General features: G+C 43.5%; 25 protein-coding genes, 2 rRNA genes and 1 pseudogene (2 of these 28 only partly in view). 12 read left to right on the top strand and 16 right to left on the bottom strand.

All coding sequences use genetic code 11. The features are described from left to right. Together QE357_RS18330 and rrf are read left to right on the top strand one after the other, a co-directional pair. Positions 1–1,317, top strand: a 23S ribosomal RNA gene (locus QE357_RS18330) (it extends 1,494 nt beyond the left edge of the window). 117 nt (positions 1,318–1,434) lie between these two features. Further along, positions 1,435–1,546: ribosomal RNA gene (gene rrf, locus QE357_RS18325) — 5S ribosomal RNA — on the top strand. 198 nt (positions 1,547–1,744) lie between these two features. Here rrf and QE357_RS18320 read toward each other — a convergent pair. From QE357_RS18320 to QE357_RS18295, 6 genes and pseudogenes are all read right to left on the bottom strand, one after another. Continuing rightward, positions 1,745–3,092, bottom strand: a pseudogene (locus QE357_RS18320) (Gfo/Idh/MocA family protein). Between the two features lie 10 nt (positions 3,093–3,102). Beyond that, complete coding sequence (locus QE357_RS18315; RefSeq protein WP_309710516.1) at positions 3,103–3,963, bottom strand: sugar phosphate nucleotidyltransferase; 861 nt, start codon at positions 3,961–3,963, stop codon at positions 3,103–3,105. 29 nt (positions 3,964–3,992) lie between these two features. Further along, positions 3,993–5,066: a galactokinase family protein gene (locus QE357_RS18310; RefSeq protein WP_309710512.1), complete on the bottom strand. Its 1,074-nt coding sequence runs from the start codon at positions 5,064–5,066 to the stop codon at positions 3,993–3,995. A gap of 171 nt (positions 5,067–5,237) precedes the next feature. After that, entirely contained in the window at positions 5,238–6,233 is a 996-nt protein-coding gene (locus QE357_RS18305) for a LacI family DNA-binding transcriptional regulator (RefSeq protein ID WP_106637715.1), read from the bottom strand. Positions 6,234–6,352: 119 nt separating this feature from the next. Further along, positions 6,353–8,074 (bottom strand): RagB/SusD family nutrient uptake outer membrane protein, encoded by a 1,722-nt coding sequence (locus QE357_RS18300; RefSeq protein ID WP_106637716.1) that lies wholly within the window; start codon positions 8,072–8,074, stop codon positions 6,353–6,355. Positions 8,075–8,122: 48 nt separating this feature from the next. Then, positions 8,123–11,317: a TonB-dependent receptor gene (locus QE357_RS18295; protein WP_309710504.1), complete on the bottom strand. Its 3,195-nt coding sequence runs from the start codon at positions 11,315–11,317 to the stop codon at positions 8,123–8,125. Positions 11,318–11,742: 425 nt separating this feature from the next. On the opposite strand from QE357_RS18295, the gene QE357_RS18290 reads away from it, so the two are divergent. After that, positions 11,743–13,656, top strand: a complete 1,914-nt coding sequence (locus tag QE357_RS18290) for a S9 family peptidase (protein ID WP_309710500.1) — start codon at positions 11,743–11,745, stop codon at positions 13,654–13,656. Positions 13,657–13,844: 188 nt separating this feature from the next. On the opposite strand, the gene QE357_RS18285 is transcribed toward QE357_RS18290, so the two are convergent. After that, entirely contained in the window at positions 13,845–16,766 is a 2,922-nt protein-coding gene (locus QE357_RS18285) for a C25 family cysteine peptidase (RefSeq protein ID WP_309710497.1), read from the bottom strand. A gap of 796 nt (positions 16,767–17,562) precedes the next feature. Between QE357_RS18285 and dnaE the strand changes: the two genes are divergently transcribed. The 5 genes from dnaE to QE357_RS18260 all read left to right on the top strand — a co-directional run bounded on the left by dnaE (position 17,563) and on the right by QE357_RS18260 (position 30,711). Then, positions 17,563–21,165 (top strand): DNA polymerase III subunit alpha, encoded by a 3,603-nt coding sequence (dnaE, locus tag QE357_RS18280; RefSeq protein ID WP_307141290.1) that lies wholly within the window; start codon positions 17,563–17,565, stop codon positions 21,163–21,165. A gap of 134 nt (positions 21,166–21,299) precedes the next feature. Then, complete coding sequence (locus tag QE357_RS18275) at positions 21,300–22,478, top strand: hypothetical protein (protein ID WP_309710493.1); 1,179 nt, start codon at positions 21,300–21,302, stop codon at positions 22,476–22,478. Continuing rightward, positions 22,479–24,743 carry a hypothetical protein gene (locus QE357_RS18270; RefSeq protein ID WP_309710490.1) on the top strand — a complete coding sequence of 755 codons (2,265 nt, stop codon included), beginning with the start codon at positions 22,479–22,481 and terminating at the stop codon, positions 24,741–24,743. A 424-nt stretch (positions 24,744–25,167) separates the two neighbouring features. Beyond that, complete coding sequence (locus QE357_RS18265) at positions 25,168–27,099, top strand: family 43 glycosylhydrolase (RefSeq protein WP_309710487.1); 1,932 nt, start codon at positions 25,168–25,170, stop codon at positions 27,097–27,099. Between the two features lie 408 nt (positions 27,100–27,507). Continuing rightward, positions 27,508–30,711, top strand: a complete 3,204-nt coding sequence (locus QE357_RS18260; RefSeq protein ID WP_309710484.1) for a carboxypeptidase regulatory-like domain-containing protein — start codon at positions 27,508–27,510, stop codon at positions 30,709–30,711. 423 nt (positions 30,712–31,134) lie between these two features. Here QE357_RS18260 and QE357_RS18255 read toward each other — a convergent pair whose 3' ends face one another. From QE357_RS18255 to QE357_RS18245, 3 genes are read right to left on the bottom strand one after another with little or no spacing between them, the layout of a single operon-like run. Then, positions 31,135–31,644, bottom strand: a complete 510-nt coding sequence (locus QE357_RS18255) for a hypothetical protein (RefSeq protein WP_309710481.1) — start codon at positions 31,642–31,644, stop codon at positions 31,135–31,137. Further along, a complete protein-coding gene (locus QE357_RS18250; RefSeq protein ID WP_309710478.1) occupies positions 31,631–32,086 on the bottom strand; it encodes a hypothetical protein in 456 nt (151 codons plus the stop codon). Before QE357_RS18250 ends, QE357_RS18255 begins: the two co-directional genes overlap by 14 nt. Positions 32,087–32,115: 29 nt before the next feature. Next, positions 32,116–32,439 (bottom strand): hypothetical protein, encoded by a 324-nt coding sequence (locus QE357_RS18245; protein WP_309710476.1) that lies wholly within the window; start codon positions 32,437–32,439, stop codon positions 32,116–32,118. Between the two features lie 254 nt (positions 32,440–32,693). On the opposite strand from QE357_RS18245, the gene QE357_RS18240 reads away from it, so the two are divergent. Continuing rightward, the gene (locus QE357_RS18240; protein WP_309710473.1) at positions 32,694–34,526 is read left to right on the top strand and encodes a hypothetical protein; all 1,833 of its coding nucleotides are present in this window, start codon (positions 32,694–32,696) and stop codon (positions 34,524–34,526) included. Positions 34,527–35,012: 486 nt separating this feature from the next. Here the strand turns inward: QE357_RS18240 and QE357_RS18235 are convergent, their stop codons facing one another. The 3 genes from QE357_RS18235 to QE357_RS18225 all read right to left on the bottom strand — a co-directional run bounded on the left by QE357_RS18235 (position 35,013) and on the right by QE357_RS18225 (position 40,008). After that, entirely contained in the window at positions 35,013–35,981 is a 969-nt protein-coding gene (locus QE357_RS18235) for an ADP-ribosylglycohydrolase family protein (RefSeq protein ID WP_309710470.1), read from the bottom strand. 101 nt (positions 35,982–36,082) lie between these two features. Continuing rightward, positions 36,083–36,409: a hypothetical protein gene (locus QE357_RS18230; protein ID WP_309710467.1), complete on the bottom strand. Its 327-nt coding sequence runs from the start codon at positions 36,407–36,409 to the stop codon at positions 36,083–36,085. Positions 36,410–36,819: 410 nt separating this feature from the next. Then, positions 36,820–40,008 carry a T9SS type A sorting domain-containing protein gene (locus tag QE357_RS18225; RefSeq protein WP_309710464.1) on the bottom strand — a complete coding sequence of 1,063 codons (3,189 nt, stop codon included), beginning with the start codon at positions 40,006–40,008 and terminating at the stop codon, positions 36,820–36,822. Positions 40,009–41,226: 1,218 nt separating this feature from the next. On the opposite strand from QE357_RS18225, the gene QE357_RS18220 reads away from it, so the two are divergent. The 3 genes from QE357_RS18220 to QE357_RS18210 all read left to right on the top strand — a co-directional run bounded on the left by QE357_RS18220 (position 41,227) and on the right by QE357_RS18210 (position 46,199). Next, positions 41,227–44,031, top strand: coding sequence for a bifunctional aconitate hydratase 2/2-methylisocitrate dehydratase (locus QE357_RS18220; protein WP_309710461.1), 2,805 nt, complete (start codon positions 41,227–41,229; stop codon positions 44,029–44,031). A gap of 341 nt (positions 44,032–44,372) precedes the next feature. Continuing rightward, complete coding sequence (locus QE357_RS18215; protein WP_309710459.1) at positions 44,373–44,660, top strand: hypothetical protein; 288 nt, start codon at positions 44,373–44,375, stop codon at positions 44,658–44,660. 3 nt (positions 44,661–44,663) lie between these two features. Further along, complete coding sequence (locus QE357_RS18210; RefSeq protein WP_309711410.1) at positions 44,664–46,199, top strand: beta-L-arabinofuranosidase domain-containing protein; 1,536 nt, start codon at positions 44,664–44,666, stop codon at positions 46,197–46,199. A gap of 95 nt (positions 46,200–46,294) precedes the next feature. On the opposite strand, the gene QE357_RS18205 is transcribed toward QE357_RS18210, so the two are convergent. From QE357_RS18205 to QE357_RS18195, 3 genes are all read right to left on the bottom strand, one after another. After that, a complete protein-coding gene (locus QE357_RS18205) occupies positions 46,295–47,089 on the bottom strand; it encodes a DUF2625 domain-containing protein (RefSeq protein WP_309710456.1) in 795 nt (264 codons plus the stop codon). A gap of 61 nt (positions 47,090–47,150) precedes the next feature. Next, positions 47,151–47,855, bottom strand: coding sequence for a hypothetical protein (locus QE357_RS18200; RefSeq protein ID WP_309710453.1), 705 nt, complete (start codon positions 47,853–47,855; stop codon positions 47,151–47,153). 129 nt (positions 47,856–47,984) lie between these two features. Continuing rightward, positions 47,985–49,028, bottom strand: the 3' portion of a protein-coding gene (locus tag QE357_RS18195) for a GMC family oxidoreductase (RefSeq protein ID WP_309710451.1). It continues 651 nt past the right edge of the window; only the last 1,044 of its 1,695 coding nucleotides appear in the window; its start codon lies beyond the right edge, outside the window — the gene reads right to left on this strand; its stop codon occupies positions 47,985–47,987.

The following is a 49,028-nucleotide window of genomic DNA, read 5'->3' as shown; positions in this document are numbered from 1 at the left end:
GCCCGCAAGGGCAAGGCGAAGGGACGAGTATTCTTCCAAGAAAAGTTGTTTAGCTATAGCCAGCCGTAACCCGTACCGTAAACCGACACAGGTATCCGGGTAGAACATACCAAGGCGCTCGAGTGAATCACGGCTAAGGAACTCGGCAAATTAACCCTGTAACTTCGGGATAAGGGGAACCACAGCGATGTGGTCGCAGAGAAATGGCCCAGGCGACTGTTTAACAAAAACACAGGGCTTTGCTAAAACGAAAGTTGACGTATAAGGCCTGACACCTGCCCGGTGCTGGAAGGTTAAGAGGGGATGTTAGTCGCAAGGCGAAGCATTGAATCGAAGCCCCAGTAAACGGCGGCCGTAACTATAACGGTCCTAAGGTAGCGAAATTCCTTGTCGGGTAAGTTCCGACCTGCACGAATGGTGTAACGATCTGGGCACTGTCTCAGCCGTGAGCTCGGTGAAATTGTAGTAGCGGTGAAGATGCCGCTTACCCGCCACGGGACGGAAAGACCCCGTGAACCTTCACTACAGTTTTGCACTGACTTTTGGTAACTGGTGTGTAGGATAGGTGGGAGGCTATGAGTCGGTGTCGCTAGGCATCGAGGAGCCAACGTTGAAATACCACCCTCCGGTTGCTGGGAGTCTAACATTAGATTGGACAATGCATGATGGGTAGTTTGACTGGGGTGGTCGCCTCCAAAAAAGTATCGGAGGCTTTCAAAGGTACCCTCAGCACGCTTGGTAACCGTGCGTAGAGTGCAATCGCAGAAGGGTGCTTGACTGTGAGGCAAACAGGCCGAGCAGGCACGAAAGTGGGAGATAGTGATCCGGCGGTTTCCGAATGGAAGGGCCGTCGCTCAAAGGATAAAAGGTACTCCGGGGATAACAGGCTGATCTCCCCCAAGAGCTCACATCGACGGGGAGGTTTGGCACCTCGATGTCGGCTCGTCACATCCTGGGGCTGGAGAAGGTCCCAAGGGTTCGGCTGTTCGCCGATTAAAGTGGCACGCGAGCTGGGTTCAGAACGTCGTGAGACAGTTCGGTCCCTATCTGTGGTGGGCGTTGGAATTTTGAGAGGGCTTGACCTTAGTACGAGAGGACCGGGTTGAACCGACCGCTGGTAGACCAGTTGTTCCGCCAGGAGCACCGCTGGGTAGCCACGTCGGGTGAAGATAAGCGCTGAAAGCATCTAAGTGCGAAACTTGCCTCAAGATGAGAATTCCTATGAGAGCCGTCAGAGACGATGACGTTGATAGGCTACAGGTCTAAAGTTGGTGACAACAAAGCCGAGTAGTACTAATGCCTCCAAGACTTCTTTTTAAATTAACTTTATTGCTACTTAGGTATACTTTTCTGTTTTTCACATCACGTTCAAAAGAGGGAACACCTCGATAGGCATCGGAAGCTGACTCTACGGAGTCATCAACCAAAAGAGCCAATGGCGATCATAGGGCGGGTGTTCACCCCTTCCCATCCCGAACAGGGCCGTTAAGCCCCGCTCCGCCGATGATACTGGGTTTACCCCCGGGAAAGTAGGTAATCGCCTCCCCCTTATATTCTAACGACTCCTGCCGGGATGCAGGAGTCGTTTTTGCTTTTACTCCCTAGTCTAGATACTATAACTGTTCCCTTCACTGCAGCGTAATTAACATACTTACTGCTTGAAAAATACCAGTCTTATTACCAATAGGCTTTAGAAATACTTGATTCAAACAAAAGGCCTGCATTTTTTGCAGGCCTTTTGTTATTAAGCTTCTATACCGAATGTAGATTTTCGATTTTTCCATTTCCCTCGGGTGAAATCTGGAATTTGAATGGGGGCAGAGCCTTTTTTTATGGATTCTTCAGATAGAGGACTGATAGCTGACCAAGCTGCCGCGTCGTATACATCTATGGCTGGGCTGCGTTTTTCCTGAATGGAAGTGATGAATTCTCTGATTACAAAATAGTCCATGCCCCCGTGTCCAGCTCCCTGAGCATTGCTTTCCAGTTTCTTCCATAAGGGGGTGATCATATTGTTTCATATAGTCCGTATCTTTTTCCCATTGGTGGGGTTTAGGACTTTTCTTCTCAATATAAATCTGATCTCCTTCGTCCATCCATAAACCATTCGTACCTTGAACTTTGAATCCTAATGAGTAGGGTCTGGGGCTATTCGTATCATGGGTAACTAAGATAGTTTCTCCATTGACACACTTAATCATGGTTTGTACCTGATCTCCTAACTTGAATTTCACTTTCGCGTTTGGATGGTTTTCTCCGCCATTGTCTACTATGTATTTATGAAGTCCTAGTGGTTTAGTAGCCATGGACACCAAATACTGAAATTGGTTACCAGTATTAATATTGATCATTTGAGCAACCGGCCCCAATCCATGGGTAGGATAAATGTCTCCATTGCGATCAATAGAATGCTGGGTTCTCCATTTTGCCTCTGAAAATCCTTTCGCCCCGAATTCAACACCTCCTCCATACGCTTTTTTTCCATCATTAAATTTTACTTCTCTTAAATCGTGCTCGTAGCCGCATTCCAAATGAGTTAATTCTCCAAACAAGCCTTGTCTGACCATGTTCAAAGCTGCCATCACATCTCTTCGGTAACAAACGTTTTCAAGAATCATGCAGTGTGAACCCGTCTTCTCGAAGGTGTTAACCAGATCCCAGGATTCCTGAAGGGTAACGGTAGCCGAAACTTCTACTCCTGCATATTTACCACCTTTCATCACTGATACCGCCATGGGTACGTGCCATTCCCATGGAGTAGCAATAATAATTCCATCCAGATCATCCCGCTTGACCATGTTTTCAAAGTCATGGTCATTTTTGCCATACACTACTGCTTCTTTTCGTCCCGCATTTCGCAGCATTTTCTGGGTTATTTCAATCGTAGCAGGGTCAATGTCACAAATGGCATTGATTTCAACCTGTGGGAAAAGAATGGCATTCTTAACGTGTTCCCTTCCTCTTAAACCAACACCAATAAATCCTAAACGTACTTTCTGATCATTTACCGCTCCTTTAAGAATAGCTGGAGATAGAGCCATGCCTGCGGCTGTCAATGATATGTTTTTAATAAAGGTTCTACGGTTTTCCATACGATGGAGGTTAGTTAAGTGATGAATAATGAGCCTTGAGATAATTCTGAACCGTCAGAATATCCTGTTTATTGGTAAGGTCAGGAACGTTTTCGGATAGAGGGAACACGGCCACTTTTTCTATCGTAGCCAACTTATTAATTGCCGTGGGTAACTCTTTCTCATTACGCGTTGCATGGTAAGGAGTGGTTTCCAGGCAGGGAAGAATTTTTTCGGCTTCCACTACAAAAAGATTCATACTTACACCTACCCGCCCAGTTTTTTCAAGAATACTATCAATTTCTTCCTGACTGGGTTTTTCATGAATATCAATTAAGTTACCTTCTTCATCATTTCGGATGACCGCGAAAGCCTGGATTCTTTCCGGTGCAAAGCGTAAAGCTTCTCGATCGTAGCTGATCAATGCATTCGGCTTTTCACTGTTCCATAATACGTTTAATGCCTCTATGGAATACAGGTTATCGCTGTTACAGATGACCAGCCGTCCGATTTGCCAGTCTGGCGTTTGTTGCAAAGCTTGTAATACGGCATCGGCTGTTCCGGCTGGCTTTTGGCGATCTGCGGGAATGAACTGGCGGGCGTAGCGAAAAGATAACCCTGCATATTTTTGTTGGGTAGCCGCCGACTCGTAATACTCTTGCGTCAGTGCATCTTCGGGATGAAGTAGTAAAAGCACTTCATTAAAACCGGCATCCTGGGCATTTTTTAGTTGATAATCAATAAGTGATTGACCCGCCGAACCAACCTGAATCATACCTTTCGTTAAAGTATCTGCCTGCTGAATGAGTTGCTGATCCAATTGGATATTCTCGGCGGCTTTTTTCATGCGGGACGACATGCCTCCTGCAAGAATTAGTAATCGTTTATTCATTGGTTTACGTAAGAAGTAAATCAGTTGAACTAGTTATTTTCCAGGCGAACGCCTTCGTCAATCGTTATGATGTAGCTTTTTCCCCCTGCCCTTTCGATGGCTTCGGCTACTACTTCAGGCTTTTCGGGAGCGTAGGCAAACATGCATCCACCGCCGCCCGAGCCATTGATTTTAGCTCCCAGGGCTCCAGCTTCCAATGCATAATCAATCATGCGATTAATTTTAGGCGTAGAAATGCGTTTTGCTTCCCGCAGATTGAATTGATGAGCATTTAAAAGTTCTCCGAATGTTACCGGATCCGGGTCGGAAGATTGGAGCAGACGTTTCGCTTCCCGTAAAATGTCGCGGTCTGAAAGGTTGCCTTTTAAAAGAGTGTATTCATCCGAAGTAAGTAATGATTTATACTGCTCAGCTTTTGCTGCTGGATAGGTATGTAGGGAGAAAGACGGATCGGAAGCTTTGATCTTTTTGATAGCATCCAGCATTCCATACTTGACGTGCTTGAGAACACCAAGCGTGTCTTTGGCTTGTTGGGAGTCACCCAAGACGAATGTTCCTGAAATGGGGGGAAGCGTTTCGACGTACGGAGCTGGCTGCGATTCCAGATAAATGACATTTCCAAACGTGATAGAAGTTTGATCCATCCGACCACCGGGTTCTCCAAATTCTTCGACTTCCGCTTTATACGCTAAATCCGCTAAATCCAGTAGGGGTGTTCCCTGAGGGGCGAACTGAGCAAGAAAATAAGACCAGGCAACGACCAGGGCCGACGAACTGGATGTTCCGGCATTAATAGGAATCGAGCTCGTCAAACTTAGGTCAAAGCCGCTCTTCAGGGAGGCACCCTTTCGATGCCAGGCATTCAGGACACTTTTGTAATAATCCCTTTCATTTTCGTAAGGAATTTCTGGTTGAAGGTAGAACGATTCGTTCTGATCAATATCGGGTAAATCAATATGAATTTTTCGATCCTCCCGTGGCGTACCCGTGATTCGTAGTCGCAGGGATATAGCCGCTGCAATGACGGGCAAACCCAGGTAATCCTGGTGTTCGCCAAAGAGACAAATTCGGCCCGGGGCAGAAACGGTTAGAGTGTTAGACATAAGTGATGGTTCAAGAGAAACTCTGGACTAAAATACGCTAGAAAACAGAACAATTATCAGTGAAGCCTTGCCTGAAACGGGTAATTTCAGGCCTATTGAATTGCACATTCGTTTGCACAGAACTGAACAAACGAATGCACAAATTTTCAACAGATATAAAAAAAGAATGGATTAGGAAAGCGTAATAAGATCCGGCTGAAGAACAACCTTTTCAAATTCGGTTTTTGTACCGGAGATGGCATCCAGCAAAATTTGCGTGGCCTGGAACCCCATCTGATAGGGGTGTTGCTCCAGAGATGCTAATGGAGGGTGTTCAAGGTAAGCATTCATGGGAAGGTTAGCAAAGCTAACAAAGGAAATGTCCTTATTAAGTTGTAACCCTTTACTACGACAAACACCCATCGCATCCAGAGCCACATAATCATTGAAGGTTAAAACGGAGTCAGGTCGATTGGGCAACTCCAGTAAGGCCTGCATTTGTTGACGGGTTTCTTCCGAGCTTAAATTGGTGGATTGAATAAAGTTTTGCTGCAAAGGGATGTCTGCCTCCTGTAATGCCCGGAGGTAACCCTGGTACCGTTCCTGACTAGCCACCAGTGCCGAAGGACCGTTGAGTAAGGCGATTCGCCTGAAGCCTTTTTTGATTAAAAAGGAAGTAGCTTCGTAAGCTCCGGCTTCCATGTCACAACTAACCTGATGGGTAGTAATGGAAGGTGGAATACGGTCGAAAAGAACCAGCGGAATGTGGTGATTAATTAATTTCTGAACGTGATCAAATTGTCGGCTTTCCTTCGCAACGGATAAAATGATACCGTCTACTAGCTGATGGGATAATACTTCCAGCACCTGCTTTTCGCGTTCGTATTGATCGTGTGACTGATAAAGAGCAACGGTATATCCTTTCTGGAAGGCTAACTCTTCAATACCGTTAATAACTTTAGAGAAGAAATTTTCCTGAATTTCGGGTACTACTACGCCCAGCATAAAGGTTTTCCCACTTCGCAGGTTTCGTGCGGTCGTGCTGGGAATATAATTAAGTTCCTGAGCTAATTCCTGCACCCGCTCCCTCGTACGTAAGCCAATGCGGGGGTGGTTCTGCAAAGCTCTCGATACAGTAGAAGGAGAAATTTTTAACCGACGGGCTATTTCTTTAATCGAGACGCTCATAAATCCAGTGCTAAATGAATACGCTAAAGTATTCAAGATACTCAGAAAAAGCGGAATGAACTATAAAAAGAAACCCCGTCCAGATCTGAACGGGGCTCGCTTCGGTAAGGGTTGATTAATTAATATCCCGGATTCTGTTTCAGAGTCGGGGCACCATTTACATAGCTGTTATTGATTTCATCAACCGGAAGGGGGAAATACTCATGTTTTCCTTTTGTAAAACTGGCCCCATTGAGATAGGTCCGTTTTTTACTTTCTGCTTGCAGATAGGTATTCAACGTTTGATCGGCAATACCCCAGCGAACCAGATCAAAGAATCGGTGGCCTTCCATCGCAAATTCCAGACGCTGTTCGAAACGAACGGCTTTACGAGCCGCAGTCTGATTGGCAAAGGCAGATGAACCGCTAGGATATTCATTCACCACATAATTGGCGGCTGGTTTCCCATCGGAGGTCGTTACGTAAGTACTATTTTTCGCTCTCTTCCGAATCTGGTTCACGTAATCCTGAGCTTTCGTCAGGTTACCCGCTTCTACTTCACATTCAGCCAGCCAGAGTAACACGTGTGAATACTTGATCATGCGGTAATTGTTGGCAACCCGGCGTTTGTTGGTAGAGTGAGTATTGGTTCCTTCTTCGGCTTTATAATACATCCATTTTTTACCCGTATAAGGTCCTGAATAAGTCTGATCACGAATCCAGGTAACACCCGGCATAGGACCCCAGTCCAGGAATGGAATGCCCCGGCGACCTACGGTCCAATCCAGTCGTGGATCAAGCGGAGCCGTATCTGGCGTGAAAGAATCCGTAATCTTTAAACCCTGATCGCTTTTTAAATCGGTATCATTGAAAGTATCCAGCATGGGTAATCCGTTTCCATCCGTTTTAAATGCATTCACCAGGTTCAATGAAGGCAGGTAAAAACCGCAGCAACCCCCGCCGGGAGCCCCCGAAAAATAGGGCCAGTTTAACTCATCTCCTGCATTACCATTATTACCGTTGGTACCATCATTCACTGAGAACTGTACTTCAAAGATAGATTCTGCATTGTTATTCGTTGCTGCTTTGTAGTTATCATGGTAATCCACCAGGCGATACTTACCACTGGCCACGATGCTTTCCAGCAGGGGCTTGGCCGTAGAATACTTTCCTTCGAAAAGATAAGCTTTCGCCAGGTAAGCCATTGCTGCATATTTGGTACATCTTCCCTTTTGCGATTGCGTCTCAGGTAGGTTATCCATCGCATACTTGAAGTCATCTTCAATGTTAGACCAGATGTTTTTATCATTAGGCACCTTCACTGAGGTAGGGTCTGATGGATTGTAGATTTTTTCATCAATGTAAGGCACCATATTCCACATTTTCTTGGCTTCGAAATGGTAATGGCCTCTCAGGAAACGGGCTTCAGCAATTACCTGGGTTTTCTCAGCGTCAGTCATGTCGGTCGTTTTGGCTACCAATTGAATAACTTCATTGCAACGGGAAACACCATCGTAAACCACTCGCCACTTCCCCCGCATATGCACGAAAGCGGGCTGCACTTCATAGCGTTCGATCCCGGTGATTTCAGGCTGATCGCTGGCATCTGAACCTTTGTAGCAGTCATCGGAAGCAACGCCACCGTATACCCAGTTCGAAACCGCTCCGTGCCAGTTGGTACCTCCTGAACCAATTCCGTCCAGTAAAGAATAGGCTCCAATTAAGCTGGCATTCACTCCACTTTTGTTATTCAATTGCGTCACCAATGCTACCCCCTGAGGTTTCACATCAAGGAAGGAATCCCCGCAGGAGGAAAGAAGTCCCGCCATTACCAGAGAAACCGCGATTATATTTTTTTTCATAGGAATGTCTAAGTAGAATTCGTTTTACTTTAATCCAATAATTGAGAATTAGAAACTCAGGCGTAAACCCACAATCAGGTTACGAGATACGGGGTATGCTCCCTCATCCACACCCAAGTGGGTATCCTGCCCATTTTCCCCTGAACGACGCAAGTTTACTTCAGGATCAAGTCCGGTGTATTTGGTAATTGTGAACAGGTTTTGTCCCTGAACATAAATCTGTGACGTACCTAAACCCAGATTTTTCTGAAGAACCGAAGGAATGGTGTACGACAGTTGAATGTTTTTCAGGCGGAAATAAGAGCCTTTTTCTACGAAGTAAGTAGATACCTGAGCACTGGTAGCATCGGTAGAACGCAGTTGGGGAAGTAACGCGTCCGTTTTACCAGGAACCCATGAATCATACAGCATTCGTTTACTACGGTTACCCTGGAAAGTGTTGAAATCAGTCCAGTAACGCATGTAGTTAAATAGGTCATTACCCTGTACGCCCTGTCCAAATAAGGTCAGATCAAAGTTTTTGTAACCAACGCTAACGTTGAGACCATACGTAAAGTCAGGGTGGGGGTTACCAATGAAGGTACGGTCAGCAGAAGTAATCACACCATCTCCATTCACATCCCGGAAGATGAATGAACCGGCCCGGTTATAGGTTCCGAAAGCTGGAGGGGCATTCTTAGCCTGTTCGTCGGTTTGAAAAATGCCATCGATTACGTAGCCATAGAAGGAAGAGATCGGCTCCCCTACCTTCGTGGCACTCATCGCGGGCAGACGCGTACTGAAACCAAACTTGATTGACGAAGGGTCATCGTTAATTTTCAGTACTTTGTTTCGATAGGTTGAGAAGTTTGCACCAACCGTGAAACGTACTTTACCATCCAGAGCCCGGCCCATGTAGTTAAGCGAAAGGTCAACGCCCTTATTTTGCATATCACCTATGTTGGTGTAAGGAATCGTAGCCTGACCTAAGGTGTAAGGTACGTCGATCTGGCTCAGCATATCCTTGGTTTTCTTGATGTACCAGTCAAAAACGAACTGTAACTTATTGTTAAATAAACTGGCATCGAAACCTACGTTAGTCGAAGTGGTGGTTTCCCATTTACCCCGGTCATTACCGAATTGAACTAGGTCAAAACCAGGAACGATGGAAGTTTTGGCTCCGTTGATGTCATAGTGGTTTTCAACAGGTCGTGATTCATACAGGGTATAGGCGTTGTAAATGTTGGGAATGTTCTGGTTACCCGTGCTTCCCCAACCCACCCGAAGTTTTAAATCCGACAGGAAGCCTACCTCTTTTAATGCAGCCAGCTCGGACAAACGTAAACCAACGCTGGCGGCGGGGAATACGGCATAACGGTTTGCGGCACTGAAGCGGGAAGAACCATCACGACGCAGGGTAAAATCGGCCAGGAAAATATCTTTATAGGAGTAGTTCACTTTACCAAATAAAGAAAATAGCCGAGATCGGTTGGCTCCACGACCACTGTTTTGCAGACCCAGCGGGCTACCTGCATTCAGGTACAGATAATCAGGATCTTCGAAAGCGTAGTTACTACGAGTAGCATCAAAAATGTAATCATACGTAGCAATGGCTTCGGTACCCGCCAGTACGTTAATGCTGTGATCGCCAAAAGTTTTGTTATAAGTCAGGGTGTTATACCAGGTCCAGGAGTTATCGTAACGGTTTTCTACGCGAAGGTTATTCGTGTTACGAGCTTCGGGAGACTCGGGATCGAGTGGGGTAAAGGGAGCGAAGTTATAGAGGTTGTATTCAATCCCCAGACTGGTACGGAACGTTAATCCTTTCAAAAGATCAATATCCGCAAACGCATTACCAAACAAGTGAACGCCTTTGGTTACGTTGTCTTTATTCCGGTACAGTTCTGCTACTGGGTTACGGGCATTACCTAAGTTCGCCCCTTTAGCCCCGGCGAAGTTTCCGGCTACGTCATAAACCGGAATCAACGGATTCATCCGAACGGCGAAAGCAATGGGGTTCGATTCATCGTTATTAGTGATACCCACGCGTTCATCGTACGAAACCGTCAGGTTTTCACCCACCCGAATCCGATTTTTGAGCTTGAATTCGGTGTTCGCCCGCATTGAATAGCGTTTGTAATTAGTGTATTTCATGATTCCTTTCTGATTAAAATAATTGAAAGAAATCGCGTAAGCACCCTTATCCGTACCACCACTGGCTCCTAACTGGTAGTTCTGGATCAGGGCAGGATTGAAGATTTCCCGTTGCCAGTCCGTACCATTTTTGCTGGCTTTTGTAATCATGAATTTGGTTTTACCCAATTCAGGGTCTCGTAAATCGTGGGTATAATAAATGTAGTTGCCATTCCCATCCTGGGCCACGCGAGGATCGCCTTCAAAGGCCCCTGAAGGGTAGATGTAATCTGGAATTACAGGGTTGGCTCCGCTACCATACTGGCCGTGGCTAGGCGTAACCCCCACATTTTTAGCCGAAGCCCAGATTTGCTGACCCAGCTCCTGAGAATTCAGCAGGTTCAGGAATTTACCCGGACGTTGAATGCCCACGTAGGTATCAAAGGTAAGCTTGGGCTCTCCGGGTTTCCCTTTTTTAGTGGTGATGATTACTACCCCGTTTGCGGCCCGGGCTCCGTAGATAGAAGCCGCCGAAGCATCTTTCAGAACCTGAAGACTTTCAATATCATTTGGGTTAATGTTATTGAGCGTACCCTGCGTTGGAACGCCATCGACAATGTAAAGGGGAGAGTTATTATTGATCGTACCAAATCCACGTATACGAACCATCGTTCCACCACCGGGCGAGTTATCCGTACCGACGGTTACCCCAGCGGCCCGACCCTGCAAAGCCTGGGTTAAGTTAGCGGTTGGTAAAGCGGTCAGGTCCGCACCTTTCACAACCGTTACGGCTCCAGTAATGTCCTTTTTCCGTTGGGAGCCATAACCCGTTACGACAACTTCATCGAGAGCACGGCTTTCTTCCACCAGCGTTGCATTAATGATGGTCTGATTGCCGACGATGATTTCCTGAGATCGGTATCCGACTGCAGTAAACACCAGCACGTCGGAGTTACTATTCACGGCAATGGTAAAATTTCCATTATTGTCGGTATTTGCCCCTCGCGTTGTGCCTTTAAGCTGTACGCTTACCCCCGGCACCGATTGTCCGTCGATGGCACTGACTTTGCCGCTTACCCGACGATCTTGAGCATGAACCATTTGTACCATCCAGAATAGGATCGTACACATAAAAAGTAGTCGTTTTTTCATAGAGAGAGTAATAGATTAATAACTGAGGATATATTGCTCGCGGCGGTAATTTGTCTGCAATTATTATAAATTATTCTACGTATTGTCAAATTTTAGAGACGTACGAGTAGAATTGAGACGGTGTTTTTGAGGAAAATCTCAGCGAAGAGAACCAAATAAAAAAAGGATTTTATATATAAATATATCTATAATATTTTGAACTATATGTATAGGAGTAAGCCTCGCGATGGGTTAGCCAAAATTTTATTTCGTTTTAATAGTTATTAAAAATATTTTAAAAAATCTCAAAAAAATTATGAATGGAGAAGAATTGTTGAGGGCAAGACTGCCACTGAGAAAGCCGGATTAACCACGGGGGAGCTTACCTTTGCTGCAAGTTTTTAACTCAATTTTTTGATAAGCGTATGAAAAATCGTTGGCTATTGGGTGGCATGCTTCTGGTGTCACTGGCAACGCAGGCACAAAATCGGCTGACTCCTGAGTTACTCTGGAAAATGGGTCGGGTGACGGGCTTAGGTATTTCGAAAGACAAAAAGTTTGTGGTGTATGCGGTGAGTACACCTCAACTGGAGACTAATAAGAGTAGCCAAAAACTCTATAAAGTAGCTCTTTCAGGCGGGGAAGCTCAGGAAATTTCTACGACGGAAGGCCTGTTGGCTAACCCTAAAATTTCTCCAGATGGTAAGCATATTTTGAGTACTAAAGAAGTAAAAGTGCTTGACATTAAGGGTTCCGACAAGTATAAGGACTTACCCAAATCAGACGCTTACGTCTTTACGTCTTTAAATTATCGCCACTGGGATACTTGGGAGGATGGCTCTTTTGACCACATTTTTGTGGCTCCTTTAGTGAATGGGAAAGCTGGCGAAGCCAAAGATATTATGCCCGGTGAACCCCATGATTGTCCGCAAAAACCTTTCGGTGGTGATGAGGATTTCATCTGGAATCCTGACGGCAAGCGAGTGGTCTACGTAACAAAAAAGAAATTTGGAACGGATTATGCCGTAAGTACGAATACCGATTTATACGAGTACGATCTGACCACCGGAACGACGAAAAATCTGACGCCCGAAAATAAGGGCTATGATGTAAGTCCTGAGTACAATAATAAAGGACAGCTTGCCTGGCTGCAAATGAAACGTGATGGGTACGAAGCTGATAAACAGGATATTGTCGTATCTAATGGCGTTTCTACGATGAACCTTACCGCTCAGCGGGACGACATTCATGTGGAAGGTTTCAAGTGGAGTGAAGACGGAACAGCTCTGTTTTTCTGGGCTCCCATAGATGGCACGCTTCAGATTTTCAAGGTGACCTATCCAGGACTTACCAAAATGAACCCTTTGATTACTCAGGTAACCAAAGGAGATTTTGACATAAGTGGGATCGTTGGTCAGGTTGGAAATCAACTCATTGCCAGTAGAACGGATATGAACCATCCAGCGGAGTTAGTTTCCATTGATCTAACGAAGGGAACCATCCAAACGCTGACGCATGTAAACGATGCGGCTATGTCATCACTGGAAACCTGCAAAACCGAACGCCGCTGGATTACGACAACGGATAAAAAGAAAATGCTGGTATGGGTGATATATCCCCCTCAGTTTGACCCATCTAAACAATACCCTACGTTGTTGTACTGTCAGGGCGGACCACAGTCACCGCTGACGCAATCGTATTCTTTCCGTTGGAATTTTCAGCTAATGGCCTCGCAGGGTTACGTAATTGTGGCCCCTAATCGTCGCGGCATGCCCGGTCACGGTACACAATGGAATGAGCAGGTAAGTAAAGACTGGGGCGGTCAGGTGCTCAAGGATTATTTGAGTGCCATTGATGAAGTTTCGAAGGAATCCTTTGTGGATAAAAATCGTCGTGCCTGCGTTGGAGCGAGTTTTGGTGGGTATTCGGCCTTTGCTCTGGCGGGTATGCACAACAAGCGATTCAAGTCGTTCATTGCTCATGATGGCATCTATGATTTTCGCAGCATGTACGGTACCACCGATGAATTATTCTTTGAAAACTGGGAAAAAGGTGGTCCGTACTGGGATAAGAAAAACGCAGTAGCTCAACGTTCGTTTAGCCAGTCGCCCAGCAACTTTGTAGATAAGTGGGATACACCCATTTTCATTATTCAGGGTGGAAAAGATTACCGGGTTCCCATCGAGCAGGGTTTGCAGGCTTTTCAGGCAGCTCAGTTACGTGGCATCAAAAGTAAGCTGTTATACTTACCCGACGAAAACCATTGGGTACTGAGTCCCCAAAATGCCATTGTTTGGCAGCGGGAGTTCTATCAGTGGTTAGAAGAGACGCTGAAATAAGTTAGCCAAAGAGAGAGGTCTGGTTCAGGCCTCTCTCTTTTATTGGTAGAGGCGTAAAAATTAGTCCTTAGGTAGTGTAACCGTATGCATTTGTATACGAGTAGTGAAATAAAAAGACGTACAGTCCAAGACATGTGTTCTGAACTGTACGTCAGGTAGTATTAACGTAATCTTAGTATAGGTACCTCTTACGGAGTAACCAAAATCTTTTGCTGTTGGACACTGACGCCATCGTTCACTTGTAACGTATAGACACCCCTGGTTAGTCCCTGCACAGGGATAAGGGCTTTGCCGTTGCGAATTTCCCCTTTCCATACGGTCTGCCCGGTAATGTGGAGCAATACGGCCTGTATAGAATGGGCTTTAGTATCGGTGTTTTCTTTTACGCTGATGGTGATATCCGTACTAGCAGGGTTCGGGTAGGCTACTAAACCGTAGGTTGGAGCCAGGCTTAGTGCAATGATTCTACTGTAATGATCTGGTTCTGAAGCTTCATTAATTTTTAGACGATAGTAAGCCGTACCTACTTGAAGTTTAGTATCATAGAAGGTGTAAATACCCGAAGAAACGTTTTTAGAAGCAGCAAATCCAATGCTTGCCCAGTTTTTACCATCTAGGCTTTTTTCAACGGTATAGCCCAAAATATTTTTCTCCTGTGCTACTTCCCAGGTGAGTACTCCTATGTTTTCAGGAATAGCATGGGCCTCCACATCGGTAAGTTTTTTACCAGCACTGGATTCTACTTGGCCTTTGAAGTAAATCAGACTAACGGGCAGGGAACTACTAGTGCAGTAGGCTACAATAGCCGGGTCGCCCTGAAGGACAAATTCCTGGGCATGACCTACTGTCATGGCATCGTTAGGTCTTGCGGTTACGAACGCTTTTATTGCTCTTACCAGATTTGTTCCAAAGGTTTTGTCTAATCCTTCTGAGTCAGTAAGTTTTGTAAAAAGAGTATTAGAGTAATCTTTCAGATAAAAAGGCCAGCCTAAAAACGAAGAAGCTAGATGGACGATGGCTCCTCGATCAGGCGTGTTTACCCAATTGCTACCTACAGTTTCTGGGGCATTGTAATAAAAGATATTTCCTGCCTCACACCCATTAACAAATATGATGGGGTACTTCCCTTTATTGGTATAAGAGCTTTGGGAAGCTAGCCCAATATTAATATCGGTGTAGTTCGTAGAAGCGTGGCCAAAAAAGGTAATCATACTGGTCCCATCATTTACATCTGGCGATACATCGATCGTTTCAACGTTTTGATTAGTCGTTTTTGAGATGATTTTACCTGTTCCCTGTAGAGGAGCATTTTCAACAATATTCTTAAAATCGGTGGCATATCCCGTAAAACTGCTTCTTTCGTAATCTGTATGTCCACCACTCAGGTATAAAAACTTCTTTCTCCAGGGTTGATTCTTACTAAGTTCGTACTCTTTGATTTTACTTAAATAAGAGGCAATTTCATCAGGCTTCGTAACATTTAATCGGCCTACAGCAATAGCGGGTACGTTGGCGGGTTCGCCATTTAAACCATTGACTAATAGCCAGTCGGAACCCGGCCATCCCCCTGTTGGTACTAAACTATTGTCTGCCATCCCTTGCTCATCCAAGCCGAAACGGAAGTACTGCGGAAAAATCCCTCGACCAATCAGAAACAGATGCTTTGGAGAACCGTTTTTCAGCATGTACCCCGCGAAATTGCGAATGGACAAACCACTACGTTCTCCATAGTTAAATTGATTCGACAGTACGTCCATATCTACCACCAGAGGTTTATAACCTCCGCCTGCTACGGAAGCCCGGTAGTCGGCATAGGCTTGTACGATATCCGAAGATCCACCAGCAGCCTGGCGGAGTACTTTATTCGTTACAATCAGGTAATTAACCTGCGAAGGATCAATAGGCATGAAATTGATCTTCTCAATTTTAGAGACCGAGCCTGATGATCGATTGACCCAAAAATTGCGAGCTTGCTGTGTGTTGCTTACTACGGCTTCTAACGTGTTCGAAGTGAAAGAAGATTGAATTCGCTGAATATTGTTTAAATCGGTAACGTCATAGAGTTGATCATTGGTGTTGGCGTTACTGAATTGCAGAAGGGACGTACCACTGGCGTTTGTACGGGTATTGATTGCCTTTCCTTGAGTAACCCCAGATAAATTCAGAAGTTGAGGATAGGTAAACTTAAAATAGATGACACTGGCAGAACCAACTTTTGAATAGACAACAGCCTGTGAACTCGAGTTAGTTAAAAAACTCCAGTCAAATTCAGCACTATTTTTTAGGATTTGGTAATCGGTCGTCGTTGGAAAGGTCAGAATGGTATTTTCTGCGGCAGATGAGGAAGGACGGATGCTAACCTCAATCTCGTGATTACCAATGTTGGCGGTAAATAACGAAATGCTCAGACGAGGCTTTACCGTATTTGCCTCGGCTTGGTATGGATTCTCTAAAGGTAGATTATACGCTTTCCGGTTATTATTACTGATAGGGGAATCCATATACCCTTTTCCGACTCCGTAGCTGGCTAAAGTCATTCCCCGTTCGAAATTCATCTGTGTGTACGCACTGGAATAGGCTGGCCCGACGTCATAATGAGAGGTGAAAAGAGAGAGATTTTCCGCCCAGTGATAAGGCTCTGCTGCCAGGGTACCTTTACTGGGAGGTGTCGGAGTGCTCACCCGCTTTCCCTTCTGTCCATTGACCGTCAGTGTCAGGAAGTAATAAGAGTTTTCCGTAAACAAACTCACATATGGGTTGTGGTGGGATTCCTTGGGTACATACAGTTCCGCGTCACGGGAACCATCGTTACCAACCCCGAAGAATTCAACGTAATCACCTGTATCAAATGTACCATCTCCTTCTCCTACGACGGTGATGGCCTGCTCAACCCCTCTTCTAAAAAGCTGAATTTGTTGAGGGTTTGCTTTTAAATCAAAACCAGCATTTTGCAATTCAGTGTAAGTAAGTCGGTAAATCCCTTTCTGAGTGACGGGAATTTTAAAATACGTTTGCTGGTAATTAATCCATTCATTGCCAAACTGTTGGGAAAAGGATTTTGTCGTCCAGCCTAGTGAAAGAACGAGCAGTAAAAAGTAGATTTTTTTCATATCAAGGGCTAAAGAAATGGGGCTACTGATGCGTAGTGCGTGAGTTGTGGTTGGGTACAGGGATAAATTACGTAGGAAGCTTGGTAAATTATTTAAAATCAATGGATTAATAGGAAGATAGATAACGAAATTAGCCAGTTATTGACGTTAATTATCAAGTTTTTACCTTTTCTTAAGTATGCTCAAGAGAAGATAGCGAATAGGACTGTTAAGTTAGCTAAATCGATTTAGTTTAGATAAGTATCTATGCTCAAAAGTTTATTTTGTTTAAGTTCTTTAAAGTGATAGGCAATACTTTCAAATTGTCAAATGATTTTTGATTAGAAGTGAAAACATAACGACTCCAAACTTAAAGACCACCCACAAGGCCAGAGAACAACCTTTTCCTGGTGGGAATAATCATAGGTTAAAAATATAGAAAAATTCCAAACGACTTGTTAAGAATAAGTTAATCAGGCAGGAAATTCAGTTTTTCGGTAGGAATGGACTCCTGTATGGAAAGTCATTAGTAGGTGATAACCTGATTGTGAAAGAGATACGGTGAGTTAGCTTGTTGAATACGAGCCAGCGGTATGCACGAATAATGACTGCCTGTGGGCAACTTAAGTCTCCTATGAAAGATAGCAGTGAGGGTAAAGTGTTGAAATGAAATTAGTCTCGCAGGATCGTAAGGTGATGCTCACTAGGCAGCCTTTTGATAGTGTTGAGGAAAAACGCCTGTTTCCGGAACCTAACTTGTACCCCCACGTTTTTAATGGTATCTTCAAGTTTGAATTACGATTAGAGCCCAGTCATTATGCATTTTTCCCATCTTCACTGCCATACCAAATTTTCACTGCTCGACGGTGCCGCCGATATTGGTGGCATGTTCAAGAAAGCCAAGGCTGATGGACATTCGGCAGTTGCCATTACCGATCACGGTAATATGTTCGGCGTGTTCAAATTCGTGGCCGAAGCCGGGAAGCATGGGGTAAAACCCATCGTAGGCTGTGAGTTTTACGTGGTACAGGATCGTCACGAGAAGAAATTTACGAAGGAGAAGAAAGACGTTCGGTATCACCAGTTAATGCTGGCCAAAAATGAAATTGGCTATCGAAATCTGGTCAAACTCTGTTCGCTGGGTTTCATTGAAGGGATGTACGGGAAGTACCCCCGCATTGATAAAACCCTGATTGAACAATACCACGAAGGCCTCATTGCCACAACCTGCTGTATTGGAGCCAGCGTGCCCAAAACCATTCTACGGAAAGGGGAAGAGGAAGGTGAAAAGGAGTTTTTGTGGTGGCTGAATATCTTCGGTGAAGACTTTTACGTCGAGCTACAGGATCACGAAATTCCCGATCAAAAGCGGGTCAATGAAGTATTGCTCAAGTTTGCTCGTAAGCATAATGTGAAGATTATCGTCTCTAACGATAGTCACTACGTAGACCAGCAGGATGCCAACGCTCACGATATTTTGCTGTGCGTCAACACCGGCGAAAAGCAGAGTACGCCCTCGGCTAAGGATTTCTCGGATGATGAGGCCATGCCCCGGGGGTCGCGGTTTGCCTTTTACAACGATCAGTTTTATTTCAAGACGAAAGCAGAAATGCTGAACGTCTGGGGCCACATTCCCGAAGGCCTGGACAATACGCAGGAAATTGTCGATAAGTGTTTTGAACCGAAACTGAAGAAAGACATTCTTCTGCCCAATTTCCCCATTCCTGACGAATTCAAGGTACACGCTGATGATACCCTGAACCAGTGGGAATACCTGCGTCACCTGACGTTTGAAGGAGCACGTCAACGCTACGAAACTATTTCGCCCGAAGCCGAGGAACGCCTCAACTTTGAGTTGCATACCATCAAAACGATGGGTTTCGCTGGATACTTCCTCATCGTGATGGACTTTATCAAGGCGGGTCGTGACATCGGCGTATTCGTGGGGCCGGGTCGGGGTTCGGCGGCGGGTTCGGCGGTGGCGTACTGCATCGGGATTACGAACATCGATCCGATTAAGTACAATCTGCTGTTCGAGCGTTTCCTGAATCCTGACCGGAAATCTATGCCCGATATTGATACGGACTTTGACGATGCGGGTCGCCAGAAAGTCATTGACTACGTAGTCGATAAATACGGTCGAAATCAGGTAGCCCAGATTGTGAGCTACACGGGGATGAAAGCCAAATCGGCCATCAAAGACGTGGGCCGGGTACTGGATTTACCTTTGGATGAGACCAACTTACTCACCAAGCTGATTCCGGAAAAACCTCTGGATCTGAACCTGCAACGCGTCCTACTGGCTCCCATTGATGGGCCGGGCGGCGTGAAGGATAAAGAAGGCTGGGGAGGCGAGGAAATTCAGAATATCCAGAAGTTGCGGGATACGATGAAATCCAATACCGTAGCGGGTAAGGTACTGACCGAAGCCCTGAAGCTGGAAGGCTCTGTACGCGGTACGGGTATCCACGCGGCGGGTATTATCATCGCTCCCAAAGACTTAACGGATATTATTCCGGTGTGTACCTCAAAAGATTCGGACTGGTTTATCACGCAGTTTGAAGGAAAGGTAATCGAGGATGCGGGGGTAATCAAGATGGACTTTTTGGGATTGTCCACGTTGACGATCCTGAAAAACGCTCTGGCTCTGATTAAGCAAAACCACGGCGTAGATATTGATCTGGATAGTTTGCCGCTCGATGACCCGAAGACCTACGAGCTTTTCCAACGCGGTGAAACCTACGCGATTTTCCAATACGAAAGTCCGGGAATGCAGAAGTACATGAAGGAACTGAAACCCACGCGGTTTGAGGACCTCATTGCGATGAACGCCCTGTACCGGCCCGGTCCCATTCAATACATTCCTGAATTTATTGATCGGAAACACGGACGGAAACCCGTCGTGTATGATCTTCCCGAAATGGAAGAGTACCTGGCTGATACCTACGGGATCACGGTGTATCAGGAGCAGGTGATGTTGCTGTCTCAGAAACTGGCGGGCTTCTCCAAAGGTGACGCCGACGTACTGCGGAAGGCCATGGGTAAGAAAGACCGGGCCACGCTGGACAAGATGAAGGGCAAATTCATGGAAGGAGCCGTCGCCAAAGGTCTGGATGCCAAGAAACTTGAAAAGGTCTGGACCGACTGGGAAGCGTTTGCTCAGTATGCCTTCAACAAGTCACACTCGACCTGTTATGCATTCGTGGCCTACCAGACGGCGTACCTGAAGGCCCACTATCCGGAGGAGTACATGGCGGCCAACTTAACCAACGAGCTGGGCGACATCAAGAAGATTACGCTCTTCATGGAGGAAACCCGCCGGATGGGTCTCGACGTATTAGGTCCCGACGTGAACGAATCCATCAAGGAGTTCAACGTCAATAAGAAAAAGCAGATTCGTTTTGGTCTGGGTGGCATTAAAGGTACGGGCGATGCGGCCGTGGATAGCATCATTCAGGAACGAAACGCGAATGGTCCTTACCAGGATATTTTTGACTTCGTCACGCGGATCAACCTGCGTACGGTGAACAAGAAGACGTTGGAATCGCTGGCCTATGCCGGAGCCTTCGACAGCTTTGGCATCAACCGGGCGGCCTTCTTTGCCGATACGGGAACGGGTACGTTCATCGAAACGCTAATTCGGTATGCCAACAAGCACCACGAAGAAAAAGCCGCTGCTCAGGTGTCGCTTTTCGGAGCGATGAGTGGGGGTGGCGGAGCCAACATGATGGCTCCCCGCATCCCTTCGGCGGAGCCCTGGGCCCGAATGATCGAACTCAATCAGGAACGGGATGTGATTGGCGTATACATTTCCGGTCACCCGCTGGATGAGTTCCGTATTGAGCTGGATAATTTCTGCGATATTACACTGGACCGTTTCCGTGATTCGGAAGAAGAAAAGAACTGGTACAACCGCGATGTCCGCATTGCCGGAATCGTGACCAAGTACCAGGAGCGATACGCCAAAAATGGCAATCCCTTCTGTTTGTTTACGATTGAAGATTATGCCGGAAGCATGGAACTGGCTCTATTTGGCGACGATTACGTAAAGATGGGTCAGTATGTATCACAGGATCGGTTTCTGTACATTCGGGGAAAACTGCAACCGAGCTGGCGGAACCAGGGGCAGTACGAGTTCAAGGCTACGCAGATTCAGCTGTTACCCGAAGTACGAGAGAAGATGTGTAAGCAGTTGAGTCTGGAGATTAATTTGCAGGAAGTTAGCGGGGAACTGGTGGCAAGTCTGAGCGAGTTGTTCAAGCAAAATCCGGGCACCTGTAACTTATTCGTGAAACTCAAAGACTCGGAAAGTCCGGTAGAGGTAACGCTGCAAAGTCGTTTCAATAAAATCAACGTCTCAAATGATCTGATTAAAGGATTGGAGCAGTTGGTAGGGAAGAATAGTTTTCGGTTGAATTAAGGTTTTAGTATAAATGAAAGACCTACTGGATTTGGCTAGTGGGTCTTCCTTTCATGATATTCTATAATCTTGTGTAAAAAAGGCTATCATTCGTGATGGATTATTCTTAAAGTTTTAATAAGCTAATCAAATTAATGGCTGAAATAAAAATTACCGCGAGTGTTACATCAAGCAAGTTGGTTAATTTATACAATATATATATAAACCAAAGTCAAGAAGAAAATGTAAAATTAACTATACCTATCAAGATAGATAAGTATAGGTTTGGGCTATTAGCTGATTTTTTAAAGTTTATTATTACATTAAATAATAAAACACAAATTGCAGTCTTGAAAATTAACGGAAAGGCGGATGATTTAGACTCATTGTACGATCAGGAGTATGCATACCCAATTATTTCTTTATTGTGGAATTCAACAAAATTCGTTGATAAAGATGGTCAGGATATTAAGTATATTTTGAGAGATAAACAGAATATATTTTTTACCAAAATGAACTCTTTATTGAAAATTAAAGGCAATAAATATATTTTGATTAATACAGATCATCTACCTGAGAGTAAAGGTAGTATAAAGTTATTAGAAAGTGTAAATGGATTTAATGTAAATGAAAATCAGGTGGTTAATGGTATAGCTAAAATAATTAATAATTATGTTCTTACACTTAATAAAAATAATAAAAATGAAATCAGAGGCATTGTTGACGATGTTAGTTCTGTAGTTTACGAATTGTTGAAAAATACATACGAATGGGGTAAGACACGTTCTGATTTAGTTGAATTATCATCCAGCATTCGAGGTTTGTATATTCGTTTTCATAATAATAATAATAATAAAGCAATTGAAGAATATAAAAATACTCCACTTGAAGAATTTTTGAAACATCCTCTTGTTTTAAATAACTGTATTAATGAATCAGGGCAGATGTATTACTTAGAAATTATGGTATTTGACTCTGGTGTTGGTTTTATAGATAGATTCACTCCTAGAGACTGCTATGGAGATTTAGAGATAATAAAAAAATGTCTTATTAAAAATCAGACATCTTCAAAGTCAATTTTGAAAACAAAAAAAGGTTTAGGACTAGATAGGATTTTGAATATTCTTAATGGAAAAGGGTTTATTAGAATTGATACTGATAAATATAGTGTATGTAGAGACTTGATAAAAGATAACTATAAGCCTATTGATGTAAATAACCTAAGTGAGTTAGTTTTGGATGATTGGAACAAAACTAATTTCAGTTATTTTCAATTAGTGAAACCGAGTGGGACATTTATAAGCATAATGTACCCATTCAAAAGTATGCAATAGATGGCTAAGTTTTTTATTTATAACGCGAGTATTGAAGACAGTAAATATAAAACTATTACTGTTATTTTTAATCCTTATGCAGAATTTGATTTTAATGCTTTAAGTGATGAATTATTTGAATATTTTCAATATTCTTATCAAACAAGTGCTTTGGTTTTTATTAATTGTGAATCTATAGTAAAAATAGCTACTATCGTAAGTGAAAATATTGAAAAAATATTTAAAAGCATCCCTAAAGTTGAAGAAGTTTCTTTAAGAGAAAGTATATTTTATATTTCGTACAATAATAGTAAATATAATATTAATAAATCTAGCTCTTTTCTTAAAAACAATATTAATGAAATAGTAAGACAAGGATTAGTAAGTATTTTTATTGAAAATGGAGGGCTTGTCGAAAGCAATGGAATTGCACATCACTATGTTTTTCCCTCAGGTAAACATTCATCAAAATTTTTGAGAACTGCAAATGTTTTAGCGTCTAAGTCTGAGATTGATTTCATTGCGTTGAATACGTTACATAGATTTAAAAAAGTAGATTTTAATAATATATACTGTGATACATTATCTATTAATGTGATAGGATATTCTATAAACCAATACTTGAAAAGATATGGAATGGCAAAAGATATAAATATAGAGTCTTTCAAATCCTATGAGGGTCTTTATAGTAAAAATTATAAATTCTATGATAACTCAATATTTTTAATTTCAGCGTCTACTTCAGGAAGAATAGTTAATTATATAAAAAAGAATAATCCCGAAATTTATTCTGAAAATATTTGTGTATTATTTTATTTACCTCTTGAACAAGAGTCAAGCTTAGATTCAGAAAGAGTTTTATGTAATTTAGAGTATAATGCAAGATTTGATTATGGAATTCATAAATATGAACAATTTAGGGGAGGGGAATTGTGTAAGTTTTGTTGTAATAAATCAAGCCCAATAAAAATAGTAGGCGATTCTTTTAATTTGGAAGAACCAATTGTTAATACTAGGAATATAATAGCTAGTAAGTATATTACTAAATCACTTAAAGATTTTGTTTCTCAATTTAAGCATAATTCAGATAATGGTACATCTTTGAAAATATCTTATAGTGAAAATTCAGTGTTAAATAAAAAATATAATGTTTATATAGATTACGAGAATATTATAAAAAATATTGATAAAGAGCATTATAAAGAACATAAATATAAGATAAATTCATATATTGATCAATATATACCTGCTTCGCTAAAGTATATTGTTTATTTAAATGATGAAGGATCTAAACTATTGGCCCAATATATTCACGAGAAAACTACAGTACATTCTAAGGTTAATATCAAAATGATTAATCATATTGACTTAAATGAAGATAGTGTGAATATTGAAGATGGTGGAGCAATATTAATTGTTGGTTCTTGTATTACAAACGGTAAAAATTTGCTTTACCTGAGTAGGTTTTTTAGAAATTATGATCAACTAAGAATCGTTTATTTCATAGCTATTAATAGAATAAGTGACCCAGATAAAAATAAAGAACTTAAAAGTAATTTGAAATATGGGCTTTATGGTCCTGAAAACAGTACATTTATAGAAATAGAGACTTTGAATTGTGATAATTCAAACCACGATAAGCCTTGGGTAGTTGAGCAAAAGTATTTAAAAAATGTCAGAAGTGAACTAGATTACCCCTTGAGCCTATTAGATAATCGGATAGAAATTATAAATGGCTTCTCTAATGTTTCTTTAAAGGGAGGTTCAGATAATATTTTCTATAATGACTATCGCGAAAGAGAATTAAAAATACGAAAAAACTCGGCTTTCTTTAGTGATAATAATTATTTTGATAACGTTACGCAATCTGATGTGTATTTTACTATTTCATGTGTTTTGAATAATATGAGAAATAATAAGATAGATGGTCTTTTTCAAACCAACTTTGTTAAAAATTTATTAGATCCATTTGTTTTTAGTCGATTTAATGATGGTATAATACAGGCTTCAATTTTGAGGTCAGCTAAATATGAAGAATTAAATTATTCTTTTAGTTATAAAAATTCTGAAGATATGTTAATGCTTTTAAAAACTATTATTAAACATAAAGATCAGTATCAAGGGGAAGCAATTTTTGAATTTTTATATGCTGTTGCAATCGGGAAATTGCGTTTAGTAAGAGAGCACTATTTGCTATTGATAGCTGATCTTGAAGTAATAGATAATGACAAAGTAAATATGTTTACTAAATCAATTAAAAGTATCTATGAAGATAATATTCAGTGAAATTGAATATTATTATTTTATATTAAAGTAGTAAAGCCTTGCATTTGGATAATGGATTAAATGTAATTATTAATTATCACCACCGTTGTTGGCGTTTAGCGTAGCGTCACTAACAACGGCAGCGAGATTCCTAAAATTAACAGCTCCGCAATGAGTATAAACTGCTCATTTCAACATATTAGTAGAAGATTCTTCAGGAATACAGATCCGTCATAAATTCACCACTACCTATCATCACCGTCCCAAAGTCCCAGCAAGAATGATTTCTGCACTTTATACCTCAGATCAATGAGGACAACTTCTTGGACAGGCTAACCTTGCAGGAAGACGTACCTTTTTGCCTGAACAGAAACCCTGATAAACCTATTTTCTTTCGTCTCATATTTAGCCTTTTAAAATGATTTTACGTAACCAAGTACTAGCTGTGATCTTTGTCCTGCTGGGCAGTGTAACCGCTTTTACCCAGACCAAGCAGGTTTCACCGCCCTTCGAAGGGTATCTATTTGCTTACTTCGAGGGTTCAGGAGACCCGCTCAAGCAGGAGCAGTTACGCTTGGGCATCAGCAAGGATGCTATCCATTGGTCTGCTTTAAATAACAATCAGCCTATTATTGCCTCCAGTGACATCTCGCAAACGGGTGGAATTCGGGACCCACATTTGTTACGCGGACAGGATGGAAATACCTTTTATCTGACGGCAACTGATATGTTCGTAGGTAAAAATGGTTGGGGGAGTAATCCGGGTATTGTTCTGCTGCGTTCCACTAATCTAGTGGATTGGACCCACCGGAGTATCGACCTGGCCAAAACCTACCCGCAGACGTTTGGGAATGTACAATGGGTATGGGCTCCGCAAACCATCTATGATCCCCAGGCCAAAAAGTATCTGATCTACTTCACGGTACGTTTCAAAGACGATTCGAAGCTTGATTTTTATTCTGCCTATGCCAATCAGGACTTTACCGGTTTTGAGGCTGAACCCAAGCTGATGTTCCGGGCAAAGTACGGAGCCATTGATGGCGATATTGTTTATAAAGACGGCACGTACCATCTGTTCTTTAAAGGGAATACAAAAGATGAGAGTGGCAAAGAAATCAAAAATGGCATTCAACAGGCCACTTCGAAGTCGCTGAGCGGCCCCTGGGTAGAGGATTTCAAGTATCTGGATGCTTATTCGGATAAACATATTGTAGTAGAGGGCTCCAGTGTCTTCAAACTCAACGACTCGGACGAGTATATTTTGATGTATGATCTATACACGAACCTGCGGTATGAGTTTCAGCGGAGCACCGATCTGTATCATTTTACGGATAAACCCGAGTCTTTCACCAAAAACTTTAATCCCCGGCATGGCAGTGTCATCGGCATTACCCGAGAAGAAGCCCGCCGTTTACAGTCGAAATGGGGGGGCGTTCCTAATGACTTGTTACAACCCGTCGAGGCTTCTGATCGCTATTTATTTACTTCGAAAGGAAATCCCATCATTACGCATGCGTACACGGCTGATCCGGCGGCACTGGTGAAAGGAGATACGCTGTGGTTGTTCGCGGGTCACGATTTCGCTGGTGGGCAAAGTGGATATAAAATGAAAGACTGGCTGGTGTATTCAACCACGGATTTGAAAACGTGGACCCAGTATCCCGTGCCCTTAAAAATAACGGACTTCCCCTGGGCGAAGAGTGGAGATGCGTACGCGGGTCAGGTCATGGAAAGAAACGGGAAATATTACTGGTACATCAGCACAAACTGGTCAGGTATTGGAGTTGCAGTAGCGGATCGACCGGAAGGACCTTACAGAGATGCGTTGGGGAAACCTCTGCTTACTAATAAGGATTGTTTTGCCTCTTCCCACTCCTGGGCCTGTATTGACCCTACGGTATATATCGATGCTAACGATCAGGCCTGGCTTTTCTGGGGCAACCTCGAATGCTATTATGCCAAATTAAAAAAGAACATGATCGAAATAGAGGGGGAAATCAAACGGGTTCAGTTCCCGGGCTTCAATTTTACGGAAGCTCCCTGGATTCATGCCCACAAAGGCAAATATTACCTGAGTTATGCAACGGGCTTCCCGGAAAAAATTGCGTATGCCGTGGCTAATTCCATTGAAGGACCTTACGAATACAAAGGTATTTTAAATGAGATTGCCGGAAACAGTAATACCAATCATCAGGCGATTGTCCAGCACAAAGGGCAGTGGTACTTCATTTATCATAACGGCGGTATTCAAACCGATGGTAATAGCTATAGCCGCTCGATATGTATTGACAAATTGGACTACAATAAAAACGGAACCATAAAACGAGTAATGATGACTAGTGAAGGCGTATCGAATACTTCCAGCCCAACTAAATAGGTTTTACTAAATTTAAGCCAGCAACGAGTTAATGGATCAAGGAGCTAGGTCTCTTTATCGATTAACTCGTTGCTGGTTTAAACGGGTTTTGAATAATCATAAATGGATTTTACCAAAATCATACAGTAGAAACCTACGGTCAAGTGGTGATAAGTTCTTGTAATAATTTAATAATGGATAGATCGGCGTAGAAGTACTAAATGCCAGTCTATTAACTAACAACGAAAAACTATCAACTACTTATAAATGAGATAAATAAATGAAATTATTAGGTAAAAAACAGGTGGGTGGGCGTTAGTCGTATCTTTTAATCTCATTATAATCTCTAGAGGGGAGTTGTTAATATTCAGGAAACATACCAGACATAAATTGCGGGGCATCTTAAAACTTAAGGATCCCAACTAATTTATGAAACTCTATAGGGTTATTCTACTATTTGCTTTACTGGTCAGTAGTCAGGCGTGGGCTCAGGTAACCACCAGCGGCTTGAGCGGACGTGTCATAGATGACAAAAAAGAGACGCTGGTAGGAGTTACAGTTCAGGCTGTTTTTACCCCGACGGGTACCCGTTATGCGGCCATTACTGATACGGAGGGCCGTTACCGAATCAATAACATGAGTGTCGGTGGCCCCTATGAAATTACATTTTCCTCCATTGGTTTTCAAACAAATACGATCCCCGGAGTTACCCTTCAATTAGGGGAAACGACTACCATCAACGTCACCTTGCAGAACTCAACCCAAACCTTAGGTGAGCTGGTTGTAAAAGGCGAAAAAGGAGGAGAACGCAACGGAGCCGGATTAAACGTGGGTAGTGAAACGATTCGCCGAATGCCTACGATCTCCCGTAGCCTCACGGACATGACGCGATTAACGCCTCAGGTAAACAATCAGAACTCCTTTGCGGGTACCAACTTCCGGTACAACAACGTAACGATTGACGGAGCGATTAATAACGATGCTATTGGTTTTAGCCCCTCGCTGGGTGGATCAACCGGAACGTCAGGGCAGCCCGGTTCAAGTACGCGTACCAACCCCGTTAGTCTGGATGCTATTCAGGATATTCAGGTAGCCGTTGCTCCGTTCGACGTACGGCTGGGTAACTTCCTGGGGGGATCGGTAAACGCCGTTACGCGGAGTGGTACAAATAAGGTTTCGGGTTCTGTTTATGGTTTTGGTCGCAATGCGACGCTGACGGGAGCCTGGAATGGAGCCGCCAACGCAAAAGAAAAGTTACCCAGCACTTTTCACGAATATCAAACGGGTTTTAGAGTAGGCTTACCTCTCATCAAGAACAAGCTGTTTTTCTTTACTAATGAAGAAATCACCAACCGTCAGGATCCCGTACAGTTCCAGGCAGGTTCGGCTTCTTCCCTGATTAAAGATGCGGCAGTAGCTCAACAGATTTCAGATTTCGTGAAAACTAATTACGGGTTTGAGGCTGGTTCGTACGGTAATTATTCCATCTATTCAAAAAGTACGAAATTCTTCAATCGTCTGGACTGGAATATCAATGCTCGTAATCAGTTAAGCTTGCGTAATAACACGGTATTCTCGGAAGCAACCAACCTCGAGCGGGATGCCGCAAACTTCCGTTTCGGTAGCATCGATTTCCGTCAGAATAACAACCAGACCAGTACGGTTGCGGAGTTGAAAACGCAATTCGGACGTGCTTCCAATAGCTTAATTGCAGGATATTCTACTGTACACGATTACCGTACGACCCTTTCTAATATTCGTACATTCCCACAGGTAGAGATTGCTTACAATGGCGGTACGATCTTCCTGGGTAACGACCGGGAAGCTTCCGTATTCAACCTGCGTCAGAAAACGTTTGAGTTAACGGATAACTTCACGTTCTATAAAGGTAACCATACCTTCACGGTAGGTACGCACAACGAATTCTATACAATTGATTATGGATTCGTGAATGCTCCTAATGGTCGGATTTCCTATCGGTCCGTGGATGATTTTATGAATAAACTTCCCAACCGGGTGCGGGGTTCGTATCCGTTTGCTGATGCCAGCAACAGCCTCGACAATCAGTTTAACAATCCCTACGCTCATTTCAACGTCAACCTGCTGAGTTTGTATGCTCAGGACGATATTCAGCTTACGGATCGTATTAAACTTTCTCCCGGCATTCGTTTCGATTATACGGGATTACCTACCAAACCCGCGTTGAGTCCTCAGGTAACGGCTTCTACCGGAGATCCTAATTACGGTACAACCTATACGTACACTCCTTTGAATCAGATCACGAATAAGTATCTAAACAATGTACAGGTATCGCCTCGTTTGGGCTTCAATATCGATGCAAAAGGAGATAAGAGTCTTGTTATTCGGGGTGGAGCGGGTCTGTTTACGGGCCGTATTCCTTTTGCCTGGCTTGGTTATGGGTTTTATAACAACGGGGTAGGTTACGGTGCTTATGATTTTAACAACAACGCTACCGCCTCCACGAAACTCGTAGGAGATCCGCTGGTACCCGGTGGAGCCTTGGCTATTAACAATAACAACGGAGGTACTCGCCGGACTCAGGTTGACTTGATTGACAATAACTTCAAGATGCCTCAGATGTTTCGGAGTAACTTAGCCGTAGACTATGTAATCAACGGTTATAAGATCACGCTAGAAGGATTGTATACGAAAGTCATCCATGATCTGAAATTCCAACAGGTGAATACCAAAGATGTCGTTCGTTACTACAGTTATGACACGCAGCATCAGCAGCCTATTTACGTATCGTCAACCGGAGCGGCGGGTGCTCAGCGGATTAATGATAATTTCGCGAATGCTTACATGCTCTCTAATACGAATCAGGGACGTCGGTATAGCTTAACTGCCCAGATTCAGAAAAACTACTCGGCAGGTTTAGGCTTCTCGGCTGCTTATACTTATGGTAAGGCATTTGATCTTACCAACGGTATTCGGAACTCTATGGAGTCTAACTGGCAGTTGAACCAGTCGCTCTCACCGAACAATCCATCTCTGGCTTACTCAAACTTTGACATTCGTCACCGCATCGTAGCCAGCGTTAATTACCGCCAGAAGTGGAGCAATACCAACGCCACAACGGTTTCTCTGTTCGCTTCTTTCCAGTCAGGCTCTGCGTATTCCTGGGGGTATGTTAACTCAACGATTAATGGTTCTGGACAAGCGAACGGGTTAGCCTACATTCCAAAAGATCTGACGGAAGCTCAGAAGTTATTGCCAACGGGAACACAGGCACAGGATTTCATGGCCTTTGTGCAGAGTGATAACTACCTGAAAACCCGCATGGGAACCTTTACGGAGCGTAACGGCGGACGTACCCCCTGGAACAATACGATGGACTTACGTTTTCTGCACGAGATTACCATGAAAAATGGCCATTCTCTTCAGCTTTCGTACGACATCCTGAACTTCCTGAATCTGGTAGATAAAAAGCTAGGGTATTATTACTTCTCACCCAATACCTTTAACTCAACTGCTTCTATCGGTCTAGCTCGGGCTACTAACCCCACTACGGGAGACCCGACCTTTACCTGGAGCCGTCCTACCACGCCCTATTCGATTGATCCCCTCGGATCTCGCTGGCAAATGCAGTTAGGAGCCCGGTATTCTTTCTAGGCTTGAGCTGAGTAATAGGAAGTATTTAACAAGTGGAGGGTACTGAATGAATCACAATAAGTCGTGATTCATTCAGCACCCTCCACTTGTTACTTGGTGTGACGAAGACATCGTAGATGCTTTTCTACCATCCACGACACAGTTCCGTATGAACGTTGTAAAAGTCTTTGGGCAGATCTCCGTACAGTATTGCTATTTTATTTCAAATCTGGCGGCATTTTCCATTGCTACAATACCAGCTTGCAATGACTTCACCCTATTACTACCTTTAGAAAGTGAAACATTAGAATCCAGAAAATATGAAAATAGCTATTCCACAAAACGTAGTTTGGCTTGGCTTTATTCGGGTTATTAACGCATTCGTAGTTATTGCTTTGTTTTAGCTTTAGATTATTACTCATGTTTCAAAAGCAATCATGATGTTTAATTACTATTGATCGCGGCCACTATACAGGTCTTGATTTTCGTCAAAACCTCATCTTCATACGCCAAAAGCCTGGCACTGTTGTCAGTCCCAAATCTCTCGCTAATGGTATAGTTTTTCAGAAATTGCTTTTTGTCGGCTCCCATGGTGTAGTGCCAACTGCCGAGTTCATTGCTTTTGAAAAGAACCACTTCATTCAGGGCCAGGATTTTTCTTCGGGGTAGGAAGCTTATTTTCTGGTACACAGCATTGCTATCTATATCAAAAGTATAGGCAATAGTGGCTTCAAAAATCCCTTCCTTTATCCCAAACCCGGCCAGAACAATCAGCAAAGCAGAACCAATTATTTTTACCGTATCATTGACTTGATGAAAGCAATACAGCCCTGCAATGCCTATAAGTAATACGGAGCCGGCATACCATTTCAGTCTTTTCTTGTAAGGGTAAAAGGGCTGCAGAGAAAATTGCCGGGCCGTTTCCTGAATCCTATAGGTATCAATGCTGCTCATACTGACCGAGGATGGTTTCTATTTCGTTCAGCGTTTCCTGAATGAGTTTTTTAGTCACGCCATTTACAATCATCACCCCTTTTTTCTTGCCGTTTTTTTGATAATACATATTGAGCGAAGTGCTGGTAGTAACGAAATAGGTTTTTATCTGGAAAAACTCAAACCGGATAATATCATCAATAGGGATTTCTATTGTTGGCCGTAGCAAGGCTATCTTCCCGCTAATAATCCTTTTGTCCATATCAACTACCATATTCCGGGTGAACAAATTGAGGATGTATAGAATCAGAAAAATGCCAAATACACCACTAAACGAAGGCACTTTTATCCAAAAACCTACACCCGTCAGTACAATGAGAAGAGTGATGATCAGAACGGCAAACCCCTTCGGTGTTTTATGAGTGTATCGGTTTCCATCTTGGGTAAAATGCTTTAGTTCCATAAATCAGTATACTAAGATGTGGATTGATTTTATCCGATGAATGCGAATTTGTTTTCAAACATCTTACCGATAATCGGCAGCGGTTTTTCTACTTCGTTAGCAGAATTAATGATACCGATAATCAGCAGGGCGAAGATTAAATACCCGATATAAGACAGGAATGAAAGCGAGGGAATCATCATGACCACAACGGAAAGGGCAATATTGACCACAATGCTCACCAGCATTAAACCCAGAGATTGCCTGAGGTGATACTTAAACAGACGGTCTGCATTGTCTTTGCCAGAAAAATAGGCGATTAGCCAGCCAATCAAGGTAATGTAAGAGACGATAGAAAGTGTTTTGTTGTTCATTTCTTTTAATTTTTTTAATACTAATAATCCAAGCAATGCGGATATAACTGCTAGGAGCAAAGGTGAATATCTAATAATAAAATACTGTATTTTGTACTACTACAAAATGGCTACATCTAAAGAAAATGAATGTCTACAAAACGTCTACCTCATTATTAATCTATTGAAAATCAGTAGTAAATATAGAAGATGATTTAATTTTTATACTTATTGATAATGGTAGTAAACTACTGCATATTTCATAGATTTGTCTTATGAAATACACCTTATACCTCGTCCTTTTCTTGGTTTTTTCTTCAAGGTTAAAAGCCCAGAACCGATACTTGGATAGCCTGAATAGCATAGTTAGCCAAAAAAGTACCGATACCCGTGGGCAATTAAAAACGCTTCCGCTTTTGGTGGAATTTTACCGAAACGAGGACCTCTATAACAAAGCGTTGGGAATGAATAGCCGGCTCATAGCCTTGGCAAAAAAGGAAAACAATGAGCTGGGGCTGGTAAAGGCTTACGCTAATCAAGGTTTGATTTATAATAACAAGGAAGATTTTCAGACCGACCGCAAATACCTGGATTCGGTAAGGACGATTGCGAATCAATCAAAAATCGAAATAACCACAGCCTATGCCAATTACCTGGAGGCCTATATTTTAAATTCGTATGAGGATTATCGGTCTGCCGTTAAAACTTTCCAGAAGGTGCTTAAAATCATCGAACATTCGGATGAAGAATTTTTGAAAGCAAAGGTGAATTATATGTTGTACACCATCTATTCCAACTGGAATGATGTAGAAAATACCCTTTTGTATGCCAGAAAAGCGGTAGAGGCCGCAGAAAAATCGGGCGACAAAAACCTGCTGTCCAACACTTATTCCGCACTGGCGGTAGCCTACACGTATCTATACGATACGCATAAAAAGAAATCGGATCTGGATCGATTATTTGAAATCTGCAACAAAGCTATTGCTCTGCATACGACATATCCTGGACAGGTTACCAGCCGCACCTATGCCATTGCCAAGCTGAATGTTGTCAGTTATTATTTAAAATATTATCCAGGGAAGAATACGTTTACCATGCAGAAAACCATGGAAACCCTGGAAGTAGCAAAGAATGCTCCGGGAAACGAACTGATTATTGCTAGTTGTTACGGCATCCTGGGAACTATAGCCGAAAAACAGAATAACAATACAGCCGCCATGCAATACCTGCAAAAAGCCCGTGACATTGTTCTGAAAACGAAACCGGTTTATTACTATACATTAATTCAAGCCTGCGAAGGATTGGCTAGTTTGTACCGAAAAACCGGTCAATATGAACAGGCCTATCTTCTTCAAAAAGAAGCCTCGGAGTATTATATGAAATTGTTTGACGAAGAGCAGGCTACCACGACTAAAAAATTGCAGGCGCAATACGAGTCTGAAAAAAAGGAACGAGAACTGACCTCGTTGAAAGACCGTGCCGAAAGCCAGAGAGTCCAGAAACTATTATACGCCGGGTTGGGCATTATTACGCTACTGGGTGCTTTCTACATGTTCCGATCTTACCACTTCAAATTAAAATATTCTATCCATCGGGAAAAGGAACTCTCTGCGGCAAAAAACGAAGCCGAACTACAGGCCCTGCTGGAGAAAGAGGCTCAATACCGGCTAAAAGCAGAGCAGGAACTGTTATCCCTGCAACAGGAAAAACTACAAAATGAGATATTGGCCAGTCAGCTACATCTTCAGCACAAAAACGAAGTGCTGCAACAGCTAAAAGATAAACTAAGAGAAGATGCACCTATTAATATTCACCAGATAATCAGGGAAGAAAATTTGCTGGACAATGATTTTGAAAAGGCGAAATTTCAGATCCAGAAAATACATCCCAACTTTTTCAAAACACTGAGTGATAACGCCAGACAAAAACTTACACCTTTGGATTTGAAATACTGTGCCTATTTCTACTTGGGCATAGACACCAAGCAAATAGCCAACCTGCTTAGCGTAGAACCCAAAAGTGTACGCATGACCCGTTACCGGCTTAAGCAAAAATTTGGATTAGACACTGAAACCGATTTGATCACTTATTTAAAAAAGCTAGGTTAAATAAGCCTGTAGTGATTTGATGATGTTAGTCCGCTTTTGTAACGTAGATTTGAACGATACACGTCATCGGCGTGCATTGTATACTGATGCTAAACGCATCTAGATTTCCATAATTTTTAACCTATAACTTCTTATACTCCAATCCTCATTGGGGTTAATATAAGGTGTACCAACAATAGATTTTAATCAATAGACTGTATGATTACTCATAGTGAAACCATACAGTAGTTATTGCTCTTACCCAATAGCCAGTGATCACTTTTAGGATGGGTTATTAAAATCCAAAGTCTAAGTCCTACCAAAATAAGTGCACCTATAAAGGTTAATATTATTTTTGTTTTACTCAAAGGAATTTCAACTTGCTCTTCCGTTATCATATTCTTTAAAAGGTAAATTGGGGGATAGATATGCAATGACAGCTAATGGGTGTCTCGGAAGCCATTGCTTCAACAACTTTATGGACGAATAGGGAATATCTTTACCGTATTAGCGGCTGGTAATTTTGTTGTTAAATCGCTTCGCCAGGTTTTCAATGTCGTCATACCTTGCTAGTTGTCGAAGCCAATGTAAAGGAATTTTATTAAATCCGTACAGAAGACCTGCTAGTCCTCCTGTTACTGCACCAGTAGTATCTGTATCTTCCCCTAGATTTACCGCTCGTAAAACGGCTGCTTCGTAGCTATTAGTGGTTAGGATACACCAGATACTTGCTTCAAGTGTATGCAAAACATAACCATCACTTAAAATTTTTTCTTCGTCAATTTTATCAATATTTCCTGTTAGTAGCCTGTCAAACAACGCAATCTCTTTCGGATTAATGGCTATACTGGTTAAGTAGTTTGGGATTTCTATTTGCAGGTTTCTGTAAACTTCAAACTTGTCTTTACCTTCCAAAATTTGCTTCGCAAATTCAAGATAATAAAAGCAAGCAATTACAGAACGGATATGCCCATGAGTAAGCGACGAAACTTGTTTGGTAATGGCGTAGCGTTCTTTGATTGGTTTGTCAAGCAAATAGAAAAGCAAGGGTAAAATTCGCATAAGCGAACCATTTCCGTTGTCGCTTTCCTCAAAGCCGCCAGCTAATTCTGGTTCTTCGCCTTGGGCAAGTCGTGAAATAGCCTGTTGTGTGGCCATGCCAATGTCAAAAACGTTTCCGTGCGGTGTCCAGTAATTTTCCTGATACCATTTTACAAAATTTTGCCCGATTACATGTAAGTCAAAGTTTTGGGTTAATGCTTCGGTAAGGCAAAAAGTGAGCGAACTGTCATCTGACCAGGTTCCTGCTGGCAAATTATACGTTCCATAACCAATCATATCCGTTACGGGATTTTTACTAACGGATTGCCTACTGTTAAACTCTACAGGAACACCCAAAGCATCGCCAACGGCAACACCGAAAAGAGCAGATGTTATTTCATAAAAATAATCAACACCTTGACTTGTGAAAAGCATATTTCCAAAGGGAGTCTAGTCAATTAGAGCATCAGTTTCTGACTGTGTAGTTCTTCCTGGATAAATGTTACGAACATTAATCCCTAAAAGCCCTCTTGCAATTAAAAATGAAAACGTTTCAAGGTCAGTAGTATCATCCTGATTTTTATATTTTTCGGGTTTCTTTCCGTCCAAAACTCTTTTATGGAGTAACCGTCAGTTACTTCATTGATTTTTGCTTTATACCTGCCGTGACCTGTCCAGGAACGATGAAAATAAAGCCATTCATTTTCGTAATAAATGAACCCTTTGTCTTCCATTTGTTGAGGAATAAGTCCTTCTACTAATGTAGAGAACTGCCTGTCTGTAAACAGCAAGTATATGTCAATCCGTTTGGGATGATCCATAGGAAAAATTTCCCAAGTTGCTTTTGTTGCTGGTGCGTTCATTACAAGATTTCTCCGTTAGTCGAAGTTCTAAAAGCATATTTGAGCGAAACATGTCACTGATATTCGCATGATAGAGGTGTAGCCTTCTTCTAGTATTTCACTCAAAGCAACCCCCTAATGCCCAATACTTAGTCTCAACCGTTATACAAGCCCTGTTTTCGTAGGAGTGTGTATAAGACCTTTACTCCTATTATCGCTAAGGTCCCTAAAAGTATTCATGTGGTGACTTAGGCTGATTCCCTCTGAAATCCTTTGCTCTATGATTAGAGCTACGCAATTTACGTTTGGAAGTACTGAATGAGAAAAGGGTACTGAATCATTTACAATTGATTCAGTACCCTTTTACTGTCATATGTAAGCAGCAACTTGTCTCTGCTTACATATGACAATCGTCTTCTATTGCAAAGCGTCTAGTTAACGACTACTTTATAGGTGCGGGTAGTAGCCCTTTCTTCGACCGAGAGCAGGTAGACACCGGGGGTGAGTTTACCCGTAGTGGAGAGAATTAACTCGTCCTGTCCTTTTGCTTGGCGATCTACTGAGATGGACGTACCTGTTAGGGTGCGAAGCGTAACCCGAGCGGTCTGTGGATCATCAACCTGCACGTGAATAGCTGATGAACCAACGGGGTTAGGATAAACGGTATAACCGTCTTTTCCTACCAGAACGCTTGCCGGACGGAAGGCGGTGGTATTGCCATTCAGGTCGATCTGCTTGAGTCGGTAATAGCTCGTACCACGGAAGGGTTTTTCATCGACGATCTGATAGGTACGGATCGAGTTAGAGGCGGAAGCCACATCCCTGACCTGTGCCACGGTTTCAAACGTCTGAAGATCCTTACTACGTTCAATGATGTATCCTGCATTGTTTACTTCCCGGTTGGTTTTCCAGGTCACTTGCACGTGTTCCTGAGGAAGTACCTTGGCTTCGAAGGAAACCAGGCTCACGGGTAGACCACCCTGTACTAAGGCCGCCAATGTAAAGTACTCACCATTTTTCAGAACGGCTTTAGCATAGTTATAGGTAACACCATTGATCGTTTGGGTGTTGGGTACCATAGGAGTAAAGCGGTCGGTTGCTTCAAAAGTCGTATCCGTACTTTGCACTAACGAAAGATTGGTCAGTCCTGCCGGCCAAGCTACCCGTACCGTATCTACATTCTTTGTATTTTGTACTTTCCAGACCGCATTAAATAACGCGTTCACACCATGTCCCAAACTGTCCTTATAGTTAGCCGGAGTTTTAGCTAATCCATTATCGCCCCAGATCAGAAACTGACCGTTAGAGAGCGAAGAGGTGTTGGCCGCATTCGTACTATCCAACCCGATGGTTCCAATCAGTATTTGTTGCCCATTATTGACACTGATGGACTGCCGCTGATTCAGTGCCGAATTCACGTCATTAGCGATCCCAGCAATGTTTTTACTATACTTTGCATTTGTTGTGGCATTCCAAACTACCGCAGATGAACTGCTTAAATAGTTAGCGGCTGTAGTATCAAAATCTTTTCTCAAGGTAATGCCGTACTTGAGGGCCAGGTACGAGTTGATCCGCTGTTTTTCGTCGCCCGTAGAGTTTTGATGGTCGCTGCTGTAGGCAAACACTTCCGAAATTCCTCCCTGGAACAATTCATATCCAGCTGAGGTAAGGGAAACTCCTTCCGAACCAATGGCAAAGTTGCGGTCGTTATTTAATTGTCCAATGTTATAGACACCCGTACTGTCCACTCGGCCATTGGTGTTCAGGTAAATGCCATTCTTGCCGCCTCCTCTCCACGACATGCCTGCAAAGTGTACGGGAGTTGTGGTCAGGGAAAGGTCTTGAGTAAGGACCGTTCCATTATCCCTTGTAACGTAATATAAATTATCGCCACGGACAAGGTTCGGGTCATCATCACCCCAGCCGTAGGGGGTACGCCAACCACCCGCTGCGGAGTTGAACATCACACCATAGGTAGAACCGGCACTGGTGTTGGTGGGGAAATAGTCATCATTCAGACGGTAGAAAAAGTCGTTGGTACCGTCAAAATAATAGAAGGGGTTAAAGTTGAAGAAGTAATTCTTACTGTCCCCTGCATAACTTGCTTTCGTAACCAGATTAGGTTGATAGGCCGCATTATTGGTCTGGGTAACATCGCGTCCGTTTCCTGATACGTCTTTCCATACACTTTTAGTACCGGGGGTACTGGTGCCATCGTTGGCTTTGTGCCACATCATCAGGTTAGCAACCACTCCGCCAGGGCCCTGTAACGATGCAGCCAATGTAAAATATTGTCCATCGGTGAAGGTTACGTCAGCGTAGTTGTAGGTGACCCCATTAATGACCTGAGTGTTAGAAGCCATAGAAATGGGGGTGTCGTTTGAATCAAAGGTCGAATCGGGACTCTGAATCAAGGAAAGGTTGGTCAGTCCTGATGACGGCCAGGCAACCCGTACTGTACCTACACTACCCGTATTCTGAACTTTCCAGATGGAGGCAAACCGATAGTTGACCCCTGATACGCCTGCTAAGGCAACGGATGGCGATTTGGCCAATCCGTTATCACCCCAGATCAAGTACTGACCGTTGGAAAGCGAAGAGGTGTTGGCCGCATTGGTATTGTTTAACCCGGTAGTTCCAATTAAAATCTGTTTACCAGCGTTAGTGCTCCAGGATTGTTTCTGATCAAGAGCTCCATTCATATCCAGAGCAATTCCAGCAATGTTAGAACGATTACCCGAGTGGTTAGCACTAGTCCACACTACGCCACCAGATGAGTTTTTATAATCTCTGATTCCGGCTGCGTAGGTGGTACCGTATTTAATGGCCAGATAGGTTTCAACCCGATCCATCTCTTCGGTAGTAAGCACGTTTTCAAAAATCATCATTTCATTGAGCTGCCCATTGAGGGGTCCGTAATCACTATCATATCCGATCCGAACGTCACGAGCATTGACATCCTGAATAGCGTTGTTGATCTGACTGCCTGAGTAAGAAACTCTGGTACCGTTGAGGGATACGGTAGCTGCTGCATACGATGCATTGCTTCCCGCACCATTTTGCCAGGAAGCCCCCGCCGTGAAGAAAGAAGTTGGTTTCTGCACGTTACTACTTAACCCCTGATAGCCTGGACCACCCGTGAAGAAGAGTAACTTGTAATTACCTGCGTCATTGTAAAAGTGCAAGCCGGGGTAATTATTCGAAGCATCAAAGCCAAAGAAGCCATTACCATTCAAGGTGTTGGTGTATCCTGCGGCATAAAGCGTCCCATTAACGCGATCAATGATGTTGACACCAGCTCCTGGCTGGTAGTCCATGTATTTATTGGCAAAGGTAACCGTAGGATTGAAGTTGGCCAGAGTAGTCGTATTAGAATAGATGGGACGGTACCCGGCATTAGTTTGGACGAGGTTGTAACCCAGTCCCTTGTAGTCGTTCCATTGATAGACCCCTTCACCGGAAGTTACTGGAGTGGTTCCGGCATTGGAATAAAGATTAGGAGCGTCTGCCCGCCACCAGGCGGCGATTGGCACACCACCAGGCAATTGAGCCATAGCGTAGTCTTCTACCAAAAAAGGCAAGGCGATTACGGCCAAAAGAAGTCGTAAATTTTTCTTCATAAAAAGAAAAGGTTTTAGTAAATAAATCTAGAAAGGCGGACATCAGACGTTGAGTTGTACAGGGCGTAAATCTATAAGCTTGATAGGAAGAGGATAGATGAATATCTAGTCAATAAACAGCTGAAATCTATTCATATGGTAATTTTATAAGTCTAATTCTGGTTTTGAAGCCCTCAAAACTCGTAGGCCCGGCCATTCTGTCTAATTCCTGACATGATTGATTTTCAGGTAATCATCAAAAAATTAACTTCCTGAAGTAGTTCAACTACTACCTGCGTCTCTCGGTATAGGGTTCTCTATTATTTTATTTTTAGTAATATGACATGAGCATATTTTTAAGCTGGATTTTTAACCTACCTAAGAGAAAGATAAAGACGAGTTAGAATTAAATTTTTGAACAAGGCTTGATAAGGCCGTTTCATCACCCAGGAATTGATTGTTCAATCGGGATCAAGCAGGCTTCTATAGCCAAGCAGAGCGATGTACGGATGTTCGTATCTTATCAGTACGGCAGGTGATTTATCAATATTCCTTCATTTATAATTTGAAGGCTATCTGTGAAGAAGTTGAAAAGAATTAGGTAATAGGAATGGATAAATATTTTGCCCTATAATGAATCCCATCCGCAAGGTCTATATGCAAGCTTAGGTTGTTGAATCTTATAGATTTGGACTTTATGGTTCTCATTCTAAAAGTCCAAAATCACTTACAAGCCTGCCAATAGAATCTTTACTAGTATAGCTTATATACGTTGTGTAAACGCCGTTACCCCAACCAAACCACACATCGCAACATTGAAATCATCTCTCTCCTAATAGATACAGTAGCTGTGAACGAATATGCTTATACGTTAATTCCACTTTGTCCGTAACAATGTTGTAATGGTCTTCTTCCTACTTTGTAATGGTCTTCTTCCTACTATTATCTTCATACGGAGAGAAGGAGGGGTGTTCATCCCTCCTTGTGACATTATCTAAAATTAGAGTTCTGCCTATTGCTTCGTCTAGATCTATTCAAGTAGCAATTGGTCTGAGATGCCTTTCCAGCTTGATACGTTGGAATGACCTTGCCGTCTTCGGAAAATACTTACTTTAGCCATCCTCTACAGGGGCCCTCCGTCCTGCGAAAAACAACGCATAGAAAGGCTATTTACTACTTTTTTAGTAGATTTGTAGTTTTCGATGGTTTATCTAATCTTCTTGAACTAATAGGTTAATTATGAGCAAATATGACGAGTATCAAAAGCAGATTATAGATAGAGAAGCCCAGGGGCTTCATCCCTTGCCGATTGATGGAGCTGAGTTGATGTACGAGGTCATTGAACAGATCAAACACGCTGGCCACGAGCATCGGGATGAGTCACTTCAATTCTTTATTTATAATGTATTACCCGGCACTACCAGTGCAGCTCGTGTAAAGGCAAAGTTCCTGAAGGAGATTATTCTGGGTGAGTCGGAAGTAAAAGAAATTACCCCCGCTTTTGCTTTTGAGCAGTTGTCCCACATGAAGGGCGGTCCTTCCATTGAGGTATTACTGGATTTAGCCTTAGGCGATGATCTTGCCATTGCCACACAGGCAGCTGAGGTTTTAAAAACGCAGGTATTCCTCTACGACGCAGATACCGACCGTTTAGAGCAGGCTTACAAAAACGGCAGCGAAATTGCTAAAGATATTCTTGAGAGTTACGCTCGAGCAGACTTCTATACCAAGTTACCTGATATCCCCGAAGAGATTACCCTGGTAACTTTCATTGCCGGTATTGGTGATATTTCTACGGATTTACTTTCTCCCGGCAGTGATGCTCACTCACGTTCAGACCGTGAACTGCATGGCCAGTGTATGTTTGAGCACAACAAAGCACAACAAGCCGCACTGAAGGAACTCAAAGCTCAACATCCTGATAAAACAGTTATGCTGGTGGCTGAAAAAGGCACCATGGGCGTAGGTTCTTCGCGGATGTCGGGTGTAAATAACGTGGCTCTCTGGATTGGTAAGCAGGCTAGTCCTTATGTGCCTTTCGTGAACATTGCTCCGGTAGTAGCCGGAACCAACGGCATTTCTCCGATCTTCCTGACTACGGTTGGCGTAACGGGTGGTATTGGCCTGGATCTTAAAAACTGGGTGAAGCAGTTCGATGAAAACGGTAAGCTTATCGTCGATGCGGATGGTCAGCCCGTGTTAAAGCAAACGTATTCGGTGGATACCGGAACGGTGCTTACGGTGAATACCAAGACCAAGAAGCTTTACAAAGATGGCCAGGAGGTAATGGATGTGAGTTCAGCCTTCACGCCTCAGAAAATCGAGTTCATGAAAGCCGGTGGTTCTTACTCCATCGAGTTCGGTAAAAAATTACAGACGTTTGCGGCAAAGACGCTAGGTATTACGGCTCCAACCGTGTTCGCTCCTTCGAAAGAAATCTCCATTGAAGGGCAAGGTTTGACGGCGGTAGAAAAAATCTTCAATCGCAATGCGGTGGGAACCTCTGGTGCTACCTTACACGCCGGTTCTTACGTTCGGGCGAAGGTAAACATCGTAGGCTCGCAGGATACGACGGGATTAATGACGGCTCAGGAGCTGGAGTCTATGGCTGCCACGGTGATTTCTCCCATCGTAGACGCTGGTTATCAATCGGGTTGCCACACGGCATCAGTTTGGGATAGCAAATCTCAGCAGAATATTCCCCGACTGATGAAATTTATGAATGATTTCGGTCTCATCACGGCCCGTGACCCCAAAGGAGTTTATCATTCCATGACCGACGTAATTCACAAGGTTTTGAATGATATCACGGTAGACGACTGGGCGATCATTATCGGGGGAGACTCCCATACCCGGATGTCAAAAGGTGTGGCCTTCGGTGCTGACTCGGGTACGGTTGCTCTGGCACTGGCTACGGGTGAAGCTTCTATGCCTATTCCTGAATCGGTTAAGGTAACGTTCAAGGGTAAAATGAAGGATCACCTGGATTTCCGGGATGTCGTGCACGCTACCCAGTTACAGATGCTGAAGGAATTCAATGGTGAAAACGTATTCCAGGGTCGGGTAATCGAAGTACACATCGGTACCTTACTTTCAGATCAGGCCTTTACTTTCACCGACTGGACGGCAGAGATGAAAGCCAAAGCTTCGATCTGTATTTCTCAGCCTGAAACGCTCATCGAATCATTAGAGATCGCGAAAGATCGCATCCGAATCATGATCGAAAAGGGCATGGATAATGAGAAGCAGGTACTGCAGGGGCTGATCGATAAAGCTGATAAGCGAATTAACGAAATTAAATCAGGTGAGAAGCCTCCTTTGACTCCTGATGATAATGCGAAGTATTACGCAGAATTCGTAGTTGATCTGGACATCATTGATGAGCCTATGATTGCCGATCCTGACGTAAATAACGTGGATGCCTCGAAGCGATATACGCACGATACCATTCGCGACCTGACCTATTATGAAGGCGAAAAACACGTAGACCTGGGTTTTGTGGGCTCCTGCATGGTACACAAAGGAGATATCAAAATCGTTGCCAAAATGCTCAAAAACCTGGAAGAGCACTACGGGAAAGTAGAATTCCAGGCTCCGTTAGTAGTGGCGGCTCCGACCTATAACATCATCGCTGAATTGAAAGAGGAAGGTGATTGGGATGTACTGCAAAAGTATTCCGGTTTCGAATTCGATGATGCGGCTCCGAAAGTAACGGCTCGCACCGAATACGAAAACATCCTCTATCTGGAGCGTCCCGGTTGTAACCTGTGTATGGGTAATCAGGAAAAAGCAGAGAAGGGCGATACCGTAATGGCTACGTCTACTCGTTTGTTCCAGGGACGTGTGGTAAAAGATTCAGATCGTAAGAAAGGAGAATCTTTACTGGCCTCTACGCCGGTGGTGGTTCTTTCTGCCATTCTGGGTAGAACTCCTACAATCGAAGAATACAAAACGGCAGTGAAGGGAATCAAGTTAACCCAATTTGCCCCACCTGTTCAGAAAATGACGACGAGTTCCTCCGCGGCTCATCAGCTTTCTTTCTAAGGATCTTAGTAAGGTTTTCTGATTAGGGAAAGACCCATCGGCTTTATGCGGATGGGTCTTTTTGTTGAGGTTTATGCGACTCTTCTTTCCGCTTATCTTGAGCATTGCTAAAAGACTTCACGTTGTAGGGTGGACCCATCCAATACACCCATAGCTGATAGTTTTTAATTGGGTTTTCTTTCGTGCCTTTCCCTCATACGCCGCTACGCATTTAACATTTTTATAGGACACCTCATTAGATTTTTTGTATTTTAGATTATGCTTATCAGAGAATAAGTATCCTCTAAACGAAAAGATCATCCTATGCTTCGTCTCATTCGACAGGCATCACTGCTCATTGGATGCCTGGGTTGGTTCCCGGCAACAGCCCAATCTCCTGTACCGGACGAGTTAACACCGATTTATACGGAAAAATTACCGGATATATAGGTGAAAAACTGGATGCTTCGTATCAGAACCGTATCCTGGCACAAGACGTAGATCGTCTCGTATCCCCGTTTCGTGACCGAACCGAGACCCGCTGCTGGCAGAGTGAATTCTGGGGTAAATGGTTTACGTCAGCCGTACTGGCTTACCGGTACAAACCGGAGCCCACCTTGAGAGCTAAACTTGATAAAGCAGTTCAGTGACTTATCGCTACGCAAACCCCGGACGGATACATTGGAAACTACAGCGAGGCCAGTCAACTGGAGCAATGGGATATCTGGGGAAGAAAATATTGTATGCTGGGTTTGCTGGCGTATTATGATCTTACTCAGGATGCCAAAAGCCTGACGGCTGCCCGTCGGTTGGCTGACCACCTGATTCAGCAATTAAAAGAGAAGAACGTTCTATTGGTACGAAAAGGGAATCACCGGGGCATGGCCACGTCTTCCGTACTGGAGCCCATCACGCTACTTTATACGCGTACCAAAGAACCCAAATACTTACAGTTTGCGGAAGAGATTGTTCGCCAATGGGAGTCGGCGGATGGTCCACAGTTGATCGCCAGGGCGGGCGTTCCCGTATCTGAGCGTTTTCCAAAACCACAAAATTGGTTTGGTTGGGAGCAGGGTCAGAAAGCATACGAAATGATGTCCTGTTACGAAGGCCTGTTGGAGCTGTACCGGGTCACGGGCAAAGCCTCGTATCGTGAAGCGGTCGAAAAAACTTGGCAGAATATCCATGATACGGAAATTAACCTGGCAGGCTCGGGGTCTGCGGTAGAGTGCTGGTTTGGCGGGAAAAAGTACCAGACGATGGCCATTCACCATTATCAGGAAACCTGCGTTACGGCCACCTGGATTAAGCTGAACCAACAATTGCTAAGGTTGACAGGGGAAGCCAAATACGCTGATGCCATTGAACAGACGTATTACAACGCATTGCTGGGATCGATGAAACCTGACGGCTCTGACTGGGCCAAGTATACGCCGCTCATGGGCCAACGACTGGAAGGTTCCGAGCAATGTGGTATGGGGCTAAACTGTTGCGTGGCCAGTGGCCCTCGTGGACTTTTTACGTTACCTTCCACGGTAGTTATGCAAAGTCAGCAGGGTGTACAGTTGAATTTTTTCGTACCCGGAAGTTATACCTTCAAAAGTCCGAAAGGTCAGGTTGTCACGGTGAAATGCCAGACTCGTTATCCCGTTTCTGGAGACATCCATTGGAAAATAGAAATCCCCCAAGCAGAAGATTTTGCCGTTGATGTACGGATCCCCGAATGGGCGGATTCGTATCAATTGTTGGTAAAATCTCAGGAAGTTTCGGGTAAGAAAGGGACATACAAACGCCTGAAACAATCCTGGAAATCAGGAGACGAGATCACGCTGAATCTGTACCTTCAGGGAAAAGTAATTCAGATGGGGATTGAACCGCAACAGGTGGCAATTGTAAGAGGCCCGATTCTGCTGGCACGGGATGCCCGCTTACCAGGTCCAGTGATTGATGCTACACTGAGCCCTATGATGGACAAAACAGGTACGCTGAAACTCGATCTGGTAAAGGAAAACACGGATGGAATCTGGATGCAGTTTCAGGGATCGTTTATGCCAGAATCATACAAAGAAGGGCCGGGAAACCCCGTATCGGTTATTCTGTGTGATTATGCGTCGGCAGGAAATACTAATGATGCACGTTCGAGATTTCGAGTCTGGTTGCCTCAATTACTCAATCCCCAGAAACTCTAATATTTTTTGCGAGCTGCTAGGGAAGCTTGCTGAAAAGGTTAAGATGAAGTCGTCCGCGAAATAGTCGCGGACGAACAGGGGAGTTACTTCTGAGACTATGAGCCATTCTTTTTTTCAAGAAGCTGCTTTATAAGATCTAAATTCAGAAGATATTGTTCTTCAATAGGTACAGGCTTTCTTGACACTTTGTTAATATTCTGGCCCTCTTTTGTCCATAGATAAGGATAAAAGTTAAAAACTGTATCGCCGTTCAGTTTCTCCACGTCACTCTTCCAGTTTTTCCAGCGAAGGTCTTTATAAAACGTAGCCAAGTCGCCGTTAAAGCAAAAATGCAAGAAATCGGTATAGGTGAGGTCCAGGGGCACCCATTCCAGCTGATCAGGGGATAAATAATAAACTTTACCAGCATCACTTCCCAAAGCCCCTCCATTTACCGCGAAAAAACCTCCTGCAACATCATCAGCTATCAGGAGAACCCCAGGCCGTTGGCCAAATTCCTTGAATGATTTTCCCTTGTTCCAGTCAGGAAGGGAACGATTAAGTTTAGAGCAGCCAGACCCTAGAACACGTATCCACCCATGATCAATGAGTAACCCACCTGTGGCATAAACAATCGCTCCCATTGGAGAACGCGTAGTTACTTGTGTTTTATACAAAGCGTCTTTTGCTCGGTTTGTATTACAGGGGAGAACTTGTACTTTGTTTTTGGCCTTACTGATCCACTCCTGCACGAGGGGCCATCCTGAGTCGGTTTCATTGATAAGCTGTTCAAGCGGACGCATTTTGTTTTGTGCAGATGCCATCAGGGTTAATAGGGTGAGAACAAGAACCGTGCTTGTTTTTCTCAAAAAGCTTTGAAAATGGCGGAGGTCAACAGCGTTATTACTCATTCGTTTGGATGATAGGGGAAGCAATACTTTTAATCGTAAAATCTTAGACAGTAAAAATAGATCATGATCTTATGAAGTAATTGATCTCCAAATAATTTGTCGTTTTCTGATCTGACTCCAGCTTTTCAAAAACGCTAGTAATGTAGTCGTAAGACTGAGGTACGTCCGGGGAAAGTTCCTGGGTTATGGGTTTGTTTTCACCGTACGAAGAAGTGAATTTTTTCCAGACACCACCCACCGTTAGGGAGGTTTCGGGTAACGACAATTTGGTTTTACTTTTACTATTGGCCATAATAACCTGATAGGAAGAACCTTCTTCGGCAATTTCGTACACCTGATATAGATCCATAATGGGTACTATGGTGAACGACTTTCCAACGGGAATCATAATAAAGCCATTTAAATAGGATTTTGATTCCTGTAGTTTGGGAATGCCGGTAATGATCGTACTGGACGTAAGTTTACCTTTTTCATCCGTTCTTAAAGAGGCCAGACGTTGGGGTTTGTATTGCTGATAACAACTCTGGAGCGATTCGTCCAACTTCGACAAAACTTCGGCTTTTTCCGTCTCATCAAGTTTGGAAAGAGCCATTTCCAGAAATAAAATCATTTGCTGTTTGGCGAAAAACACACCAGATACTTTAGACAATTCGGCCTGAGTAATGATATCGTCTTCAGCTTGGGTAAACAGGTTATAAAAGCGACCGCCATTATCCAGATCACGAAGGGCTTCTTCAAAGGTAGTGTAAGGCTTAATTTCCTCCATAGGTTAGAATTGCAGATGTGGAATGGTAGATGTCCATGTCGTTAGGCAATATTAGGTAACCACATGAATGCACCCAAGTAACCATTCTTCCAACGCTGGTAATCATGGAAGAATGGTAATACCGCAGCCCTATAAATGTCCAGCCTTCAATTCTTGAGCGGCATGGTGAACGGCTCGGGCCGTTAGGGCCATGTATAATAGCGAAGGACTTTGGTTTCCCGTGCTGGTCATGCAGGCTCCGTCGGTTACAAATACGTTGGGCACCGTGTGCATCTGGTTATGAGCATTCAGTACCGACGTTTTCGGGTCTCGGCCCATTCGTACACCTCCCATTTCGTGAATATCCAGTCCGGGAGCCTGCTTGTTATCATGGGTTTCGATGTTCGTGCAACCCGCTTTTTCCAGCATGGCCTCGCTTTCCCGCAGAAAATCCTGCGTCATTTTCTCATCGTTTTCGTCATAACCTACCGAGGTAATGAGCCGTGGAATCCCCCAGGGATCCGTCTGATCCGAACTCAGCCGTACGTGATTGCTGGCTTTCGGAATGGTTTCACCCTGCATGTACATGTAAATCTGCCAGGGGCCGGGCTCGGTCATGGCCCGCTTGAATTCCGCCCCAAAACCAGAACTTTGGGCTTCCAATTTTCCTTTACTTCGATACGCTCCCAGAAAGGTGGTGAAACCACCCAGGTAATCGGTATCCTGCGTGTGCAGATTTCGGTAATTAGCAATGATAGCATCGGTAGGATTTCGGCCAAAGTAATACCGATCCGTGAAGCCTGGCATTTCTGCGTGTAGACTAGCCCGGTAATTATGAAAAGCAACGTATTTGCCTAACAAGCCGGAGTCATTACCCAGTCCATTGGGAAAGCGGGAAGAGCGGGAGTTTAGCAGAATAAGATTACTGTTCAACGCCGAAGCATTCACAAAAATAATTCGGGCTGAAAAATCAATGGTCTGCCGGGTTTCGGCATCAATTATCCGTACGCCCGAAGCTTTTTGGGTTTGGGAATCGTAAAGAATCGAATGCACTACCGAATGCGGACGAATGGTAAGTTTTCCCGTTTTCTGGGCCCAGGGCAGGGTAGAGGATACCGAGCTGAAATAGCCACCGAAAGGACACCCCCGCATGCACAGGTTACGGGCCTGACATTGCCCCCGTCCCTGTTGCCG

The organism is Siphonobacter sp. SORGH_AS_0500 (genome assembly GCF_031453245.1).
GTDB lineage: Bacteria > Bacteroidota > Bacteroidia > Cytophagales > Spirosomataceae > Siphonobacter.
The sequence above is the reverse complement of the archived record's forward strand: the minus strand, read 5'-3'. Positions and strand labels throughout refer to the sequence as shown.

Bases quoted from the DNA above. Each gene is read 5' to 3' on its own strand.
- QE357_RS18240 (WP_309710473.1), top strand. From the start codon at position 32,694: ATGAAATACACCTTATACCTCGTCCTTTTCTTGGTTTTTTCTTCAAGG.
- QE357_RS18275 (WP_309710493.1), top strand. From the start codon at position 21,300: ATGGCTGAAATAAAAATTACCGCGAGTGTTACATCAAGCAAGTTGGTT.
- QE357_RS18300 (WP_106637716.1), bottom strand. From the start codon at position 8,074: ATGAAAAAAAATATAATCGCGGTTTCTCTGGTAATGGCGGGACTTCTT.
- QE357_RS18225 (WP_309710464.1), bottom strand. From the start codon at position 40,008: ATGAAGAAAAATTTACGACTTCTTTTGGCCGTAATCGCCTTGCCTTTT.
- QE357_RS18230 (WP_309710467.1), bottom strand. From the start codon at position 36,409: ATGAACGCACCAGCAACAAAAGCAACTTGGGAAATTTTTCCTATGGAT.
- dnaE (WP_307141290.1), top strand. From the start codon at position 17,563: ATGCATTTTTCCCATCTTCACTGCCATACCAAATTTTCACTGCTCGAC.
- QE357_RS18215 (WP_309710459.1), top strand. From the start codon at position 44,373: ATGCCTGGGTTGGTTCCCGGCAACAGCCCAATCTCCTGTACCGGACGA.
- QE357_RS18260 (WP_309710484.1), top strand. From the start codon at position 27,508: ATGAAACTCTATAGGGTTATTCTACTATTTGCTTTACTGGTCAGTAGT.
- QE357_RS18290 (WP_309710500.1), top strand. From the start codon at position 11,743: ATGAAAAATCGTTGGCTATTGGGTGGCATGCTTCTGGTGTCACTGGCA.
- QE357_RS18220 (WP_309710461.1), top strand. From the start codon at position 41,227: ATGAGCAAATATGACGAGTATCAAAAGCAGATTATAGATAGAGAAGCC.
- QE357_RS18315 (WP_309710516.1), bottom strand. From the start codon at position 3,963: ATGAATAAACGATTACTAATTCTTGCAGGAGGCATGTCGTCCCGCATG.
- QE357_RS18235 (WP_309710470.1), bottom strand. From the start codon at position 35,981: ATGCTTTTCACAAGTCAAGGTGTTGATTATTTTTATGAAATAACATCT.
- QE357_RS18305 (WP_106637715.1), bottom strand. From the start codon at position 6,233: ATGAGCGTCTCGATTAAAGAAATAGCCCGTCGGTTAAAAATTTCTCCT.
- QE357_RS18205 (WP_309710456.1), bottom strand. From the start codon at position 47,089: ATGAGTAATAACGCTGTTGACCTCCGCCATTTTCAAAGCTTTTTGAGA.
- QE357_RS18255 (WP_309710481.1), bottom strand. From the start codon at position 31,644: ATGAGCAGCATTGATACCTATAGGATTCAGGAAACGGCCCGGCAATTT.
- QE357_RS18200 (WP_309710453.1), bottom strand. From the start codon at position 47,855: ATGGAGGAAATTAAGCCTTACACTACCTTTGAAGAAGCCCTTCGTGAT.
- QE357_RS18245 (WP_309710476.1), bottom strand. From the start codon at position 32,439: ATGAACAACAAAACACTTTCTATCGTCTCTTACATTACCTTGATTGGC.
- QE357_RS18295 (WP_309710504.1), bottom strand. From the start codon at position 11,317: ATGTGTACGATCCTATTCTGGATGGTACAAATGGTTCATGCTCAAGAT.
- QE357_RS18310 (WP_309710512.1), bottom strand. From the start codon at position 5,066: ATGTCTAACACTCTAACCGTTTCTGCCCCGGGCCGAATTTGTCTCTTT.
- QE357_RS18270 (WP_309710490.1), top strand. From the start codon at position 22,479: ATGGCTAAGTTTTTTATTTATAACGCGAGTATTGAAGACAGTAAATAT.
- QE357_RS18285 (WP_309710497.1), bottom strand. From the start codon at position 16,766: ATGAAAAAAATCTACTTTTTACTGCTCGTTCTTTCACTAGGCTGGACG.
- QE357_RS18250 (WP_309710478.1), bottom strand. From the start codon at position 32,086: ATGGAACTAAAGCATTTTACCCAAGATGGAAACCGATACACTCATAAA.